50 protein-coding genes and 2 pseudogenes (1 of these 52 cut by a window edge) are annotated in these 56,797 nt (G+C 70.6%); 29 read left to right on the top strand and 23 right to left on the bottom strand.

What is annotated here, in order from left to right:
- Both IEJ02_RS40670 and IEJ02_RS49385 read right to left on the bottom strand, forming a co-directional pair.
- Positions 1-317: pseudogene (locus IEJ02_RS40670) on the bottom strand (hypothetical protein); the annotation flags it as partial.
- A gap of 657 nt (positions 318-974) precedes the next feature.
- The gene (locus IEJ02_RS49385) at positions 975-1,379 is read right to left on the bottom strand and encodes a hypothetical protein (protein WP_223865272.1); all 405 of its coding nucleotides are present in this window, start codon (positions 1,377-1,379) and stop codon (positions 975-977) included.
- 163 nt (positions 1,380-1,542) lie between these two features.
- Here IEJ02_RS49385 and IEJ02_RS40680 point away from each other — a divergent pair, with 163 nt between their 5' ends.
- From IEJ02_RS40680 to IEJ02_RS40700, 5 genes are all read left to right on the top strand, one after another.
- A complete protein-coding gene (locus tag IEJ02_RS40680) occupies positions 1,543-2,454 on the top strand; it encodes a LysR substrate-binding domain-containing protein (protein ID WP_164427331.1) in 912 nt (303 codons plus the stop codon).
- A 175-nt stretch (positions 2,455-2,629) separates the two neighbouring features.
- On the top strand, positions 2,630-3,958 hold the full coding sequence (locus IEJ02_RS40685; protein WP_191069378.1) for an MFS transporter: 1,329 nt from the start codon (positions 2,630-2,632) through the stop codon (positions 3,956-3,958).
- Between the two features lie 58 nt (positions 3,959-4,016).
- On the top strand, positions 4,017-5,705 hold the full coding sequence (locus IEJ02_RS40690; protein WP_191069379.1) for an acyl-CoA dehydrogenase family protein: 1,689 nt from the start codon (positions 4,017-4,019) through the stop codon (positions 5,703-5,705).
- Positions 5,698-6,933 carry a CaiB/BaiF CoA transferase family protein gene (locus IEJ02_RS40695; RefSeq protein ID WP_164427337.1) on the top strand — a complete coding sequence of 412 codons (1,236 nt, stop codon included), beginning with the start codon at positions 5,698-5,700 and terminating at the stop codon, positions 6,931-6,933. Before IEJ02_RS40690 ends, IEJ02_RS40695 begins: the two co-directional genes overlap by 8 nt.
- 2 nt (positions 6,934-6,935) lie before the next feature.
- On the top strand, positions 6,936-8,126 hold the full coding sequence (locus IEJ02_RS40700) for an acyl-CoA dehydrogenase family protein (protein ID WP_191069380.1): 1,191 nt from the start codon (positions 6,936-6,938) through the stop codon (positions 8,124-8,126).
- A 52-nt stretch (positions 8,127-8,178) separates the two neighbouring features.
- On the opposite strand, the gene IEJ02_RS40705 is transcribed toward IEJ02_RS40700, so the two are convergent.
- Positions 8,179-9,399: a cytochrome P450 gene (locus tag IEJ02_RS40705; protein ID WP_191069381.1), complete on the bottom strand. Its 1,221-nt coding sequence runs from the start codon at positions 9,397-9,399 to the stop codon at positions 8,179-8,181.
- A 371-nt stretch (positions 9,400-9,770) separates the two neighbouring features.
- Positions 9,771-10,601, bottom strand: a complete 831-nt coding sequence (locus IEJ02_RS40710) for an alpha/beta fold hydrolase (protein WP_164427344.1) — start codon at positions 10,599-10,601, stop codon at positions 9,771-9,773.
- 183 nt (positions 10,602-10,784) lie between these two features.
- Here IEJ02_RS40710 and IEJ02_RS40715 point away from each other — a divergent pair, with 183 nt between their 5' ends.
- Both IEJ02_RS40715 and IEJ02_RS40720 read left to right on the top strand, forming a co-directional pair.
- A complete protein-coding gene (locus IEJ02_RS40715) occupies positions 10,785-11,138 on the top strand; it encodes a hypothetical protein (RefSeq protein WP_182473155.1) in 354 nt (117 codons plus the stop codon).
- Positions 11,131-11,382: a hypothetical protein gene (locus IEJ02_RS40720; RefSeq protein WP_191069382.1), complete on the top strand. Its 252-nt coding sequence runs from the start codon at positions 11,131-11,133 to the stop codon at positions 11,380-11,382. The genes IEJ02_RS40715 and IEJ02_RS40720 overlap by 8 nt, the downstream gene beginning before the upstream one ends.
- Positions 11,383-11,431: 49 nt before the next feature.
- Here IEJ02_RS40720 and IEJ02_RS40725 read toward each other — a convergent pair.
- The 8 genes and pseudogenes from IEJ02_RS40725 to IEJ02_RS50070 form a co-directional block, all read right to left on the bottom strand.
- Positions 11,432-14,016, bottom strand: a pseudogene (locus tag IEJ02_RS40725) (SpoIIE family protein phosphatase).
- Between the two features lie 474 nt (positions 14,017-14,490).
- Positions 14,491-15,819 (bottom strand): cytochrome P450, encoded by a 1,329-nt coding sequence (locus IEJ02_RS40730; protein WP_223865273.1) that lies wholly within the window; start codon positions 15,817-15,819, stop codon positions 14,491-14,493.
- A gap of 122 nt (positions 15,820-15,941) precedes the next feature.
- Positions 15,942-16,496, bottom strand: a complete 555-nt coding sequence (gene ssuE / locus IEJ02_RS40735; RefSeq protein ID WP_191069383.1) for an NADPH-dependent FMN reductase — start codon at positions 16,494-16,496, stop codon at positions 15,942-15,944.
- Between the two features lie 28 nt (positions 16,497-16,524).
- On the bottom strand, positions 16,525-16,986 hold the full coding sequence (locus tag IEJ02_RS40740) for an OsmC family protein (RefSeq protein ID WP_164427348.1): 462 nt from the start codon (positions 16,984-16,986) through the stop codon (positions 16,525-16,527).
- Between the two features lie 87 nt (positions 16,987-17,073).
- Positions 17,074-18,438, bottom strand: coding sequence for an LLM class flavin-dependent oxidoreductase (locus IEJ02_RS40745; RefSeq protein ID WP_223865274.1), 1,365 nt, complete (start codon positions 18,436-18,438; stop codon positions 17,074-17,076).
- Between the two features lie 58 nt (positions 18,439-18,496).
- The gene (locus IEJ02_RS40750; RefSeq protein ID WP_191069384.1) at positions 18,497-19,621 is read right to left on the bottom strand and encodes an NrtA/SsuA/CpmA family ABC transporter substrate-binding protein; all 1,125 of its coding nucleotides are present in this window, start codon (positions 19,619-19,621) and stop codon (positions 18,497-18,499) included.
- A 91-nt stretch (positions 19,622-19,712) separates the two neighbouring features.
- The gene (locus tag IEJ02_RS40755; RefSeq protein ID WP_317986046.1) at positions 19,713-20,414 is read right to left on the bottom strand and encodes an ABC transporter ATP-binding protein; all 702 of its coding nucleotides are present in this window, start codon (positions 20,412-20,414) and stop codon (positions 19,713-19,715) included.
- Positions 20,415-20,458: 44 nt separating this feature from the next.
- Positions 20,459-21,280 carry an ABC transporter permease subunit gene (locus IEJ02_RS50070; protein WP_317986047.1) on the bottom strand — a complete coding sequence of 274 codons (822 nt, stop codon included), beginning with the start codon at positions 21,278-21,280 and terminating at the stop codon, positions 20,459-20,461.
- Positions 21,281-21,866: 586 nt separating this feature from the next.
- Between IEJ02_RS50070 and IEJ02_RS40765 the strand changes: the two genes are divergently transcribed.
- Positions 21,867-22,532, top strand: coding sequence for a GntR family transcriptional regulator (locus tag IEJ02_RS40765; protein ID WP_317986048.1), 666 nt, complete (start codon positions 21,867-21,869; stop codon positions 22,530-22,532).
- Positions 22,533-22,569: 37 nt separating this feature from the next.
- Here IEJ02_RS40765 and IEJ02_RS40770 read toward each other — a convergent pair whose 3' ends face one another.
- Together IEJ02_RS40770 and IEJ02_RS40775 are read right to left on the bottom strand one after the other, a co-directional pair.
- Complete coding sequence (locus tag IEJ02_RS40770) at positions 22,570-23,241, bottom strand: HAD family hydrolase (protein ID WP_191069388.1); 672 nt, start codon at positions 23,239-23,241, stop codon at positions 22,570-22,572.
- Positions 23,242-23,255: 14 nt separating this feature from the next.
- The gene (locus IEJ02_RS40775) at positions 23,256-24,140 is read right to left on the bottom strand and encodes a MurR/RpiR family transcriptional regulator (protein ID WP_164427360.1); all 885 of its coding nucleotides are present in this window, start codon (positions 24,138-24,140) and stop codon (positions 23,256-23,258) included.
- 312 nt (positions 24,141-24,452) lie between these two features.
- On the opposite strand from IEJ02_RS40775, the gene IEJ02_RS40780 reads away from it, so the two are divergent.
- From IEJ02_RS40780 to IEJ02_RS40800, 5 genes are all read left to right on the top strand, one after another.
- Positions 24,453-25,574 carry an aminotransferase class I/II-fold pyridoxal phosphate-dependent enzyme gene (locus IEJ02_RS40780; protein ID WP_223865283.1) on the top strand — a complete coding sequence of 374 codons (1,122 nt, stop codon included), beginning with the start codon at positions 24,453-24,455 and terminating at the stop codon, positions 25,572-25,574.
- A gap of 106 nt (positions 25,575-25,680) precedes the next feature.
- On the top strand, positions 25,681-26,652 hold the full coding sequence (locus IEJ02_RS40785; protein ID WP_191069390.1) for an amino acid ABC transporter permease: 972 nt from the start codon (positions 25,681-25,683) through the stop codon (positions 26,650-26,652).
- A gap of 59 nt (positions 26,653-26,711) precedes the next feature.
- Positions 26,712-27,467, top strand: coding sequence for an amino acid ABC transporter ATP-binding protein (locus IEJ02_RS40790; RefSeq protein WP_164427502.1), 756 nt, complete (start codon positions 26,712-26,714; stop codon positions 27,465-27,467).
- A 50-nt stretch (positions 27,468-27,517) separates the two neighbouring features.
- Positions 27,518-28,486 carry an ABC transporter substrate-binding protein gene (locus IEJ02_RS40795; RefSeq protein ID WP_191069391.1) on the top strand — a complete coding sequence of 323 codons (969 nt, stop codon included), beginning with the start codon at positions 27,518-27,520 and terminating at the stop codon, positions 28,484-28,486.
- Positions 28,487-28,571: 85 nt separating this feature from the next.
- On the top strand, positions 28,572-29,990 hold the full coding sequence (locus IEJ02_RS40800) for an alkaline phosphatase family protein (protein WP_191069392.1): 1,419 nt from the start codon (positions 28,572-28,574) through the stop codon (positions 29,988-29,990).
- Here the strand turns inward: IEJ02_RS40800 and IEJ02_RS40805 are convergent.
- Together IEJ02_RS40805 and IEJ02_RS40810 are read right to left on the bottom strand one after the other, a co-directional pair.
- Positions 29,920-31,215, bottom strand: a complete 1,296-nt coding sequence (locus IEJ02_RS40805) for a serine hydrolase domain-containing protein (RefSeq protein ID WP_317986049.1) — start codon at positions 31,213-31,215, stop codon at positions 29,920-29,922. The two genes, IEJ02_RS40800 and IEJ02_RS40805, sit on opposite strands and share 71 nt — an antisense overlap.
- A complete protein-coding gene (locus IEJ02_RS40810; protein WP_191069393.1) occupies positions 31,212-32,045 on the bottom strand; it encodes an IclR family transcriptional regulator in 834 nt (277 codons plus the stop codon). Before IEJ02_RS40810 ends, IEJ02_RS40805 begins: the two co-directional genes overlap by 4 nt.
- Before the next feature lie 95 nt (positions 32,046-32,140).
- Between IEJ02_RS40810 and IEJ02_RS40815 the strand changes: the two genes are divergently transcribed.
- From IEJ02_RS40815 to IEJ02_RS40835, 5 genes are read left to right on the top strand one after another with little or no spacing between them, the layout of a single operon-like run.
- A complete protein-coding gene (locus IEJ02_RS40815) occupies positions 32,141-33,670 on the top strand; it encodes an ABC transporter substrate-binding protein (RefSeq protein ID WP_191069417.1) in 1,530 nt (509 codons plus the stop codon).
- Positions 33,667-34,641, top strand: a complete 975-nt coding sequence (locus tag IEJ02_RS40820; protein WP_191069394.1) for an ABC transporter permease — start codon at positions 33,667-33,669, stop codon at positions 34,639-34,641. Before IEJ02_RS40815 ends, IEJ02_RS40820 begins: the two co-directional genes overlap by 4 nt.
- Entirely contained in the window at positions 34,638-35,474 is an 837-nt protein-coding gene (locus IEJ02_RS40825) for an ABC transporter permease (RefSeq protein ID WP_191069395.1), read from the top strand. The genes IEJ02_RS40820 and IEJ02_RS40825 overlap by 4 nt, the downstream gene beginning before the upstream one ends.
- Entirely contained in the window at positions 35,471-36,280 is an 810-nt protein-coding gene (locus IEJ02_RS40830; RefSeq protein WP_191069396.1) for an ATP-binding cassette domain-containing protein, read from the top strand. Before IEJ02_RS40825 ends, IEJ02_RS40830 begins: the two co-directional genes overlap by 4 nt.
- The gene (locus IEJ02_RS40835; RefSeq protein ID WP_191069397.1) at positions 36,277-37,149 is read left to right on the top strand and encodes an ATP-binding cassette domain-containing protein; all 873 of its coding nucleotides are present in this window, start codon (positions 36,277-36,279) and stop codon (positions 37,147-37,149) included. The genes IEJ02_RS40830 and IEJ02_RS40835 overlap by 4 nt, the downstream gene beginning before the upstream one ends.
- Here the strand turns inward: IEJ02_RS40835 and IEJ02_RS40840 are convergent.
- Entirely contained in the window at positions 37,136-38,101 is a 966-nt protein-coding gene (locus IEJ02_RS40840; RefSeq protein WP_191069398.1) for an ROK family protein, read from the bottom strand. The genes IEJ02_RS40835 and IEJ02_RS40840 overlap by 14 nt on opposite strands.
- On the opposite strand from IEJ02_RS40840, the gene IEJ02_RS40845 reads away from it, so the two are divergent.
- From IEJ02_RS40845 to ssuE (IEJ02_RS40885), 9 genes are all read left to right on the top strand, one after another.
- Positions 38,100-38,882 carry a creatininase family protein gene (locus IEJ02_RS40845; RefSeq protein ID WP_191069399.1) on the top strand — a complete coding sequence of 261 codons (783 nt, stop codon included), beginning with the start codon at positions 38,100-38,102 and terminating at the stop codon, positions 38,880-38,882. The two genes, IEJ02_RS40840 and IEJ02_RS40845, sit on opposite strands and share 2 nt — an antisense overlap.
- 12 nt (positions 38,883-38,894) lie before the next feature.
- Entirely contained in the window at positions 38,895-40,004 is a 1,110-nt protein-coding gene (locus IEJ02_RS40850; protein ID WP_191069400.1) for a mandelate racemase/muconate lactonizing enzyme family protein, read from the top strand.
- Between the two features lie 505 nt (positions 40,005-40,509).
- A complete protein-coding gene (locus IEJ02_RS40855) occupies positions 40,510-42,084 on the top strand; it encodes an ABC transporter substrate-binding protein (RefSeq protein ID WP_191069401.1) in 1,575 nt (524 codons plus the stop codon).
- Between the two features lie 29 nt (positions 42,085-42,113).
- Positions 42,114-43,142 carry an ABC transporter permease gene (locus IEJ02_RS40860; protein WP_191069402.1) on the top strand — a complete coding sequence of 343 codons (1,029 nt, stop codon included), beginning with the start codon at positions 42,114-42,116 and terminating at the stop codon, positions 43,140-43,142.
- Between the two features lie 3 nt (positions 43,143-43,145).
- Positions 43,146-44,033 (top strand): ABC transporter permease, encoded by an 888-nt coding sequence (locus IEJ02_RS40865; RefSeq protein ID WP_191069403.1) that lies wholly within the window; start codon positions 43,146-43,148, stop codon positions 44,031-44,033.
- Positions 44,033-44,932, top strand: coding sequence for an ABC transporter ATP-binding protein (locus IEJ02_RS40870; RefSeq protein WP_164427384.1), 900 nt, complete (start codon positions 44,033-44,035; stop codon positions 44,930-44,932). The genes IEJ02_RS40865 and IEJ02_RS40870 overlap by 1 nt, the downstream gene beginning before the upstream one ends.
- On the top strand, positions 44,929-45,801 hold the full coding sequence (locus tag IEJ02_RS40875) for an ABC transporter ATP-binding protein (protein ID WP_191069404.1): 873 nt from the start codon (positions 44,929-44,931) through the stop codon (positions 45,799-45,801). Before IEJ02_RS40870 ends, IEJ02_RS40875 begins: the two co-directional genes overlap by 4 nt.
- A 24-nt stretch (positions 45,802-45,825) precedes the next feature.
- Positions 45,826-47,160: an NtaA/DmoA family FMN-dependent monooxygenase gene (locus tag IEJ02_RS40880; protein ID WP_191069405.1), complete on the top strand. Its 1,335-nt coding sequence runs from the start codon at positions 45,826-45,828 to the stop codon at positions 47,158-47,160.
- A gap of 44 nt (positions 47,161-47,204) precedes the next feature.
- On the top strand, positions 47,205-47,762 hold the full coding sequence (ssuE, locus tag IEJ02_RS40885) for an NADPH-dependent FMN reductase (RefSeq protein ID WP_191069406.1): 558 nt from the start codon (positions 47,205-47,207) through the stop codon (positions 47,760-47,762).
- A gap of 12 nt (positions 47,763-47,774) precedes the next feature.
- Here the strand turns inward: ssuE (IEJ02_RS40885) and IEJ02_RS40890 are convergent, their stop codons facing one another.
- The 4 genes from IEJ02_RS40890 to IEJ02_RS40905 all read right to left on the bottom strand — a co-directional run bounded on the left by IEJ02_RS40890 (position 47,775) and on the right by IEJ02_RS40905 (position 52,364).
- Positions 47,775-48,695 carry a carbohydrate ABC transporter permease gene (locus IEJ02_RS40890; RefSeq protein WP_191069407.1) on the bottom strand — a complete coding sequence of 307 codons (921 nt, stop codon included), beginning with the start codon at positions 48,693-48,695 and terminating at the stop codon, positions 47,775-47,777.
- Complete coding sequence (locus IEJ02_RS40895; RefSeq protein ID WP_191069418.1) at positions 48,692-49,678, bottom strand: carbohydrate ABC transporter permease; 987 nt, start codon at positions 49,676-49,678, stop codon at positions 48,692-48,694. Before IEJ02_RS40895 ends, IEJ02_RS40890 begins: the two co-directional genes overlap by 4 nt.
- Before the next feature lie 237 nt (positions 49,679-49,915).
- Positions 49,916-51,160: a sugar ABC transporter substrate-binding protein gene (locus tag IEJ02_RS40900; protein WP_191069408.1), complete on the bottom strand. Its 1,245-nt coding sequence runs from the start codon at positions 51,158-51,160 to the stop codon at positions 49,916-49,918.
- Positions 51,161-51,299: 139 nt separating this feature from the next.
- On the bottom strand, positions 51,300-52,364 hold the full coding sequence (locus tag IEJ02_RS40905) for a LacI family DNA-binding transcriptional regulator (protein WP_191069409.1): 1,065 nt from the start codon (positions 52,362-52,364) through the stop codon (positions 51,300-51,302).
- A 132-nt stretch (positions 52,365-52,496) separates the two neighbouring features.
- Between IEJ02_RS40905 and IEJ02_RS40910 the strand changes: the two genes are divergently transcribed.
- Entirely contained in the window at positions 52,497-54,641 is a 2,145-nt protein-coding gene (locus IEJ02_RS40910) for an amylo-alpha-1,6-glucosidase (protein WP_191069410.1), read from the top strand.
- A gap of 56 nt (positions 54,642-54,697) precedes the next feature.
- Here the strand turns inward: IEJ02_RS40910 and IEJ02_RS40915 are convergent, their stop codons facing one another.
- Both IEJ02_RS40915 and IEJ02_RS40920 read right to left on the bottom strand, forming a co-directional pair.
- A complete protein-coding gene (locus tag IEJ02_RS40915) occupies positions 54,698-55,489 on the bottom strand; it encodes a class II aldolase/adducin family protein (RefSeq protein WP_223865277.1) in 792 nt (263 codons plus the stop codon).
- Positions 55,490-55,589: 100 nt separating this feature from the next.
- On the bottom strand, positions 55,590-56,477 hold the full coding sequence (locus tag IEJ02_RS40920; RefSeq protein ID WP_191069411.1) for a sodium:solute symporter family transporter: 888 nt from the start codon (positions 56,475-56,477) through the stop codon (positions 55,590-55,592).
- 302 nt (positions 56,478-56,779) lie between these two features.
- Between IEJ02_RS40920 and IEJ02_RS40925 the strand changes: the two genes are divergently transcribed.
- Positions 56,780-56,797, top strand: the 5' portion of a protein-coding gene (locus tag IEJ02_RS40925) for a PucR family transcriptional regulator (RefSeq protein ID WP_191069412.1). 1,572 nt of this gene lie beyond the right edge of the window; the window shows 18 of its 1,590 coding nt (coding positions 1-18); its start codon is at positions 56,780-56,782; its stop codon lies off the right edge, out of view.

The raw sequence follows: 56,797 nt of genomic DNA on the forward strand, positions 1-56,797 counted from the left end.
GCCTTGACGGAAGACATAGAGGCACCCCCCGTGCCGGGGCGGTCGACCACCTTGCTGAGGTCGACTTCCTTGCGCAGCTGGGAGTCGGCCCAGAAGTACGTCGCCACCGAGACGACCAGCAGAACCAGGACCACGGCGACCAGGACGCGTACGACCGTCCTGCCACGGCGGCGGTGCGGTCTGCCGCGGTGCCCGCCACCGTGCCCCTCGTACGGGAAGTCATCCGGTGGGTACGGGCCGTCGGCGCCCGGCGCGGTGTTTCCCCATCCACCGGGGTGCGCGTAGTCGGCGTTTCTGCTGTCTGTCCTTGGGTGCATGCCCGACAGTGTGCATTCCTCACCCGACTGAAACGCAAATGGCGGAGGGCATGCACCTCGGAGTGTTTCCAATTCGATACACAACTACGGCGGGCAGCGAAAAGCGCACAGCCGATATTTCCCATCAGCCGTGACTGCGAATGTGAAGGCCTTGCGACCACTCTGCATTTCGGACATTATCTGGACGTGCTCTCGGTGGGCCTCCGGCTCTCGTGTGCTGATATTCCGGGATTTTCCGCGTGCGGCTGGGACATGGCTCCACACACCACTCCACGGCGGTGCCGATGGCTCCATTACCTACAGCGCCGGGGGCGCGGATCGTGTTACTCGGCCACGCTCGGACGGGGTGCGCCGGGCGAAAATTGCCCAGGAGTAACACGCGTTTACGGTACGGCGCTGTAAGTACTGCCGATTGGTCATCGGCGCGCGCCCTCCCTGGTCGATCTCCGGTCCCCCCCGGGTTCAGGGACAGCAGGGCGCGTGGCGCGGGCGGGTACTCGCTATCCGCCCGCGCCCCCCTCCAGCCCCTTGCCGGCCCCAGGCGCCGACGTCCTCCGCGCGGGGCATCGCCGCTGGTAGCCGCATGGTCCGCCCGAACACGACGGCGGCCGGCACCCCTCGTCACGAAGAGGGGTACCGGCCGCCGAGCCTGCGGCGTCAGAGCCGTCGCACCCAGGCCGCCGCACCGTGCCCGATCGCCAGGTAAATCACCGCGGGCAGTGCGTAGTTGAAGAAGACCCGCACCGATTCCGTGTCCATCGTGAAGATGTCCTGCGACCAGCCGGCGAGCCAGTCCGCTACACCGTGCACGAAGTCGACGAAGACATTCGCCTGATTCGCGTCGAGCATGTACAGCAGGATCCACAACGCCAGAAAACCCGCGGCAATGTCTGCGACGGTGTGAATGACCAGCGCTGTCCTGTCTGCACCCAGACCCCCTCGATTGGCCGCCCGGCGCTGATTGGCGGGGGCGGGATAGCCGGCCGGGTCGGCATGGTATGGACGATTTCCATCGCTGTTGTACTGACTGTTATCCGCTATGCGGTCATGGGGGTAACTCATGGGGCTCCCCCTTGCCGGGACAGCCCAACCGAAACCTTCTTCACACTCGTTTCACACCGGTGTTCCCGGGGTGTTATGAATTCCACCGAGAACCGGTCCCGGCCGCAGCAATTTGATGTGGCGTCAGTTCTCTTGCAGCGGTGTGGATGGCATGGTCGGGTGTGTGGAGCTACGTCACCTTTCCGGATTCGTCGCCGTCGCCGAGGAACTGCACTTCGGGCGGGCAGCCGAGCGGCTGCACATCGCCCAGTCGCCGCTCAGCCAGCAGATCCGGCTGCTGGAGCGGGACCTCGGGGTCAGGCTGTTCGACCGTACGACCCGCTCCGTGCGGCTCACCGCCGCCGGGCGGGCGCTGCTGGAGCCCGCCCGGCGGCTGCTGGCCGAGGCCTCGGCCGCGCGACGGACCGTGCAGGCGGCGCATCTGGGCGAGGTCGGCCGCGTCACGCTCGGCTTCGCGGGCGCCAGCAGCTACTCCGCCCTGCCGGTGCTGACCCGTGCCGTCACCTCCGAGCACCCTGGTATCGAGTTGGTGCTGGAGGGCCAGACGTATGCCGGCGAGGCGCTGGGACGGATCGCCGAGGGGTCGCTGGACCTCGGCTTCGTGGCGCTGCCCGTACGGCGCGGGATCGGCGCGCGGGTCGTCCGCATGGAGCGGCTTCAGCTGGCGCTGCCGGACAGCCATCCGCTCGCGGACCGTGCCGAAGTGGCCTTCGCCGAGCTGGCGCGGGAGCCGTTCGTGACGTTCCCGCTCTCTCGCGGCTCCGCGGTGCGGGAGGCGATGATGCAGGCCTGCCACGAGGCGGGGTTCACGCCGCGGATCGCTCAGGAGGCACCCGATTCGTACACCATGCTCGCCCTGGTCGGCGCGGGTGTCGGCCTCGCGGTGGTCGTGGAGTCGGCGCGCAACATCCAACTGGGACATGTCGTCTTCCGTCCCCTGGCCGGGGACGATGTGCCGGTGCTGCCGATCGCGCTGGGCTGGCGCTCGGGCAACCAGTCCGCCGCGCTGGCGGCGGTGCTGCGCGTCGCCGACCGGGTCCTGCCCACCCCGGCGGACTTCCACGGACAGCGGTGATCGGCCCGTCGATTGTGATGGATGACGTCTCACCGATGGGCGTAATTGGTCTTGGACACCTCTGAAACGGCGGGTGCACAGTGATGCCCATCTCGCGATGGGGCGCCGAGCGGCCGCACCGCTCTCCTCCACAGGCTCTCGTGGCGAGATCTGCCGCTACGAGAGGACGCTCGTCATGCAGCACATCACTCCCGCCGATCGGCCACCCACGGCCCGCGACGCCAGGCGCGCCGGGATCACCGCCTTCGTCGGCACCACCATCGAGTGGTTCGACTTCTACATCTACGGCTCCGCCTCCGCGCTCGTCCTCGGCAAGGTCTTCTTCGCCGACGTCCCGCCCGCGGTCGGCACACTGGCCGCGTTCGCCACCTTCTGGGTCGGGTTCCTCGCCCGCCCCCTCGGCGGCCTGATCTTCGGCCACTACGGCGACCGCCACGGCCGCAAGAAGGCCCTGATCACCACGCTCGTCATGATGGGCACGGCCACCTTCTGCGTCGGACTGCTGCCCGGATACGCGCAGATCGGCGCCGCCGCCCCGGTCCTCCTCGTCCTGCTGCGCATGATCCAGGGCGTCGCGATGGGCGGGGAGTGGGGCGGCGCGGTGCTCATCGCCACCGAGTACGCCCCGCCGAAGCGGAAGCTGCTCTACGGAGCCTTCGCCCAGCAGGGTTCCCCGGTCGGCAACCTCCTCGCGACGCTCGCCTTTCTCGCCATCGCCAGGCTTCCGGACGCCGCCTTCGAATCCTGGGGCTGGCGTGTCCCCTTCCTCGCCTCCGCCGTCCTCGTGGCCATCGGCCTGGTCATCCGGCTGCGGCTGGCGGAGACCCCCGAGATGCTGGCCGTCCTGGAACGCGGGCAGACCGCCAAGCTGCCCATCAAGGTCGTGCTCACCCGCTATCCGCTGCTCGTCGTCCTGGGCGTGCTCGCGGGCACGGCCGGCGTCGCGATCACCTACATCAAGACGACCTTCGCGCTCTCCTGGGCCACCTCCGACATCGGCTTCGACCGCACCACCTTTCTGACCGTCATCTCCCTCGCCCTCGTGGTGCAGGTCGTGGTCCAGCCCTTCGGCGCCGTCCTCGCCGGGAAGTGGCCGGTGAAGAAGGCCGTGCTGTGGATGCTCGTGCCCGAGTTCGTCGTCCTGCCGCTGATGTTCGTGCTCTGCGCCACCGGCAACTTCTGGCTGGCCGTCCTCGGGATGGGGCTGGCGACCTTCCCGCACGCCATGTACTACGCGGCGCTGGCGGGCATCCTCGCCCGTGTGTTCCCCGTCGAGGTCCGCTACACCGGAATGTCCCTGTCGTACCAGCTGTGCACCACGCTCTTCGCCGGGACCGCACCGATCGCCGCCCAGTACCTGCTCACCGCCTCCGGCTCGATCTGGCCGGTCGTCGGCCTCGGCCTCGGCTACACCGCCGTGACCCTCCTCGGCGTGCTGCCGCTGCTGGCCCGCACCGGAGAACCTTCCCCGGTCGTCGCCGCCCGCGCCGCCACACCCGTCTGAGCCGCCTCTCACCCGGAACGGGAGACCCGGCTGTGAACTCGACACAGGAGACCCATCTGTGAACTACGCCGATCAGGACCCCGCCCTGCGCCCACTGCTCGACCGGATCCTGTCCGCCGAGGACCGCGCCCGAGTGGAGCCGCTGCTCACCGAGCTCGGCGGGCTCGCCGCCGGTGAGCTGGACCGGCAGGCCGCGCTCGCCGACGCCAACCCGCCGAAACTGCGCCAGTACGCCCCCGACGGCGAACGCGTCGACGAGATCGAGTACCACCCGGCGCACGACCGGGTTGCCTCGATCGCGTACGAGCGGTTCGGCCTCGCCGCGATGTCGCACCGCCCCGGCGTCCACGGCTGGCCCACCGCGATCCCGCACCCGGTCAAGTACGCGCTCTCCTATCTGTACGTGCAGTCGGAGTTCGGCATGGCGTGCCCGCTGTCGATGACCGACTCCGCCGCCCGTGTGCTGCGCCTGTTCGATCCGGAGCGGTACGCCGACGAGATCGCCGCGCTGTCCTCCACCGACCCTGAACTCCGCGCCACCGGGGCGATGTTCATGACGGAGCGGCAGGGCGGTACGGACGTCGGCCTGACCCGGACCCTCGCCACCGACCACGGCAGCCACTGGACGCTCACGGGCGAGAAGTGGTTCGCCTCCAACCCGGCCGCCGATGTGATCCTCACGCTCGCCCGCGTCCCCGGCCAGGGCGCGGGCACGCGCGGGCTCGGCATGTTCCTCGTCCCGCGGCTGCGCCCGGACGGCCGCCGCAATGCCATCCGTATCGACCGTCTGAAGGACAAGCTCGGCTCGAGGTCCATCGCGAGCGCCGAGGTCTCCCTCAAGGAGGCGTATGCGACCCCGGTCGGCGAACTCACCCGCGGATTCCGTCAGATGGCCGAGATGGTCAATGTCTCCCGGCTCTCCAACGCCATGCGTGCCACCGCTCTGATGCGACGCGCCGTCCGCGAGTCCGTCGACCACACCCGCCTCCGCGAGGTGTTCGGCAAGCCGCTGTTCGAGCAGCCCCTGATGCGCGCCACCCTGCTGCCGATGGTCGTCGACGCGGAGGCCGCGCTCGGCCTCGTGCTCGAGGCGGCCGCCCGTCTGACCGAGGCCGACAACGGGTCCACCACCGCCCGGGACCTGATCCGCGTCCTCACCCCGCTCGCCAAGTACTCCCTGTGCAAGCGCGCCCGCACCGTCACCGGCGAGGCGATGGAGATCCGCGGCGGCAACGGCTACATCGAGGACTGGGTCAACCCGCGCCTGCTGCGCGACGCCCACCTCGGCTCCATCTGGGAGGGGTCGTCGAACGTGATCGCGCTCGATGTGCTGCGCTGCATGCGCCGCCGGGGTGCCCACCACACCCTCGCCGACACCTACGGGACCGACCGCTTCGCGGGACACCTCGCCGACCGCTGGAAGGCGCTGCGCGCGAAGGGGGACCGGCTGCTGGAGCTCCCCGGGGAGGAAGCGGAGATGAGGATCGGCCGGTACGCCGAGGAACTCGCCCGTGCCGTCATGGCCACGCTCCTCTTCGAGCAGGCCGAGTACGAGGCCGAGGCGACCGGCAACGGCCGCAAGCTCCTGGTCGCCCACGCATGCCTCGCCCTGCTGGACAACCCGGACGCCCTCCCCCGCACCGCGCTGGACCACCTCGCCGAACTCGCCGACGGCGGCCGGGTGCCCCTCGCCGTGGTCCCCGCGCCCGGCGCCGGGTACGAGGCGGCGGAGGCCGCCCGTGTCTGAGCAGCCCGCGGCCGCCCCGCTCGCCGGGATCAAGGTCGTCGATCTGTCGAAGATCCTGGCCGGACCGTATGTGACGATGTCGCTGGCCGACCTCGGTGCCGACGTCATCAAGGTCGAGCACCCCGACGGCGGCGACCCCACGCGCGGCTGGGGCCCGCCCTTCAACGGCCCCGACGCGACGTACTACTTGGCCGCCAACCGCGGCAAGCGCTCGGTGACGTTGGACTTGAAGTCGCCCCTGGGCCAGGAGGCCGTGCACCGGCTGCTGACGACCGCCGACGTGGTCGTGGAGAATTTCCGCCCCGGCAGCTCCCTCGCGCGCGTCTTCGACTACGAGGATCTGTCCGCCCGCTACCCGCGCCTGGTGCTGCTGCACATCTCGGCGTTCGGCGACCACGGACCGCTGCGCGACGAACCCGGCTACGACATGATCGCGCAGGCGTCGGCCGGTCTGATGTCGCTCACGGGCGAGCCGGACGGCCCGCCCGTCAAGGCCGGATACGCGATGGGGGACCTGTCCGCCGCCCTCTTCGGCCTCATCGGGGTGACCTCCGCGCTCGTCGAACGGGAGCGCACCGGACACGGGCAGTACGTCACCACCTCGCTGTACGAGTCCCAGCTGGCCCTGCACATCAACTGGGCCACCGGCTACTTCGCGACCGGGGAACGCCCCGGGCGCCTGGGCTCCGGCCATCCGAGCCTGGTCCCGTACCAGGCCTACCCGGCCGCCGACGGACACTTCGTGATCGCCGTCGGCAACGACGCGTTGTTCCGCCGACTGTGCGCGGCGCTCCGCAACCCGCAATGGGCGGACGACCCGCGGTTCGCCACCAACCGCGACCGGGTGGCGAACCGCACCGCCCTCAACGCCAAGCTCCAGGCCGTCCTGGTCGACGACACCGTGGCCCACTGGTGCGCCCTGCTGGGGAGCGAGGGCGTCCCGGTCACCCCCATCCGCCATCTCGACGAGGTCTACGACTGCCCACAGACCGAGGCGCTGGGCATGCTCCGACACGTCGACCACCCCGCCATCGGACCGCTGCGGCAGATCGCCTTCCCCGTCACCTTCCGCGGCGAGCGCCCACCGATGCGCACCGCCCCGCCCACGCTCGGCCAGCACAGCCGCGACGTACTCGCCGAACTCGGCTACGGCGAGGCCGAGATCGCCCGCCTGCTCGACCACTCGACCCCGCACTCACACCAGCGCTCACACCAGCGAGGAGCCTGACCATGCCGTCCACCACGCTCGACCCGGTCGACCCGGTCGACCCGCTCGGCCTGGAGTCCCTGCTCACCGACACGGAGCGGGCCGTCCGCGACACCGTCCGCCACTACCTGGCCGACAAGGTGGAACCGCATATCGCCGGATGGTTCGAACAGGGCGAGCTCCCCGCCCTGGCCGACCTCGCCCGCGATTTCGGAGAGCTGGGCCTGCTCGGCATGCATCTCGACGGCTACGGCTGTGCGGGCATGTCCGCCCTGGCGTACGGGGTGGCCTGCCGTGAGCTGGAGGCCTGCGACTCGGGGCTGCGTTCCTTCGTCTCCGTACAGGGCTCCCTGGCCATGTTCGCGATCCACCGCTTCGGCTCCGAGGAGCAGAAGGACCAGTGGCTGCCGCGTATGGCGGCGGGCCAGGCCATCGGCTGCTTCGGCCTGACCGAACCCGACCACGGCTCGGACCCCTCGTCGATGCGCACGCGCGCCCGGCGCGAGGGCGGCGACTGGATCCTCGACGGCCGCAAGACATGGATCACCAATGGCTCGGTGGCGGCGGTCGCCGTCGTCTGGGCGCGCACCGACGACGGCATCCGCGGCTTCGTCGTACCCACGGACACCCCCGGCTTCTCCGCACCCGAGATCAAGCACAAGATGTCGCTGCGGGCCAGTGTCACCAGCGAACTCGTCCTGGACTCCGTCCGGTTGCCCGTATCCGCGGCGCTGCCCCGGGCCCAGGGCGTCTCCGCCCCGCTCACCTGCCTGAACGAGGCGCGGTACGGCATCGTCTGGGGCGTCACCGGCGCGGCCCGCTCGGCCTGGCGCACAGCCGCCGACTACGCGGCCCGGCGCGAGCAGTTCGGCAAGCCCCTGGCGGCCTTCCAGCTCACCCAGCAGAAGCTGGTCGACATGGCCCTGGAACTGCACAAGGCGACGATGACCGCCATGCGGCTGGCGGACCTCAAGGATTCCGCCGACGGTGTCCACCCGGCACAGATCAGCCTCGGCAAGCTCAACAACGTACGGGAAGCACTCGAGATCTGCCGCACGGCCAGGACGATCCTGGGCGCCAACGGCATCTCCCTCGAATTCCCGGTCATCCGCCACATGAACAACCTGGAGTCCGTCCTCACCTACGAGGGCACATCCGAGATGCATACCCTCGCCCTCGGCCAGGCACTGACCGGGCACACGGCCTTCCGCTGACCCGGAGGGCTCCGGGAGCCGCCGTCCCGGAGCTCCCGTCCCCGGCCCGCGCCTAGGCCCGCTGGGTGAACCGCACCCGCAGCGAGCCCGGGCCCCGGGTGAACACCCCTGTCTCGGTGGGGGCCTCACCGTCGGCGAAGGCCATCGTCGGGAAGGCGTCCAGCAGGTGGTTGACGCCCACCTCCACCTCGGTCTTCGCCAGCAGCGCCCCCACGCAGAAGTGCCGCCCGAGCGCGAAGGCCAGATGGTCCGCGGCGGCCGAGAAGGCGCTGCCGGTCGTCAGATCCTCGCGGAAGATGTTGAACGTGTCGGGATCGGCGTAACGGCCCTCGTCACGGTTGGCCGCCCCGATCAGACAGGTGACGGTGGCACCCGCCGGAATCGTGCCACCGCTCACCTCCACGTCCTCGCGCGGCTGACGGAAGATCATGTGCACCGGAGGCGTGAAGCGCAGCGTCTCGGCGAAGGCCGCCGGGATGAGCGTACGGTCCTCGCGCACGGCCGCCAGTTGCTCCGGATGGGCCAGCAGATTGCGGAAGAGACCGGCGATGGCCTTGTCCGTCGTCTCCCCGCCCGCCGCGAGGAGCAGGCTGACGAACGCCTTGATGTCCTCGTCGCTCATCCGCGTGCCGTCGATCTCGGCGGTGCACAGGACGGAGAGCAGGTCGTCGCCCGGGTGGCCGCGCCGGTCCCGGATGATCGGGATCATGTAGGCGGCGAGTTCGTCCCGGGTGCGCAGCCCCGCCGCCGCGACCTCGGGGTCCTGGCTCAGATTGCCCAGGAAGTCGATCATCGAGGTGTACCAGACGTGGAACCGGCCGTGGTCCGCCCGGTCCAGCCCGAGCATGTCGACGATCACGTTGATCGGAAAGCGGGTCGCGTACTGTCCCACCAGATCGGCTTCGGACGCGTCCCGGAAGGCGTCGATGAGGTCCCGGGAGTTGCGCTCGATGACGGGCAGGAACTTCTCCCGTAAGTCCTTCCCGCGGAAGGCGGGCGCCACCAGCGCGCGACGCACGGAGTGCTCACGCCCGTCCATCTGGAGAATGGTCCGGCCGTGCACCGGCTCGATCTGCCAGTCGTAGTTGTGGCTGGTGAACACCGGGTCCTTGAAGGCCCGGGCGACATCCTCATAGCGGGAGATGATGTAACCGTCGGTCGTGTGGTGGTGGATCAGCGGAAAGTCCTCGCGCATGGTCCGGTAGGCGGGGTAGGGGTCCGCCGCGAACTCCGGGGAGAGGATGTCGGGCGCCGTGGAGGGGGTGGTCGTCATGACGGAGCGCTTCCTGGGCGAGCGGCGGCGGTCACCGGCCGTACGCACCCTGGCATATGGCCCGAGGCAGCACGACAGGTCACGACGACGGCCCCGCTCATGCCACATGATGGGACGTCAGGTCGTGGCCAAGGCTAGACGCAGCGGAACCGGCGGGTCCAGGTCCGCTCCCGGCCGCCCCCGGGCGCCACGCTGACGTCACCGCCGCCCGGGAGAAGGCGTCGATCGAGATTCGCTTAAGGCCGGTACCTTCAGCGCCTCGAGGCCGACGTAGGCGTGATGGGCTTGGTGGCGGTCGCGGCCGTCAGCGCGGCCAGGTTGTGGTTCATCACGAGCCCTCCGTGTTCTCGGCCGGCGGTTCCACGAAGCGGTCACGCTCGCTCGGCGTGGTCCCATAGCTCCCGCAGTGCGGCATTGGTTCGTTCGGGCTGCTGCGTGTGTGGGTAGTAGCCGGGGACGATCAGGTGGTCGGCCCCGATCGCCGCCGCGACGTGGTCGGCGCAGGCGATCAGCGGCTCGCCGGCGTACCTTCGGTACTGCTCGGGCGCCCCGTCCCAGTCACCGGAGATCATCAGCTTGGGGAAGGGCGCCTCGGCCAGCGGTCCGAGTGGGATGTCCGCGTCCCAGCAGGGGCGTTCGGCCATGGAGGCGGCCGCGGCGCGCAGCCGCGCCGGCGTCGGCTCCGGTGTCGCCATGCCGACCGATGCGGTGGCCGCGCTCAGGAACTCCTGGGGCGTGAGGTCGGCGGGCAGCGCGGCGGTGGCCGCGCGGGCCCGTGCCAGCGCCTCGGCGACGACCGGGTGACGTTCGGCGGGCCGCAGCGCGCCGGGCTGGATCAGGGTGAGCGAGTGGACCAGGTCGGGACGGCGTACGGCGGCGGCCATCGCGCTGACGCCGCCGTACGCGTGTCCGACCAGATGGGCCCCGGTACCGAGGAGCCCGACGATGTCCTCGGCATCGATCGACCAGTCGCTGCGCGCGATGTCCGGGCTGCGCCCGTAACCTCTGCGGTCCATCACCAGCAGCCGGTGCCGGTCGGCCAGCGGGCGCTGCGCCGCGAAGCCGTATTGCTCGTCGTCACCCCAGGTGAGGATCCCGTGGACCAGGACGACGGCTGGGAGGCCCGCTCCACCGTCCTCCCACACGGTGACGTGTACCGGTCCGGCTGCCTCCGGGTGCTGGTGGGCGGATGTGTCGGTCATCGGTCCCCTCCCGGTCTCGTCGCCGCGCCTCGTCACCGCGTGGCCCGCCGACAGTCTGCCCTGCCGTCCACGGCGCGTCGGCACCGGGCAGCGGGGCACGGGGATCTCCGGCGCGGCGGCCGGCGATATGGATGAGCGATAGGCTGACGCGGGAGCTGCACGGGGCGAGGGAAGGGGCTGACCATGACAGTGCCACGTACAGAGAACGACGGTCCGCTGATCCCCATGCCTGCCCTCACCCTTCCCGCGTTGCGCCAGGCCGTGGCCGCAGTGGCACCTTCCCGCTTGCCGGAGTTCTTCGAAGACATGCAGAAGGCGTTCATCCGGGCGGGCGAGGAGGACAGTGTCGTGCCGATCCGGATGTTCTACCGCCAGTGGGGGGTGACCGTGGAGATCGAACGGCATCCCCGGACAGCCGACCGGCTGCACGCAGCCGAGGCCGCCATGGACAGCGAGGACGCGGACGTGCGGGCCCGCGCCATCCGCGAGGCGGGGGAGATCGTACGGGCTGCGCACCGAGAGGTCGCTGGTGGCTGACTGGCACTGGGAAGCCGACCCGGACGATCTTCTTAATGAGCTGCCACCCGAGGCACGCGCCGAGGCCGAGCAGCTGGCGCAGGAGATCGCCGTGCGGGAGTCCATGGTTTTCCTCGAAGGCGCCTCGTACACCGGTTCCAGCCCCGGGCTGCGCACCGAGGCCCGGGGCCATCTCATGCTCACCTATCTCACCGACGTGCGCGGCGAGCGCATCGTGGTGCTCCAGGCCACCTGGTTCGGCTGACAGTCACCGCCGACCGGTGCCTCGCCCAAGCGGGGCCGCTGGGGGTCGTTCACTCTTCCCATTGGTCCAGGAGGGCGTCGGTCAGCGCGGTGGTGGGGGCTGCGCCGTCGTCGTGGAAGGACTGTTCGGTCCAGATGATTTTGCCGCGGGCCGTGTAGCGGGTCCCCCAGCGCTGGGCGAACTGGGCGACCAGGAACAGGCCTCGCCCGCCCTCGTCGGTTGTGGCCGCCCGGCGCAGGTGCGGCGAGGTGCTGGAGCCGTCCGCGACCTCGCAGATGAGGGTGCGGTCGTGCAGCAGGCGCAGCCGGATGGGTTGTGTGCCGTACCGGATGGCGTTGGTGACCAGTTCGCTGGTGATCAGTTCGGTGGTGAAGCCCAGTTGTTCCAGGCCCCAGGTCTCCAGCTGGTGGGCGACCTCGGAACGGATACGGGAGACCGCCGCGGGGTCGGAGGGAACGTCCCATTCGCGGACCTGAGCGGGGTCCAGGATCCGGGTGCGGGCGACGAGCAGGGCGACGTCGTCGGTGGGGCGCTCGGGCAGCAGGGCGTCAAATGCCGCCTGGCAGGTCTGTTCCGGGGTTCGGTGGGTTTGGGCAAGGACGTCTCGCAGAAGCTCCAGGCCTGTGTCGAGGTCCCGATGGCGGTCCTCGATCAATCCGTCGGTGAACAGGGCCAGTCGGCTGCCCTCCGGCAGGTGCAGGGTGGCGGTTTCGACCGGGAGACTGCCGCCGAGGCCCAGGGGAGGTGAGATCGGGGTGTCGGGGAACGAGACGGCGCCGTTGGGGTGGACCAGGGCGGGGCCCAGGTGGCCGGCGCGGGCGATGGTGCACGTTCCGGAGACCGCGTCGTAGATCGCGTACAGACAGGTGGCTCCAGTGACCTCCTGCTCGACCTCTTCTTCGCTTTCGTCGGTGTCCATGTGGGCCACCAGCTCATCCAGGTAGCCCAGAAGTTCGTCGGCCGACAGGTCCAGGGCAGACAAGTTGTGGATTGCGGTGCGCAGCCGTCCCATGGTCGCCGCCGCGTGCAGACCGTGGCCGACCACATCGCCCACCACCAGGGCGATGCGTGCTCCCGGGAGTGGGATGATGTCGAACCAATCCCCGCCGACCCCGGCCTGCGCGGGCAGGTAGCGCCACGCCACCTCCAGGGCGTTCTGCTGTGGCAGCCCTCGCGGCAGCAAACTGCGCTGAAGCGTCACGGCCATCGCATGCTCCCGCGTGTACCGCCGCGCATTGTCGATGCAGACAGCAGCCCTCGTCGCCAGCTCCTCCGCGAACGAAAGATCGCTCTCCACGAACGCCGGTGAATCGGCCCCGCGCCAGAAGTCCACCATGCCCACAACCACTCCCCTGGCCCGCAACGGCACGGCGATCAGGGAATGCAGTCCGCACTCCAGCATCCTTCGGGCCCGGGCGGGATCCTGCTCCCGCCACTCTCCGGTCCCCAGCAGGTCCGTCTCAACCAGCGCCCGCCCCGTCTCCAGCGCCCGGGCCTGCGGTGTTCCCGGCCGGAACGTGATCAACTCACCCTCCGGATACAGGGGCAACCCGTCGCGATGACCGCTGATCGCCGTGCGCCGCATCTGCCCCCACGGCTCCCGGGCCGGTTCTTCCCCCTGTACCACCACGTCCAGAAGATCCACGGCGACGACGTCGGCGAACCGTGGCACCGCCACTTCTGTCAGTTCCTGTGCGGTGCGGACGACGTCCAGTGTGGTCCCGATCTTCACCCCGGAGTCATACAGCAGCCTCAGCCGCTCCCCCGCTTGTTCCGCCCGTCCCGACACCGCCGCAAGCTCCGTGGTGTCCCGCAACGTCACCACACTGCCCGCTTGTCCGCCGAAGGGGGCGGTCGGTCGCTTGTTCACCGCGAGCAGCCGGTCCCCGCCAGATGCACCCCATCCGTGACCGGGTCTGCCGACGCCAGCAGCCGCACCGTCTTGCTGTCCAGACCTATGTCGTGCACATACCGGCGCTCCGCGTCGGTCGGCAGATCGAACAGTCGCCGTGCTTCGTCGTTGACCAGCAGCAGCCGCCCGTCGGCTCCGATGATGAGCACGCCCTCCCGGACCGCGTGCAGCACCGCATCATGGTGCTCGTACATCCGTGTCATTTCCGTCGGCCCCAGCCCATGCGTCTGCCGCCGCAGCCGCCGGGAGACCAGCATCGTGCCGACCGTCGACGCTGCGAGCGCGCCCGCGCCGGAGCCGAAGACGATCGGCAGCTGCTGCTGGGCCAGTCTGGTCACGTTCTGGATCTTGACCCCCGCCGCGACCAGGCCGGCGATCGAGCCATTGTCGCGGAAGACCGGGACAATGGCCTCGATGGCCGGGCCGCTGCCCCCGGGCAGCGGCGGCCCTCCGCGCGTTCGCTCAACGGTGACGCGACCCGCCAGCGAGGGCCCGATGATCCCCCCGAACTTCTTCCCGATCGCCCCCGGGAAGGGATGCGTATAACGGATCCCGTGCGTGTTCATGACGACGAGGAAGTCGACATCCGCCCGCTGCCGGGCCGCCTCCGCGCGTGGCTGTAGCACCGCCGTCGGATTCCGGCTGTCCAGCGCCGCGACGACGCCCGGCGAGTTCGCAAACGCCTCGGCGGCGGTCACCGACTGCTGCCGGGCCTCGCGCATGCTGTACTGCCGCGCGAACAGCACGAGGGCCAGTGCCCCGGCCGCGACCAGCAGCACCACGATGATGACCTGCGCAACGAACACCTGCCCGGCGGCACTGCCCAGGTTCACCAGGGAGCGGAGTCCCGAACCGGCACCTGGGTCCGATTCTGCTCGCAGTGGACCGGTGGCGAGACGGCGGAGCCAAGGCCGGTTTCGACGGGAAAGCCCCTTCACAGTTCATTCATAACACTGCTTTGCGCCCTAAGGTGAATATTCCGGCGATCGGGATTCCGCAGGACAAATGCGGGATACGGGCGAGCCACGACGGTGAGGGTGCGGATGGTGGGCCGGTAGTACCGCTGGGTGACGACGGCTCGCGGGAGCCGGTGGGGCGACTTCCCCGGGATGGCGGCTCGGCGCCGGACCAGAGTGTCAGCGGTGGTTGGGCTCGGTGAGCAGGCGCCGTTGCACCGCCGTGGGATGAGGGTGGGGTCAGCGGGCCGTCTCGCCCACCGCCGGCGTCGGGGTGAAGTGCACGGGCAGTGTCGTCATGCCTCGTGCCCAGGGGGAGGGACGGCGGGTGAGTTCTTCGGCCGGGATGGCGAGGTCGATGTCGGGCAGCCGGTCGAGCAGCACCTCGATGGCCGTGCGGGCGATGGTCTCGGCGATCTCCTGCGCCGCGACCGGGCAGCGGTGCTCGCCGTGCCCGAAGGAGAGGAAGGCGTTGTTGCCGCCGGTCAGCCTCGTGCCGTCGGGGCGTATCTGCGGATCCTTGTTGGCGGCGGCGAGGCCGAGGCACACCATGTCGCCCGCCTTGATCCGGCGGTTGCCGAGCGTGGTGTCGCGGGACGCCCACCGGCCGACGCCGTTCTGGGCGGGGGTGTCCTCCCAGAGCACCTCGTTCATGGCCTCCGAGACACTCTTGCGCCCGCCGGCCAGGGACATGACGAACCGTTCGTCCGTGAACATCAGTCGCAGCGTGTTGCCGATCCAGTCCGCGGTCAGGGTGTGGCCCGCGATGACCAGCACGATCAGGTCGTGGAGGATCTCCTCGTCCGTGAAGCCGAGGGTGTTGCCGACCAGTTGGGCGGCGATGTCCCGGGGTCCGTTCCCCGCCTTCCGCTCGGCCATCAGGGCCGCCGTGGCCTCGGCGAGGTGGACCTGAGCCGCCTGGGCCAGGTCGCCGCCGTCGGCCAGGTCGATGGCGGCCGCGGCCAGTCCGGGACCCTGCTCGTCCGGGAAGCCGTAGATCTTCGCCAGGACACGCACCGGGAAGGGCATCGCGTACCGGGCGATGACGTCCGCGCTGCCCTCGGCGCAGAAGCCGTCGATCAGTTCGTCGGCCAGTCGCTCGGCGTGCTGCCGGATCTCGAAGGGGTCGACCGACTCCAGCGCGTCGCTGATCATCGAGGCCCGTACGCGGTGCCGCTCACCGGTCGTGTACAGGATGGACGGCTGCCCACGGCCGATCAGCGGCGCCAGCGGCCAGTCCTCCGGAACGCGGTGCCACTGGTCCCAGAGCTCGGAGTCACGGGTGAAGAGCACGGAGTCGGCGGTGACCTGGTGCAGTTCACGGTAGCCGAGAACCAGCCACGCCGGGATGCCGCCCTCGAGCACGATGGGGGCGACCGCACCATGTTCGCGGCGCATCTCCTGGTAGAGACGGTTGGGTTCGTTGTAGAAGCGGGGGCCGCTCAGGGGCACGGCGAGAGGGCTGACATGGTCCCCGCCGTGCAGGGCCTCGCCGCTTCGATGTGCGGGACACCCGGGTGGCGGGGCGGGCGCTTCGGAGCTCTGAGCCGTGGGGTCGGTCGGCGTCATCGCTGTGGTACCTCCGAGGTCGGGTAAGAAGGTCCCCGCGGATACCGGTCCCCGGGCCACCCTGGTCGTCGCAGTCGAGCATGGTCGCGGCACCATAACGCAGGCCATGATCTGCGCGGGCGTCATGCCGTAGAGGCAAGGATGTTCGCGGGGCCGGGCAGCGCGGTTGAGAAGGCGTCGGTGACCCGGTCCAGTGCGTCGGCCGCCGCCGGATCGATATCGGCGCGCTCGTCACCGACGGCGATGTCCCTGTCCAGAGTGAACCGCCCCTGCACGATGTGCGCGGCCCCCATGGAGCTCAGGACGGGGCGCAACGCATAGTCGATGGCCAGGACGTGGGCGGTGCTGCCGCCGGTGGCGAGGGGCAACACGGTCTTGCCGGCGAGTGCGTACTGCGGGAGGAGATCGAGTAGGGCCTTCAGCAGACCGCTGTAGGCGGCCTTGTAGACGGGAGTGCCGATCACGACCCCGTCCGCGTGCTCGAACCGGGCCGCCGCCTCGACGATCGCCGGGTGGTGGAAGTCGGCGCCGAGAAGCGCGTCGGCCGGCAGCGTCCGGACGTTCAAGGTGGCCACCTCGTGGCCGTGGCGCGTGAGTCGACTCGTCACGTGGCGAAGCAGATGAGCCGTGCGTGAGACGGCGGACGGGCTTCCCGAGACGGACAGAACGGCGGCCATGAAGGACTCTCCAGGTTGACGCGCGAGGTCACACCGCCGGTGCTCGTCCCGTGGGAACGGAGGAGGCGGGGGCGGGCGCTTCGGTGCGGACGGCGATCTGGACGTTTCCGCCCCGCCGCAGCGTGTTGTAGATGGGACAGCTGTCGGTGAAGAGCCCGGTCAAGGCCTCGGCCTCCTCCTGGGTGACGCCGCTCAGCCGCAGTTCGAGGCGGATGCGGGCATACCGGGTGGGGTCCTCGGGATCGCGTTCGTAGCTGACCTGAGCCTGCCCGCCGGTCAAACCCGATGCCCGTTCCCGCGCGTGGAGTTGGATGTTGCTCAGGGAGCAGGACGCGAGCGATGCCAGCAGCAGCTCCCCCGCCTGGACCGCCTCCCCCGGCCCGGTTCGCGCATCGGAGACGAAGTGGTTGCCCCGTGCGGTCACCAGGAACCGGCCCAGGGTGTCCGTGGTGCGGCCGCTGATGCTTGTGGTCTGGCCTGCGGTCGTCATCGTCCGTGGTCTTCCCTTTGGTCGTACGGTCGTCGAAGAGAGGCAGGGCGGGCGCGACTCGGGGATCGCGCCCACACCGGTCGCGGGTCATACGCCGTGCCGGCGGCTGCGCCACGCACCGGCCGCAGGGCGCTCCAGGCCCAGGTTGTCGCGCAGCGTCCGGCCTTCGTACTCGGTCCGGAACACGCCCCGACGCTGGAGTTCCGGCACCACCTGACGGACGAAGTCCTCGAAGGCGCCCGGCGTGTGGACGGCACCCAGGGTGAACCCGTCGCAGGCGCCTTCGGTGAACCATCGCTCCATGCCGTCGGCGACCTCGGCAGCGGTGCCGACGAACGTGCCCTCGACGCGGCCGCCATAGCGCTTGCCCAGTTCCCGCAGCGTCAGGCCCTCGCGCCGGGTCATCTCCACGACCTCCTTGTAGTGGCCCTGGACACCGGGAACATCCACATCGGGCAGCGGCTCGTCGAGCGGGAGACCCGAGAGGTCGACGTCCAAGTGGTAGGACAGAGTCGACAACCCCGCCAGCGGCGGTACCAGGTCGGCCAGTTCATCCGCGGACCGCTGTGCCGCCTCGGTGGTGGGGCCGATGACGGGGGTCGCCATCGGCAGGATCTTGACGTCCTCGGGGCGGCGGCCATGGCGCTCGGCGCGGCCCTTGATGTCCTGGTAGAACTCACGGGCCGACTCGAGCGAGGCGTGGCTACAGAAGATGACGTCCGACCAGCGGGCCGCGAAGTCACGCCCCTTGGGCGAGGCGCCGGCCTGGATGATCACCGGATAGCCCTGCGGCGGACGCGCCACGTTGAGCGGGCCCCGGACACTGAACCACTCCCCCTCATGGTCGATGTGGCGCACGCACTCGGGGTCGGCGAACAGCGGGGTGTCCGGGTCGAGGACGAGAGCGTCGTCCTCCCAGCTGTCCCAGAGCTTGCAGGCCACTTCGAGGAACTCATCGGCCCGCTCGTAGCGCTTGTCCCGGTCGATGTGCCGGTCGTTGCCGAAGTTGCGCGCTTCGGAGTCCTGGAAGGAAGTGACCACGTTCCAAGCAGCCCGGCCGTCGCTGAGGTGATCGGTCGTGGCGAACGAACGCGCCACCGGGAAGGGTTCCAGATAACTGGTGGACACGGTGGCGGCCAGGCCGATGTGGTCGGTGACGGCCGCGATGGACGCCAGGATGGGGGTGGGGTCGAGGCGCAGGGACCCGAGCGATCCGTACCGGAGCTGGCTGTCCATGTTGTTGCCGAGGCGGTCCGGTACGGACAGGATGTCCGCGAAGAACATCAGGTCGAACTTGCCCTCTTCGAGCACCCTGCCGATGTGTTGGTAATGGGACGCGGACAGCCAGTTCCGGTCGGCACCCGGGTGGCGCCAGCCGCCCGGCCGACCGGGACCCGCGGTCACGAAGGCGGCCAGATGCATGTGGTTCGTGTGGTTCCGGGAGCTGTTCATCGGGGTCTTTCTGCCTGAGAGTTACGCGGCCGTGGACTGTCCGAGATCGGTGCCGAGGTCACTTCCCCAGTTCGGCGGCGACCGTCTTCCTGATGGAATCGAAGCGGGTGTCCCGCAGGAATCCGGCCACATCGATCTTGGACGGGTAGACGCCCAGGGCGTGGAAGTTGTCGGCGAGATCCTGGGTGCTCTCGATCGCCTTGCCGTCGACCGCCGCGAGGGCATCGGCGTTCGAGTCGGACAGGAGCTTCTTGCGGGTCAGCTCCAGGTAGACGGCGCGCTCCACATCCGTCGAGCCGAAGCCGCCGATGCGGTCGAAGAACTCGACGCTCTGCTCGGGCGACCGGTTGATGCTCCGCTGCGCGTCACGGACGGCGCGCACGGTCTTCGCCACCGCTTCGGGATAGTCCTTCACAAACGACTCACTGGCCACGTAGAAGCTGTAGTCGTACGTCTTGACCCCGGGCAGGCTGCGCGCCTTGTGCCGGGCCTTGGCCAGGCCGATCGCGGGCTGCCAGCTGATCCAGGCGTCGACCTTGCCGTTGGCGAACGCGGACTCGGCATCGGCGGCGGGCAGGTTGACGTAGTCGATGTCGTCCAGCCGCAATCCGGCGGTCTCCAGGTACTTGATGAGGCTGTAGGTGCCGGTCGTGCCCTTCTGGTCGGCGATCCGCTTGCCCTTGAGGTCCGCGGCGCCGTGGATGGCCGAGCCGCGCGGCACGAGGATCTCCACCTCGGTGCCGGGCAGCGGGTAGGCGGCGAGCGGCACGATCGGGACGTCACCGCCGACCGCGTAGGCGACGGCGGTGGCGGTGGCGAAGGAGAAGTCGACGCTTCCGGCCTTGAAGGCCTCCATGACGGGCAGGGAGGCGGTGAACCCGGACGGCCAGGAGACGGTCGTGCCGCCGAGAGTCCTGCCGAGGTTCACGCCGTTCATCTTGTAGCGGAGGGTCGCGGGTATGCCGGTCTTGCCGCTTCCGATGACCGCGAAGCGGAGCTTTTGGGGCACTCCGTCCGCGAGCGGCTTGGTCTCCGGTCCGGCTGTCTTGTCCTCACCGCAGGCCGCGAGGGCGGGGGTGAGGGCGGCGAGGCCTCCAAGGGCGAGGAGTCCACGGCGGGAGAGCCCGTCGGCAGGAGTCGTGGGGATGGCAGAGCGGGAGGTGATACGGCGGAGTCTGGGCATGGTGAGGTCCTTGGCATTCCGCGGGGTGGCGGATAAGGGGGTACGAGGGTGGGCCGGGGACGGTCGGTCCGCGGCCGGTGTCCGGGCTGATTCAGGCGGCTTCGGTTCCGGCGGACGCGGGTTCGAGCAGGTCCTGGAGGATCTCCTCCTTCCAGGCCACGAGGTCCGGGTGCCCGCGCCGGTCCCCGCGGGGAAGGTCGACCCTCAGGTCTCGTCCGAGCGAGCCGGCCGCGAGGACCAGTACGCGGTCGGAGAGCACCAGCGCTTCCTCCACGTCATGGGTGACGAGCAGGACGGTGCGCGGCTGGTCCAGCCAGAGCCGTTCCACGAGTTGCTGCATCTTGATCCGCGTGATGGCGTCCAGGGCACCGAACGGCTCGTCCAGCAGCAGGAGTTCGGGGTGGTGCAGCAAGGCACGGGCGAGGGCGACTCGCTGCTTCTGCCCTCCGGACAGTTCGGTCGGCCAGGCGCTTCCCCGGCCGTCCAGGCCCACGGCTCGCAGCAGCGAACGCGCCTCGTCCCTACGGCCGTTGACGCCCAGCCGGACGTTGTCCTCGACGCTGCGCCAGGGCAGCAGACGGTCCTCCTGGAACATCATGCGGGCCGTGACGGGCCCCGGTCCGCTTCCGCGCAGGGTGACACCGCCTGTGCTCGGCTGCTCGAGTCCGGCGATGATCCGCAGCAGTGTGCTCTTGCCCACGCCGCTGGGGCCGAGGAAGGAGACGAAGGAGCCGGACTCGATCTCCAGGTCGAGGTTCCGCAGAATCCAACGATCGCCGTACCGTCGGCCCACTGCGTCAAGCGAAAGCCCGGCGCCCTGGGAAGCGTGCGGACGGGTCACGGGGACGGGCGGCGGTAGCTGGGGTGCCATCGCAGGATCCTTCGTTCGATGAGCCGGGTGAGGAGGTCGGCGAGCAGGCCGGCGCAGGCGTACAAGACGATGGCGAGCACGATCTGATCGGTGCGGAGCATCTGGCGCGCGTCCTGGGCGAGGTAGCCGATTCCGTCACTGGCCGAGATGGTCTCGGCGATCACGAGCGTGATCCAGGCGACGCCCAGGGAGTAGCGGATGCCGGCCAGAATGGTGGGCATCGCCCCGGGCACCGCGATCTCCCGGACCAGGGCCCAACGCCCCAGTCCGTAGGAACGGCCGAGCTGGAGCAGTTTGGGGTCCACCCCGCGGATACCGGTGACGGTGTTCAGGTAGATGGGAAAGAACGTGCCCAGCGCCACGAGAAGGATCTTGGGCTCCTCGCCGATGCCGAACCAGGCGATCATCAGGGGCACCAGGGCCAGGTGCGGGATGGTGCGGACCATCTGTAGTGAGCGGTCCAGAAGTATGTCCGCGATTCTCGACATGCCCACCAGAAACCCGAGCATGAGACCGGTGACCGCGCCGAGCCCGAACCCCTGCGCGATGCGACGCAGGCTGGCGAGGATGTGCCGCTGGAGTTCGCCGGTGGCGGCGAGATCGGAACCTGCCCGTACCACCACCTCGGGGGCGGGCAGTACGGAGGGCGGGAGGACGCCGTTCCGAGCGGTGAGCTGCCAGATCACGAGAGCCAGCAGCGGTACGGCCCAGGGGCCGACCGCACGACCGAGGGCGGGTAGTCGGCTGACGATCCGGCGCGGGACAGCGGATCGGGACGAGGGTGGCACCGGCCCGCGCCCCGCTTCGGATCCGGTGCTCCCCACCGGCTCGGAAGGGAGCCGACCCCCTTCTTTTGTGAGCAGTTGCCGCTCGGGCATGGATCTCCCCTTCAGGAATGATCGCCTCGGTCCTCACCCGCACAGGAGTCGGCGCGGGAACCGAACCGAGCGTGAGGCCGTGGGAGGGTTCCCGCGCGCGGCGGGTGGCGTGAGGGACACATCGCCCGGGCTGGGCCAAAGGCGACGTGCTTGGGAAACGCTCACGTGTGAGAGCCGGGCTCGCCGGACGTGAAGCTACGAAGTGATCAAGATCAGCGACAGCGCGCGCTGGAGCTGCGCATGAGGTCGATGTGCCGACGGCACGTCAACTCGGTCCGCCACGGGAAGGCGATCACGACGGCCAGGCGGGCAGGACCCCGCCGTGACTGGGCATCGCGATGCATCTGGAACTCCCCTGGACATGGAGGTCGGCCGTCTGCCGTGCACTCCGAGCCTTGCGGAGCACTTGTGGGGGATCATAACCACAGCTGCATCTATGTGCAAACATCTGTATACACTTGTATCGAGTGGTGGACGAGATGACAAGGAAGAGGACGTGACCGCTTCACAGGACGATGGACGCACCATCAGCCACTACGCCCGCATCCGGCAGCGCATCGTCAACGGGCAGGCGGGACCGGGGACCGTTCTGATCCCATCGGCTCTGAGCGCCGAGTACAACGTCTCGCGCACCCCGGTGCGGGAGGCCCTGATCAGGCTTGAGCAGGACGGGCTGGTCGAGCAGGCGACTCGCGGCTATGTGGTCCGTACCCGTACCCCGGAGGAGATCCTGGAGATCTGCGAGGCGCGCATCGCGCTCGAGTCGACGATCGTGCAAGCCGCCGCCATGCGACGGACGGAACTCGACCTCGCCCGTCTCGTCCACGTCCAGGAAAGCACGGCGGACACCACCGATCCCGCCGAACTGCGGGACCTCAACAGCGAATGGCACGTGGTGCTGCGCGAGGCCGGGCACAACCCCACCATCTCCGAACTGATGGACCGTCTGGACGCCCAGTTGAAGACGTACGACGCACACACCTCTTCGGCCACCGACCTGCCCGACAACCTCGAGCAGATCCTCACGGAGCACGCGGGGATCCTGGACGCGGTACGACACCGCGACGCGTCCGCCGCGCGCGACCGCATGATCGCGCACCAGAGCCGCACCCGTGACCTGCGCCTCGGCGCGCTGGCCCGGTCGGCGCGGGACACGTCGTAGTGTCCGCCTTCTGCGCATCGGCCTTCCGCGACCCGCTCTAGTCGAAGTTCACGAGCACTTCTCCCAGGTTGTCGGCGATAGCGGTGTGCGGTGCGGCCTCGAGCTGCTCCCTCTGGTGTGCTCCACCGAGGACTCCGATGACATGTCCGGCTCCGGAGCGTGTACCGGCCAGCAGGTCGTTGGCCGTGTCGCCGGCGACGAGGACACTCTGCACCGCGTCGATCCCGAGGCTGATGACCGCGGTGAGGATCATGTCGGGGTAGGGGCGGCCACGGAGTGTTCCGGACTGGGCAACGGTGAGGTCGACGAGGTCGCGCCAGCCGAGCGTGTCGAGGAGCGCACCCTGGACCGCGAGGTCGAAACCGGTCATGAGACAGGTCTTGACCCCGCGTTCTCGCAGGGCGACGAGGACTTCCTCGGCGCCGTCCCTGGCGGGCAGCTCACCGGCGAGCACTGCCTTGAGCATGAGGTCCACGAAGTTCTGGTGGGCTTCCGAGGCCTTGTGCGGATCGGGCGCCAAGCGGTTGAACATGTCGGTCTTCGCCATGCCGCGCAAGGGCCGGAGCGTTTCCGGGGTGATCGCGTCGAGACCCGCGAGGAACAGGGCTTCGTCCACGGCCCGTTCGACGATGCCGTTGTCGGCGATGGTGGTGCCGGCCATGTCGAGGACGGCCAGGTCGATCACTGGGGAGTGGTCGTGGTGGGGCACTGGGTGTGTTCCTTCTACAGGGAGTGTTCGATCGTGGTGTCGGCCATCACGTCGAGCGCTTTGGTCGATGCCTGGGGACGGCGGACCGCGATGCCGACGAAGAGAGCGTCGACGATCCCCAGGTGGGCGAGGCGGCTGGCCATCGCTTCGAGGCGGAAGCCGTATTCGGGCCCTCCCGCGATCAGCGCGGTGTCCACGACGCGGGTCAGGGGCGAGTTGGTGAAGCTGGTGATGGCGACGGTGAAGGCGCCTGCCGTCCGCGCCGCCTCCGCGGCCCGCAGCGACTCACGGCTGGCACCGGTGTGGCTGACGACGAGGCACACACAGGACTCGTCCAGGTGCCGAGCGGCCAGGTGCTGGGCCATGACATCGGTGGGAAACATCGTGACGAGGCCGAGCGCGGAGAGCCGGTAGGCGGCGTCATGGGCCGGCGCCGCGGAGGTGCCGTTGCCGATGACGAGGACACGGCCGGCCGCGGCGATGCGGTCGATGGTGAGCGACAGCGACTCGGGGTCGACGGTCTGTGCCGCGTCGACCAGGGCCCTGCCGCTGCGGCGCAGGACGCGGTCGAGGATGTCGCCGGCAGGCGTCTGGCCGTCTATCCCCTCTTCGTGAGCGAGTTCCTGCTCCTCCTCGCCCTGCTGGGCGAGGTCGCGGGTGATGGCGAGCTTGACGTCCTGGTAGCCCCGGTACCCGATGCGCTGGCAGGCACGGACCGCCGAGGACTGCGCGACACCGGCTCTCTGGGCGAGCTCGGTCACCGAGCCGCGCACCACCGCTTCGGGGTCGCTGAGGATCAGCTCGATGAACCGCTTGTCCGTCGCGCCCAGGCCGGGCAGCGCGGCTTGGGCACGAGTGACGAATTCACCGCTCACCAGGGACGACTTGGCCGCAACCACGGAACCTCACTTCGCTCGCCATGCATGGATCGACTGTCGATGCGAGCAGGAGACTAGCACGGGATGGATGATCCATCCTGAGATCTAAGCTGTATCTGGATAGTTCATCCTTCGGTAACCCCAGCTTGGCTCGCGCGCCACCCACGACTCCGAGCCTGACACCACCGCGCACGGAGGGTCACTACGCATTCCAGGTGGCCTGCCGGGCCCATGACATCGGCGCGGCACCAAGACCCCGCACCAGGGCCTTGCGTCCGCCGCCTCCGGGCGGCCGATCAACTCCGGAAACGAGGAACAACCCCCGTGATCACCATGTCGCCGACCGCCACGTTGCGCCAACGCGCCGCGAGACTGCGCCGTGCGGGCGTCCAGGTCTTCGACTTCTCGGCAGGCGAACTCGACCTGCCGACCCCCGCCCACATCGTCACCGCGGCCATCGACGCCGCGCGCAGGCCGGAGAACCACCACTACGGGCCGACCGGCGGCGAGACCCGCCTGCGTCAGGCGATCGCCGACCGGCTCACCCCAAGGGCCACGACACCCCTCGACGGCTCCAGCGTGCTGGTCACCCATGGTGCGAAACAGGCGTTGTTCAACACGTTCATGGCGCTGCTCGAGCCCGGGGACGAGGTTCTGATCCCAGCGCCGTACTGGGTGACCTTCCCGTCCTCGGTCCGGCTGGCGGGCGGCAGCCCGGTGATCGTCCAGCCGTCCGACGGCGAGCTGAAGATCACCCCGGACCACCTGGAGGCGGCCCGGACCCCGTCCACCCGGGCGATGGTGCTGTGCTCGCCGAACAACCCGACGGGACTGGTCTACGACGCGTCGGAGCTGCGCGCGCTCCTGACCTGGGCGGCGACCCACGGCGTCTGGATCGTCTCGGACGAGACCTACGTCGACCTCGGCTTCCGGCCCGTCCCCGCACCAGGCCAGGTCGCACCCGGGGTGAGCGACCGGCTCATCACGGTCGGCAGTGTGTCCAAGTCCTACGCCATGACGGGCTGGCGGGTGGGCTGGATGTCGGGCCCGAAGCAGGTCATCGACGCGGCTGCCGCCGTCCAGTCCCACACCACCTCGAACGTCAGCCGCATCGCGCAGGCGGCCGCGCTGGCCGCCCTGACCGGCCCGGATGTGACGGCCGGATTCCGGGCGATCCTCGGCGACCGGCTGAAGGCGTGCCAGGCCGTACTGGAACCTCTCGGGCTGTTCCGGACGCCTCCCCACGGCGCGTTCTACGTCTTCCCCGACATCCGCGGGTACGCCCCCGACGACGTCACCGTGGCGGACCGCCTCCTGGACTCCGGCGTCATCACGGTGCCCGGTGCCTCTTTCGGGGCTCCCGGACATCTGCGGCTGAGTTTCGCCATCGCGGAGGAACACCTGCGCAGCGGACTGTCGACCATGGCCGAGCTCCTCGACGGCTGGGCCGCTTGATGTCCTCGTCCGTCCGGCAGGCGACGCGCACCGTGTTCCACCGCTTGCTCCGCCCGTCCGGGCTCCCCGAACTCACCGCTGAAACCGTTGAATCGGAGACGTCATCATGACCGCTGCCACTGACGGCAGAGCGGCGCTCGCACCACCGGGCAGCGGTGCCGAGCAGCCCAGACCCCCCAAGATCGTCCCCGTCCGGCACCCCGGCCGCTGGGTGGCCGTGGCCATCGCCCTCGTCCTGGTGGCGCAGTTGGTGCACGCCCTGGCCACCAACCCCGGCCTGGAGTGGGCGACCTTCCGGCAGTACTTCTTCGACCGCAGCGTTCTGCACGGCGTATGGGTGACCATCGAGCTCACCTTCTACGCCGCGTTGGCGGGTTTCGTGGGCGGAATGGTGCTGGCCTTCATGCGGCTCTCCGCCAACCCCCTGCTCCGGGTGATCGCCTACGGCTACGTCTGGGTCGTGCGCTCCGTACCGCTGCTGGTGCAGGTGCTCTTCTGGTTCAACATCTCCTACCTGTACTCGCGCCTGAGCATCGGGGTGCCGTTCGGACCGGAGTTCTTCTCCTTCAGCACCACCAATCTGGTCAGCTCGGTGAGCGCGGCCGTCATCGCGCTCTCGGTCAACGAGGCCGCCTTCGCCTCGGAGATCGTCCGTGCGGGGGTGCTGTCCGTCAGCCATGGCCAGTTGGAAGCCGCCGCCGCGCTGGGGATCCCCAGGCGCCGTCAGCTCATGCGCATCGTGTTGCCGCAAGCCATGCGGACCATCGCGCCCAACGCGGCCAACCAGCTGATCTCGCTGTTCAAGAACACCTCGATCGTCTCCGTGATGGCGATCATGGAGCTCTTCTACACCGTCCAGGTCATCTACGGGCGCACTTCCCGCATCGTGCCCATGCTGCTCGTCGCGACCGCCTGGTACGTCCTGCTGACCACCCTCCTCTCGATCTTCCAGTACTACGTCGAGCGGCGCTTCGCCAAGGGCACGACGCGGGCGCTGCCGCCGACCCCTGTCGAGCGGGTGCGCCTCGCCATCCGCAACCTCCGCGCGGCTGCCGCGGATGAAGGGACCCAGCGGTGACCAGAACATCGCCCTCCGCCGGCCGCCGTTCCCGCGAGGCCGCGGCCGATCCCGCCCGGGTGGTCGTCGACATACGCGGCGTCCACAAGAACTACGGCCTGGTCGAGGTGCTCAAGGGCGTCGATCTCCAGGTCCGCGTCGGCGAGGTGACCGTTGTGCTGGGCCCATCCGGATCCGGCAAGTCCACGCTGCTGCGGTGCATCAACCACCTGGAGAAGGTCAAGCGCGGCACCGTCACCATCGACGGCGAACTGATCGGCTACCGGCGGGCCGGCGACAGGCTGCACGAGCTGCGCGAGCGCGAGGTGCTGCGTCAGCGCACCCACATCGGCTTCGTCTTCCAGAACTTCAACCTCTTCCCGCATCTCACGGTGGAGGACAACCTGGTCGAGGCACCCGTCTCCGCGCTGGGGGTGCCGCGTGCCCGGGCCCAGGAACGCGCCGAGCGGCTGCTGGAGCGCGTCGGCCTGCGCGACAAGGCGACCGCCTACCCCGGGCAGCTGTCCGGCGGCCAGCAGCAGCGCATCGCCATCGCTCGCGCGCTCGCCCTGGAACCCAAGGTGCTGCTCTTCGACGAGCCCACCTCCGCCCTCGACCCGGAGCTGGTCGGTGAGGTGCTGGACGTGATCAAGGATCTGGCACGCGCCGGCACCACCATGATCGTCGTCACCCATGAGATCGGCTTCGCCCGAGAGGTCGCCGACACCGTGGTCTTCATGGACGACGGCCGGATCGTCGAGCAGGGGACACCGGCCGACGTGCTCGACTCCCCCCGGTACGAGCGCACCCGCACCTTCCTCTCCAAGGTCCTCTGACCCCGCCTCCAAGGTCCTCCGACCCCGCTTCTTCCGAAAGACAGGACACCATGTCCGTACTCATCCGTCCCAAGCTCACCGCGCTCACCCTGGCCATCGCCGCCGCGCTCACCCTGAGCGCCTGCGGCGGCCCGGCCAAGGACGCGTCCGGACCGGCGTCCAAGGAGCGCTTCAACACCGGCCCCGACCAGAACCGCTACTCGGCACCCAAGGTCGCCTCCATCGCCGCCGAAGTGCCCGCGGCCGTCCGGTCCCGGGGCACCCTCGAAATCGGCAACTCCAAGGGGAGCACCGCCCCGCTCACCTTCTTCGCCACGGACAACAAGACCCTCATCGGCGTGGAGACGGACATGGCGTACGCGATCGCCTCGGTGTTCGGCCTCAAGGCGCACTACAACCCGGTCTCCTTCGAGCAGATCTTCGTCGGTCTGGACAGCGGCAAGTACGACGTCGGCGTCTCCAACATCACCGTCACCGAACTGCGCAAGCAGAAGTACGACATGGCCACCTACCGCAAGGACGCGCAGGCGTTCGAGGCCAAGAAGGGCGCGACATGGCGCGTCACCGGCCCCGAGGACGTGGCGGGCAGGACCATCGCCGTGCCCACCGGGACCAGTGAGGAGAAGGTCCTGCTGGACTGGAGCGCCCAGAACGTCAAGGCGGGCCGCAAGCCCGTCAACGTGAAGTACTACCAGGACGAATCGGCCTGCTACCTGGCCCTCCAGTCCGGCCAGATCGACGCCTATCTGCATCCCAACCCCGAGGCCGAGTACCACGCCAAGACCTCCGGCCAGACCCAGGTCATCGGCGCCATCATCGGAGCCGGGGGGCATCTCCAGGGCCTGATCGCCGCGACCACCAAGAAGGACGACGGCCTCGGCAAGCCGCTCAACGACGCGATCAACTACCTGATCAAGAAGGGCACCTACGGGAAGATCCTGGCGCGCTGGGGTCTCACCAGCGACGGGGTGAGCACCTCGCGGCTCAACCCGCCCGGCCTGCCGATCGAGGGCAAGTGAGCGCCCGAACACGGAATGCCGGACCCGGACACCTTCCTGGCCCGGGTCGGCCCTCATGGACAGAACCTCGATCGGAGAACACGGAATGGTGAGCACGCTCCTCGTGGTCGTCGATGGCCTACGGGCGACCGATGTACAGAAGATGCCGTTCCTCACGGAACTCGCACAGCGCGGCGTGTCCTACCGGCAAGCGCGCTCGGTCGCACCGTCGCTGACCCGCCCCGCCGCGGCGTCCCTGGCCGGCGGAGCACCCCCCGGCGTCACCGGAATCGCGGGCAACCGCCTGTGGGCCGATGGACACCTCATCGACACCGGCCGCCCCGACCACCTGGAGCTGCTCCGCTCCCTGCGGGGTGATCGGCTGCTCCCCGTGCCGACTCTGGGCGAACACCTCGCCGACCACGGGCGCAAGCTCGTCGCCGTCGGAACGGGTTCGAACGGCTGCACACTGCTGCTCAATCCGGGAGCGGTCGACGGGCACGGGGCCGCGATAGGCGCGCGTCCGTTCGGCCATGATGCCTTCTACGCGCGGCCCGAGAGTGTCCGGCGCCGCCTCGCGGGCAGTCTCCCCCAGGCCGGGGACGGTCCGTTCCCCGCATTGGCCTGGGCAACCGACCTGATCGTCGACTACGTCATTCCGGAGCTGGCGCCGGATGTCCTCGTCCTGTGGTCGGGCGAGCTGGACGACGTGCAACACGGCAACGGCGTCGATGGCCCGGCCGGGGACGATGCCCTCTCCGAGATCGACCGCCGGCTACGTCGGCTGATCGACCGGGTCCGTGAGCAGGCACCGCACACCGATGTCATCGTGACGGCCGACCACGGCTTCTCGAACGCGACGCACACGGTCGACGTGGCCGACATCGAGTCCCTGATTCCGCCGTCGCTCGCCGATGCCGTACAACTCGTCGAGAACAACGGCGGGTTGTTGGTGTACGCGCGGCGGCGCCTCCGGACCACGCAGATCGATGCGATCCTCGACGCCATCATGTCGGCGGAGTGGTCCGGGCCGGTCTTCGCCGACGGCGACGTCCCGGGGGTCCTTCCGCCGGCCGGTCTGTGGTCCGCCCGAACAGCCGCCGACGGCCTGCTCGCGTATGTGTCGCTCACCTACCACGACCGACTCGGCAATCCGCACATCGGTCACAGCGTCCGAGGCGGCGCGCGGTTCGCGGGGGGCCACGGCTCCACCTCGGCCGGCGACATGCGCATACCACTCGTACTGAACGGGCCGAGCTTCCGAACCGCCCATGAATCCCCGCTCCCGGCCGACCACCTCGACATTCCCCCGACGATCTGCCGGCTCATGGAGCTGCCGGTCCCGCCGTCCATGTCCGGGCGGGTGCTGAGCGAAGCCGGTCTTCTCGCTCCGGGAAACGCGTCAGCGCTTCCGGAGGACCGACGGGTCGTCGCGGAGCGCGGCGCCGCGGATGTCACCACGGCCCACTTGCAGCATCTCGCCGGCCGGCAGTACTTCCTCTCGGCCGATCGGCACCGAAGCTGAGCCGGACCGCGGCGGGCGAGGCCGCCGCGTGGTGGTGGAAGGCGCGGCGGACCGCGGGGAAGCGGCGGGGATCACGGCTGGGGTGGACGCGGTTGGTGAGGAGGACGTAGTAGCGGCCTTCCGCTCCCGCCCTGTCCGCCTCGGTTCCGTCCACCGCCGGCTCCACCCACAGGCTCGTCCCCGTGAAGCCCGTGTGGCCGTACGAGGACGGCCCCATCGCCGTACCGACCGGCGACCCCACCGCGTCCCGCCCCTGCCAGCCGAGGCAGCGGCGCAGCGGGAGGCCCTCCGTATGGCAGGCGGTCATACGGGCGAAGCCGGGCGCGCTCAGCAGGCCCTCGCCGCCCGCCGCGAGCGCCCGGCCCAGCCGGTCCATGTCGGCCAGCGGTGCGAACAGACCGGCGTGGCCGCAGACTCCGCCGAGCACCACCGCGTTCTCGTCGTGCACTTGGCCGGTCACCAGACGGCCGCGCCAGGTGCACAGCTCGGTGGAGACCGCGCGTTCACGGGCCGCCGGGCCGGGCGCGAAGACCGTCTCGCGCATCCCGAGCGGCTCGCACACCTGCTTCGCCACCAGCTCGTCCAGGCCGGTCGCGGCGGCCCGTTCGAGGATCAGGCCGAGCAGGACGAACCCCGCGGAGGAGTACTCCACCACCGTGCCCGGCGCCCCGCGGAGCGGCAAGCCCCGGAGGGCGGCCAGCAGCCCGTCCCGGTCGGAGTGCGCGCGCCAGAGCGGGGTGCCGCCGGGCAGGCCGGAGGTATGGGTGAGCAGTTGCGTGACGGTGATGTCCGCCTTGCCGGGCACGCGGCGATACTCCGGCAGATACGCGCCGACCGTGTCGTCCAGCCGGAGCGCCCCCGCCTCCGCCAGCCGCAGTGCGGCCAGGCCCACGATCGGTTTCGTCACCGAGGCCAGATCCCACAGCTCGGTGCCGTTCAGCTCCGCCCCGCCCCAGCGACGTGTGCCCAGGTGCCCGTGGGTCTCCCGCCCGTCCGCGGTGCCGACCGACCAGGCGGCAGCGGAGTAGATCCCGGCCCGGCGGCCGGCCGCCAAGAGTGCCGCGAGCCGTGCCGACCGGTCCGCTGGTGGGCCTGTCTGCCGGTCCGCCGGGGGGCCTTGTTGCCGGTCCGCCGGTGCGCCTGCCAGCCGATCCGCCGGGGGCGGGCAGGCCGTTCCCGTCCGTTCCGCCCCCCGTGGCATCCGGCCGCCCGCGGCCCCGCTCACTCCTGCCCCCGTACGATCCCCAGCGCCCCCGCCCCGCCGCGCAACGCCGCCGTCACCGTACCGGCGGCGGCCCGCACCATCGGCCCCAGCACCGCCACGCTCTCCTCGTCCAGCGTGAACGTCAGCCCGATGATGCCGACCGCCCCGGCGACCCGGTCGCCCGGCCCCAGCACCGGGGCCGCGATGGCGCGGACGTCCTGCTCCGCGTATTCGTCATCGACCGCGTAGCCCCGCTCGCGCACGGCGGGCAGCGCGGCGAGCACGGCCTCCGGGTCCCGCAGCGTCCGTGCCGTACGGGCCGGGAGCGGCTCCGTGCCCAGAAGCTCCGCCGCCGCCGGGGACGGCAGGGCCGACAGCATCGCCCATCCCACCGCCGAGCAGTACAGCGGGACTTCGCCGCCCGCGGTCAGCGGCATGCGGTACGTGGCCGACGGCTCCGACTGCGTCACATGCACCGCCACGGCGCCGTCCCGTACCGAGAAGTGGGCCAAGTGACCGGTGCGCAGCCGCAGGTCGTCCAGGACCGGGCGGGCAAGCCGCAGCTCGCTGCTGGCGGCCAGCGCCGTGGCGGCGAGCCCGAGCAGGCGCGGCCCGGCCTGATAGGTGCCGCCGGGGCCCGGGACCGCGTACCCGGCCTCGGCGAAGGTGTGCAGCAGGCGGTGGACGGTCGGCTTCGGCAGTCCCGTGCGGGCGGCGAGGTCGGCCAGGCGGTGCGGGGCATCGGGCTGGACCAGCGCGTCCAGCACCGCGAGTGCCTTGTCCACGGGGCCCGTCGCGGCGGCGGGCGACTCCTCACGGCGGGAGGCGGAGGTATTGACCGGCTTCGGCATGTCGCCTAGCTTAACGCATCATCGTTCCGGCTCCCGGAACGGACGAACCGTTCAATGGAATATCCCGCGGAGGGCAGATCGTGACTCCTCCATCAATGTCGCGCCGCAAGGCCCTTCGGCTGGGCGGGCTCGCACTCCCCGCCATCGCCGCGCCGACAGCGCTCACCGGATGCGGAACGGCCGCGGGCGCGGGCGGCGACGGCGTCCTCCGAGTGGCGCAGCCGACCGACCCCACCACGCTCGATCCGCACAAGCAGGGCGACATGGTCTCCATGAACGTCCTGATCAACATCTTCGACACCCTCACCACCCGGGATGCCTGTGGCCGGCTCGCCCCCCGGCTCGCCACCTCCTGGGAGCCCCGCTCCAGGACCGTGTGGCGCTTCCGCCTCCGCGAAGGTGTGCGCTTCCACAACGGGGAGGAGTTCGACGCCGATGCCGTCAAGTTCTCCATCGAGCGGGTACTCGACCCGAAGACGCGGTCGCCGATCGTCGAGCTGCGGTATGTGACCTCGGTCCGCGTGGTCGACCGCCACACCGTCGATGTGCACACCACACTGCACGACCCGATCCTGCCCGCGAAGCTGTCGCTCTTCGGCGGCGTGATCGTGCCGCCGAAGTACCTCGCCGACGTCGGCGACGCCGCCTTCGCCAAGCGGCCGGTCGGCACCGGGCCGTTCGTCTTCCAGTCCTTCCGGCGCGACCGCGAGCTACGGCTGCGCGCCAACCGCCGCCACTTCCACGGCTCCCCCGGGGCCGACCGCCTCGTCTTCCGCGCGCTGCCCAACCCCGCCTCCGCGCTGGCCGCGTTGCAGAGCGACGAGGTCGACCTGGTCACCGGGCTCACCCCGGACGCCGCCCGGCAGCTGTCCGGCTACGCGGGCGTGGAGCTGGAGAGCCACCGGGGCGTGCGGACCGCGTACCTCAACCTCGACACCGCCTCCGGACCGCTGCGCGACCGCCGCGTGCGCCAGGCGCTCAACCACGCCGTCGACGTGCCGCTGCTCATCAAGGCCGTACTGGACGGCAAGGCGCGCGAGGTGCCCGCGATGCTGCCGCGCGGCGTCGTCGGTTTCGACGGGTCGGTCGAGCCCTTCCGGCGCTCCATACGCACCGCCCGGCGGCTGCTCGCCCAGGCCGGCCACCCGCACGGCCTCACCACCACGCTCACCGCGTCCAACGACGACGCCCAGGTCGCCGAGGCCATCTCCGGCCTGCTCGACCGCGCCGGCATCCGGGCCCGCGTCGACCTGCTCGACCCCGGCACCTTCTCCGCCCGCCTCACCTCCGACAACCGGCACGCACTCGGCCCCGTCTACCTCGCCGCCTCCACCGCCTGGACGCTCGACGGCGCGTCCATGGTGCAGTCGAACGTGCGTCATGACCGCCGGCAGAGCCGGTGGGTGTCGAAGGAGGCCGACCGGCTCATCGACGCCGAGGAGCTGTCCATGGACCCCGAAGACCGGCAGCACGCGTTCACCGCGCTCCAGCGCCTGATCAAACGCGAGGCCCCGTTCGTACCGCTCTACCAGCAGGACATCATCCTCGCCCGGACCACCCGGGTGCGCTGGACCCCGGTCGTCAACGGCTCGCTGGCCATGGAGAGCGCGGAGGTGCGGGCATGACGGCCACCTCCGTCCGGCCGACGGTCACCGTACCGAAGCCGAGGTCCGGCCTCCTCCGCCATGTCCTGGTCCGCCTCGCCACCGCCGTCGGCGTGCTCTTCGCCGCCGCCACCCTGGCCTTCGTTCTGGTACGGCTCTCCGGCGACCCGGTCAAACAGCTGCTGCCCCCGGACGCCACCGCCGCCCAGGAGGCCACGCTGCGCTCCCAACTCGGCCTGGACCAGCCCCTGATCGCGCAGTACGGCGACTTCCTGTGGGGACTGCTCCGGCTCGACCTCGGCGACTCGCTCGTCTACCACGAACCGGTCGGCCAGGTCATCGCCGACCGCGTCCCGGCCACCCTCGAACTCGCCGCCGGCGCCCTGGTGCTCAGCCTCGTCATCGCCATTCCGGCCGGGATCTACGCCGCGACGCGCCGTGGCCGGGCCGGTGACACGGGCGTGATGACCGCGGTACTGCTCGGCCAGTCCACCCCGCCGTTCTGGGTCGGCATCCTGCTGGTCCTGCTCTTCTCGGTGCGGCTCAAGGTGCTTCCGGCCTCCGGCTACGGCACCTTCGCGCATCTGGTGCTGCCCGCCGTCACCCTGTCCGTCTACTCCATCGCGGTCATCGCCCGGCTGCTGCGCTCCTCGCTCATCGACGTCCTCGGCTCGGACCACATCCGCACCGCGAAGGCCAAGGGACTCGGCCCGGCGAAGGTAGTGCTCGCACACGGGCTGCGCAACGCCTCGCTGCCGACCGTCACCGTGATCGGCCTGGAGTTCGGCGGGCTGCTCGGCGGGGCGATCCTCACCGAGCAGGTCTTCTCCTGGCCGGGCATCGGACGGCTGACCGTGGAGGCCATCTCGCACCGGGACTTCCCGCTGGTGCAGGCGGCCGTCCTGTTCTTCGCCGCCGCCTTCGTGCTCGTCAACCTGCTGGTCGACCTCTCCTACAGCCTCCTCGACCCGAGAGTGCGGGCCCAGACATGACCGTCGTACGCAGCCGGCTCTCCCTGGCGGCCCTCGGCGTCCTCGCGCTGCTGGTGATCGCCGCCGTCTTCTCGCCGCTGCTCGCCCCGGACGACCCGGCCGAGCAGCAGCTCCTCGCCCGGCTCACACCCCCGGCCTGGGAGGGCGGCGGCAGCCTCGCCCACCCGCTGGGCACCGACCAGCTCGGCCGCGATGTGCTGTCCCGTGTCATCTACGGCTCCCGGGTCTCGCTCCTCGTCGGCATCGGGGCGGCGCTGCTCGCGGGGGTGGTGGGGGCGGTGTGCGGCCTGTTCGCCGGCTTCCGCGGCGGATGGCCGGACCGGACCCTGATGCGCTTCGCCGACATCCAACTCGCCTTCCCCTCACTGCTGCTGGCGCTCGCCATCGTCGGCTTCCTCGGCTCCGGGCTGTGGAACGTCGTCCTGGTGCTCGGCTTCACCGGCTGGGTGGCGTACGCCCGTGTGGTCCGCTCCGAGGTGTTGTCGCTGCGCACCCGCGACTATGTGACCCAGGCCCGGGCGACCGGCGTCACGGACCTCACGATCATGCGCCGGCACCTGCTCCCCAACGTCCTGCCGCACCTGGCCACCATCGCCACCCTGCACATCGCGGCGGCCATCGTCGCCGAAGCCTCGCTCAGCTACCTCGGCCTCGGTGTGCCCAAGGAGACCGTCACCTGGGGCTCGATGCTCGCCGACGGCCAGCTCTATCTCGGCACCTCGTGGTGGGTCGCGGTCTTCCCCGGGCTGGCGCTGATGCTCACCTCCCTGGCCATCAACATCACCGGCGACGCACTGCGCGACGTCGCGGACCCGAAGGCGTACCGCCGATGACCACACCCGCTCCCGTGCTCGAGATCCGCGATCTGCACGTCGACTTCCGGCTCGCCACCGGCCCCGTGCACGCCGTGCGCGGTGTGAGCCTGGCGGCACACGCCGGAGAGACCCTGGCCGTCGTCGGCGAATCCGGCAGCGGCAAGTCGGCCACCATGCTCGCCGCGCTGCGGCTCAACCCCGAGCCGCCGTGTGTCTACCCCGGCGGCGAGATCCTCCTCGACGGCCGCGATCTGCTCGCGCTGCCGGAGAAGCGGTTGCGCGAGGTGCGCGGTAACGACGTCGCGATGGTCTTCCAGGACCCGATGACCAGCCTCGACCCGCTCCAGCGGGTCGGCAACCAGGTGGCCGAGGTGCTGCGTACGCACCGCGGGGCCTCGCGCGCCGGGGCCAAGGCGGAGGCACTACGGGCGCTGGACGAGGTCGGCATCCCGGATCCGGAGCTGCGGGCGCGGCAGTATCCGCATGAGCTGTCCGGCGGGCTGCGTCAGCGTGTGATGATCGCGACGGCGCTGGTCGGCCGGCCACGGGTGCTCATCGCGGACGAGCCGACCACCGCCCTGGACGTCACCGTGCAGCGGCAGATCCTGGACCTCCTCGCCGAGCTGCGCGCCCGGCACGGCATGGCGGTGGTGCTGGTCACCCATGACCTCGGGGTGGTCGCGGAGACCGCCGACCGGGTCGTGGTGATGAACGCCGGCCGGGTGGTGGAGCACGGCACGGTCGCCGAGGTTTTCGAGACGCCACGGCAGCGGTACACCCGCGACCTGCTGGCCGCCACCCCGCGACTGGAGCCGACATCATGACGACCGCCAAAACGTCCCGGAGGACGAGACTGCTCGAACTCGACGGTCTGTCAAAGGAGTTCACCGGTCCGGGCGCCACCCGCACCCTCGCCGTCGACAACGTCACGCTCACCGTCGAGGACGGCGAGACCTTCGCCCTCGTCGGCGAGTCCGGCTCCGGGAAGACGACCCTGACCCGGCTGCTGCTGGGCCTGCTGGACCCCACCGCCGGGACCGTCCGCTTCGACGGCCACGACCTCGCCGCACTGCCGCCCGCCGAGCTGCGCGCGCTACGGGCCGGGATGCAGGTCGTGCTCCAGGATCCGTACTCGAGCATGAACCCGCGCATGAGAGTCACCGATATCGTGGCCGAGCCGCTGGTCACCCATGACGCCACCTACCGCGGTCGGCGCGCCAGGACGCGGCTGCGGGAGCGGGTCGGCGAGCTGCTGGAGTCGGTGGGGCTGACGGCCGGGTTGCAGGACCGGTACCCGCACGAGTTCTCCGGCGGGCAGCGCCAGCGCATCTCCATCGCCCGTGCGCTGGCGTCCTCGCCGCGGCTCGTGGTGCTGGACGAGCCGACCAGCGCCCTTGACGTCTCCGTCCAGTCCCAGGTCCTGGACCTGCTGGCCGAGCTCCAGCGGCAGCACGGCCTGACCTACGTGTTCGTCTCGCACAACCTCGCCGTGGTCCAGCGGATCGCCGACCGGGTGGCGGTGCTGCGGCACGGCAGGGTGGTCGAGTGCGGGGAGACCGCCGCCGTGCTGGGCGCGCCCCGGCACCCATACACCCGCGAGCTGCTGGCCGCCGTGCCACGCCCCGACGCGTACCGGACCAGGGCCGGGAACAGGACGGGGACCGGGATCGGCGGCGGGACTACCGGTGGGTGAGGACCAGCCCCGCGCCGCCGAGCAGCGCCACGTCGTCCGGCCGGCCCGCCTCCCCCAGCACCACCCGCGGCGGGGCGGCCGTCGACCAGCCGCTGTCCCGCCGCAGCCGCTCCTCGACCCGGGCCCGGAACCCCTCCCCGCCCTCGACGGCCTCGCCGTGCAGCACGAACAGACCGGGCGCGAAGAGCTGCTGGATGTTGACCAGGCCGAGCGCGAGGTTGTCGGCGTACTCCTCGACCACCGGCCGGCCACCGTCCCCGCGCCGTACCAGCGCCTCGAGCGTCATTCCGGCGCCCAGTCCGCCCGCCTGTGCCCGCCGCCGCAGCCAGCGCGTCGTGGCCACGGTCTTCCAGCAGCCACGCGCCCCGCAGGTGCACGGCTCGCCACCGGCCAGCACCGTCATATGGGCCCCGCTACGGCCACCGTGCGGGGCCAGCAACTCGCCGCCGAAGAACACCCCGACGCCCAGCACCTCGCCGGTGGACACCGAGGCGAAGGACCGAAGGCCCCGGCCGACGCCGAACCACCGGTCGCCCAGCACCTGGAGCCGGGCCCGGTGCTCGATGTACACCGGCACCCCCAGCGCCCGCCGCAGCACCTCCGCGACCGGGTAGCCGCGCAGCGAAGGCACGTCGTTGACCTCGATGAACGTGCCCCGTTCCGGGTCCACCAGGCCGGCCGCGGCCACCCCGACCCCGGTCAAATCACGCCCGTCGAAGCACTCCAGGGCGGCCTGCCGCACCGCCGCGTCCACTCCGGCCGGCTCCCGCGCCGCCGGGTCGAAACCGGCCGCGGTGCGCCGCAGCAGCTTTCCGGAAGTGTCGACCAGCGCCGCCCGCACCTGTCCCGGCACCACCTCCACCGCGCCCAGCAGCGGGCGTGCGGGGGCGACCGGGGGGTCGGGCACCAGGCGGAGCCGAGGGCGTCCGCCGTCGGGGGCGAGTGCGGCCATGCGCAGACTCTGCCACGCCATCAACCCAGGAGGTAGTACCCCAGTGCTCCGGCTGACCGAACTCACCTGGCGCGAGGCCCGGGCCGCGGGCGCCGACGCCATCGCCCTGCTGCCCATCGGCTCGCAGGAACAGCACGCCGCCCATCTGCCGATGGGCACCGACACCCTGCTGGTCACGGCGGTGGTGGACCGGGCGGCCGAGCTGCTGGCGGGTGACGGGCCGCCGGTCGTACGCCTGCCCGCCCTGCCGTACGGGCACAGCCCGCACCACCTCTTCGCGGCCGCGGTGTCGCTGTCGGCGGGCACCCTGGCGACGGTCCTCGGCGACATTCTGCGGTCCCTCACCGAGAGCGGCTTCCACCGCGTCATGATCGTCAACGGCCACGGCGGCAATGACGAGATCATGCGCCTGGCGGTCAAGGAACACGCACTGCGTGCCGAGGGCGCGTTCGCGGCCTGCTCCTACTGGAGCCTCGGCGAGTCGCTGGAGAACCCCGGGCACGCCGGCCGCTACGAGACCTCCCTCATGCTCGCCGCCCACCCGGACCTGGTCCGTACGCCCATCGAGCCGCACTCTCCCGCCGGTGCCCCGCCGCTCTTCAACGCCCCGCCGCACCCCGGCCTCACCGCCGAGCGGCACGGCGAGTGGGCACGGGTGGGCGGGATGACCGACGACCCGTCCACGGCTCGCCCCGACCCGGGCGAGCTGTCCACCCGCGCCACCGAACTGGCCCGCGCGATCCGGGCGTTCGCCGAAGCAACCGCCCCCGGTGCCATCTGAGGAGCCTCGTACATGAAGGTCACACACGTCGACGTCTGGGTCGTGAACCTCCCCCTCACCTCCCCGTTCACCAGCTCCTTCGAGACCAAGACCGGCGAGACCCGCACCGTGGTCCGGATCAGGACCGACGAGGGGGTGGACGGCTGGGGCGAGACGATGTGGGGGCAGCCGGTGGCCGCGCTCGTCCGCAAGCTCGCGCCCGATCTCATCGGCACCAGCCCGTTCGCCCTGGAGTCCTTCCACCGCAAGCAGCACATGGTGCCGTTCTTCCACGGCTACCTCGGCTACGCCGCCATCGCCGCCCTGGACGTGGCCTGCTGGGACGCCATGGGCAAGGCCACCGGCCACGCGCTCACCGATCTGCTCGGCGGGGCGGTACGCGACACCGTCCCGCTCACCGCGCTCGTCACGCGCGCCGACGGCGCCACCCCGGAAGCGCTCGCCGAGCACGCCGCCCGGGTGGTGGCCGAGGGCGGTTTCCCGGCGGTCAAGCTCAAGGGCACCGGCGATGTGGACGGCGATGTCGCCAACCTCCGCGCGCTGCGGGCCGCGCTGCCGGACACCGAACTGCGCGTCGACCCCAACGCGGCCTGGTCGGTGCCGGATTCGGTGCGTGCGGGCATCAAGCTGGAGGAGCTGGACCTGGAGTACCTGGAGGACCCGTGCCCCGGTATCGAGGGCATGAGCCAGGTGCGGACCAAGGTGCGGATCCCGCTGTGCACGAACATGTGTGTCGTCCGCTTCGAGGACTTCGCTCCCGCGGTGCGGCTCGGCGCGGTGGACGTCGTCCACGGCGATGTCTACAAGTGGGGCGGCATCGCACCGACCAAGGCCCTCGCCGCCCACTGCGAGACCTTCGGCCTCGGCATGAACCTGCACAGCGGCGGCGAACTCGGCATCGCCACCGCCGCCCATCTCGCCGTGGTCGCCAGCACCCCGCTGCTCAGCCGCGCCATCGACAGCATGTACTACCTGCACGCCGATGACATCGCAGACCCGATCCCGCTCATCGACGGCCGCCTCACCGTCCCGCGGGGCCCGGGTCTGGGGGTGCGCGTCGACGAGGAGAAGCTGCGGCACTACGCGGCGGTGAACGAGCGGGAGGGCGACCTGACGGGATGACGTCTCCGCCCTGCCCGGCAGGCTCTGAGCTGCGGCAACAGCGCTCAAAAAACATCCCGCACAATGAGATACCAATAGGTGTCCATTGACAGTCGGTGACGCCTGCGGCCAGGATTGCGACATGCTCACGACGCACCCCGGTGTGGTGTGCCGCTACGTGGATCTGCGGCGCACCTCCAGCGCGCTCTGTCGCTGACCACCTGCCGCCCACGGCCCACCGGCCCCGATCCGCCCCACCGGAACCGGCCGCCCGCCGTCCCACCGCGCCTCATACCTCCTGGTGCGCCCCTTCCTCGGCGCTTCACCGTCTGCCCTCCCCTCGGTATCCCGGCCCTCTCCCCGTGCGTCCGCCGACGCCTGATGCCCCGCGCCCGGCGCCACCGACCCATGCCCGAAGGCCCACGTCGGCGTGGACGCCCGGGGGTGGACGGCGTCCGGCACGGGGGTGTGCCCGCGCCACGCCCGCCGCCGGGCGGAGCCGGAACCTTCGAAGAAAGAAACAGTGATGTCCGGACGCCTCACGCCCCACCGCCCCAGACCCCACCTTCCATCCGCCCGCGGAGCCCGGCGGTTGCGTGTCGCCGCTCTGGGAACCGCCCTGGTCACCGTGGTCGCCCCTGCCCTGAGCGGCTGCGGCGGCGGGGCGGCGTCCGCCGGTGGCGGCGCCGCGCTGACATGGGCATCCTCCTACTTCCCCACCCACTGGGACCCGGTCGTCGGTGGCAGTGGTGCTCAGTTCCGGGAACTCTCCCTGGTGTACGCGTCGTTGACACGCACCGACGCCACCGGCAAGGCCGTACCGGACCTGGCCAAGAGCTGGGAATACAACGCCAAGGGCGACCAGATCACCTTCCACCTGCGGCCCCATCTGAAGTTCAGCGACGGCGCACCGGTAGACGGTGCCGCGGTCAAGGCGGCCGTCGAGCGGGCCAAGAAGCAGAAGAACTCGGCACTCTTCGGCGACCTGACCTCGATCAGGTCGGTGGAGGCGAAGGGACTGGACGCGGTCGTCCATCTCACCCAGGTCGACTACCAGATCCCGCAGTTGCTCGGTCAGCGCGTGCTGCAGATCGCCAGCCCCAAGGCGGCCGCCTCCCCGGCGAAGCTGGACCAAAATCCGGTCGGCGCGGGCCCGTTCATCGTCACGCAGCTCATACCGGGCACCAAGGCGGTGCTGAAGAAGAACCCGGACTACTGGGATGCGAGGAACATCCATATCGACAACGTCGAGCTGACCTCGGCACCCGACGCCACCACCGTCGTCTCCGGTCTGCAGACCGGCACATACAACTTCGCCGATATCGACCCCAGCCAGGCACGGGCCGCCAAGAAGGCGGGCCTGGACGTGTTCGTCCAGCCCGGCTTCAACGCCTCCAACATCAGCCTCAACATCAACAAGGCGCCGTTCAACGACGACAAGGTCGTCGACGCCGTCCGCTATGCGATCAATCGCAAGGAGTTCGTCGACAAGCTGACCTTCGGCTACGGGCGGGCGACCGACCAGCCGTTCCCCCAGGGGTACGTGGCCTACGACCCGAAGTCGGAGAACGCCTACCCCTATGACCCGGCGAAGTCCAGGAAGCTCCTCGCCGAGGCGGGCCACAAGAGCGGCCAGATCAAGCTGAACCTGGTCATCCGGGAGGAGGACCCGCAGGCGGAGATCGTCCAGTCGCAACTGGCCAAGGTCGGAATCAGCGTCAAAATCAAGATCGACAAGAACTGGGCCACCCCGTTCTTCGCCAAGGACCTGGCCTTCTCCCTCTACGCGACCACCGGCCGTGACTCCGCCGCCCAGACCCTGACCGCCCACTTCGGCCCCGACGGCCCGCTGAACCTCAGCTCGCCCTATGAGCCGGCCGGCTTCGAGGCGGCCATCGCCAAGGTGCGCCGGACCCCGCTCACCTCACCCGACTACGCCAAGGTCCTCCGAGCGGCGACACGGGCCGGCCTGCGGAGCAAGGCGCTGGTCTTCACCTACTCCTCGCCCAACCTCATGGCCAAGAGCAAGACGATCTCCGATCTGCCGAAGAACCCGGCCCACATCGACTGGACCGGTGTGACCATCTCCGGCGGCAACTGACATCCGTCCACGACAGACAGGGACAGCCCATGACGACGACCGAGGCCCGGGCACCGTCCGACCTCACTGGCGGGGTCGCCGCGGCCCGGACACGGCGTGCGCTCGGCCGCGTCCTGGTCACCCTCGTCCGGTCCGTCGCGATCTTCGTACCGGTCTTCCTGGTCGCGACGTTCGTGACGTTCGCGCTGCGCTCGCTCAGCGGGCTCAGCCCTGCCCGCATCCAGCTGGGTGAGCAGGCGACCCCCGCGGCCATCGCCAGGGTCGAGGCGCAGTGGGGCCTCGACCGGCCCTTCCTGGTCCAGTACTGGGACTGGTTCACCGGCGTGCTGCACGGACAGCTCGGTGCCAGCTGGACCAACGGCGCCGACATCTCCACCCTCATCGGCCTCGGTCTGGGCGTGAGCCTGTCGGTGGCGACCTTCGCACTGCTCATCGGGGTGGTCGTGGGCTTCGGCCTCGGCACGGTGGCCGCCCTGCGGCACACCACCTGGATCGACCGCGCCATCACCGGCTTGGTGACGGTGATCTCGGTGATGCCGGCGTTCGTGGTCGGCATCGTGCTGGTGGCGGTCTTCGCGGTCGGGCTGCGCGCCTTCCCGTCCGCCGGATACGTCCCGGCCCAGCAGGGGCTCGGCCCGTGGCTCGCCCACATCACCCTGCCCGCCGTCGCGTTGAGCTTCGATGTGATCGCCGACGTCACCCGGCAGCTGCGCACCAGCCTCATCGCCGCCTATCGCGAGAACTACGTGATCGGGGCGGTGGTACGGGGCCTGAGTCCGCGACGGATCTTCTTCGTCCATGTGCTGCGCAACGGCCTCGGGCCCGCGCTCGCGACGCTCGGCCTGAAGTTCCCCGCACTGGTCGGCGCGTCCGTCATCACGGAGTGGGTCTTCGGCCTCCAGGGCTTCGGCCGATTCGCCAATGACTCCGCCCAGGCCGGGGACGTGCCCGCGGTCCAGGGGGTCCTGGTGGTGTCGATCGTTCTGGTCGTCGCCTTCAACCTGATCGTCAACCTGGTGCTGGCACACGTGACGCCGGCGTCCCAGCGGGGGGTGTGAACCATGTTGCGCCGCGTTCTCACCCTCCCGTCCGGACGGATCGCCGTCGGCATCCTCGCCGTGACCATCCTGCTGGCCGTGTTCGGTCCGCTGCTCGCCCCGCAGAACCCCCTCGCCACCAGCGACAACACGCTCGCGGCGGCATCGGGCGAGCACTGGCTGGGGACGGACTACCTCGGCCGTGACGTGCTCAGCCGCCTCCTGGACGGCTCACGCGTGAGCGTCCTCGGCTCCCTCGAAGTCGCGCTCACGGCACTCGCCGTCGGCTCCGTACCGGGCATCCTCTCGGTCTACTTCGGACGGGCCTTCGAATGGGTCAGTCTCCGCCTGGCCGACACGCTGGTCGCCCTGCCGTTCCTGCTGTTCGCCGTCGCCGTGATCGCACTGCTCGGCAACGGCCTCACCCAGGCGATGCTCGTCACCGGCGTCCTGGTGTCCCCGCTGTTCTACCGGGTCTCCCGGGCCGCCACCCTGTCGGTGGCCCGCTCGCCCTACGTGGAGGCCGCGCTCCTGGCCGGCGCCTCCGTCGGCTGGGTGGTACGCCGTCATGTGTGGGTCAAGGTGCTGCCGCCGATCGCGGTCGCGCTGGCGCAGACCATCGGTGTCGGCTTCGTCATCGTCTCCAGCCTGACCTTCCTCGGTATCGGCGTCCAGCCTCCCGCACCCACCTGGGGCGGACTGCTCGCCTCGGACCTGGGCTATCTCAGCCACCAGCCGTGGGCGCCGCTGCCCCCCGCACTGCTGATCATGATCACCGTCTGGGCCGGCAACCTCCTCGCCGACGCGATCCGCGACGTCTCCGGCGAGGCGGGCCGCGCCCTTGTGGGCCGCCGCAAGGCCGGCACCCACGGCATCGAGAAGGCCGGCCCCGTCCCCACCGGAGGTGCGTGATGGCGACCGTGTCCAGGAACCGCGCCCCGGGAGAAACCCTCGGGCACGGCCCCGGCGCTCCGCCCGACCCCCCGTCGCCCGTGCTGTCACTGCGCGACGTCCGCATCAGTGACCGGGCCGGCGGTCGCGAGATCGTCCACGGCGTGAGCTTCACGCTCACCCCGGGCAAAGTGGTCGGCATCGTCGGCGAGTCCGGCAGCGGAAAGACCATCACCTGCCGGGCGGCGCTGGGCATCCTGCCCGCGCACTTCGAGGTCACCGGCGGATCGATCGAGATCCACGGCACCGACATCGCGGAGCTGTCCCCCGCACAGTGGACGGCTCTGCACGGCCTCACGATCAGCGCGGTCTTCCAGGACCCGGCCTCCTACCTCAACCCCTCGATCCCCGTGGGCGCGCAGGTGGCCGAGGTCGTCCGGGTCAAGAAGGGACTGGGGCGGGGCGCTGCCCGCCGCCGGGCCGTCGAACTGCTGCGGGCCGTACGCCTGCGGGAGGCCGATCTGGTCTACGGCCAGTACCCGCACGAACTGTCCGGCGGCATGCTCCAGCGCGTACTGATCGCGGCGGCGATCGCCGCCGACCCGCGCATCCTCATCGCCGACGAGGCCACGACCGCGCTCGACGTCACCGTCCAGGCCGAGATCCTCGACCTGCTCGCCGATCTGCGCGAGCGGACCGGCATGGCCCTTGTCGTGGTCTCCCACGACCTGGCCGTCGTCGCCCAGCTGTGCGACGAGGTCCTCGTCATGCGGCAGGGCGAGGTGGTCGAGCACGGACCGACCGGGAGAGTGCTGCACGCCCCGCGGCACGAGTACACCCAGCTGCTGATCACCGAGCACGAGAGTTACGGCCTGGAGAAGTTCCTCGACCCGAAACTCGACCCGAAGGAGGAGGCGTGACCACCGAGCCGCCGCGGGAGGAGGGTTCCGCCGGCGCCGCGCCCGGCCGGGAACCCGTCCTCTCCGTCACCGGTCTGGACGTGCACTACGGGTCTCGCCGCAGGCGCCGACGGGCCCTGCACGGGGTCTCGCTGACCGTCGCCCCGGGCGAGACCCTCGGCATCATCGGCGAGACCGGATCGGGCAAGTCGACGCTCGCACGGGCCGTGCTCGGCCTGGTACGCGCCTCGGCGGGGTCGGTCGTCATCGGCGGGGAGGACGTCAGCGCCTACGATCAGCGTCAATGGCGCGGTCTGCGCCGTCGCGGCGTGGTCCAGTACGTCTTCCAGGATCCGCTGCGCAGCCTCGACCCGGACCTCACCATCGAGACCTCCCTGGCCGAGCCGCTGCTGATCAGGGGCGTCCCGTTCGATGAGGCGGCGGCGCACGTCCGCGCGTTCGTCCCCCGCGTCCGGCTCTCCGAAGACCTGCTCGACCGGTTGCCCGGGGAACTCTCCGGCGGCCAGCGCCAGCGGGTCGCGGTGGCCCGGGCGCTGGTCGCCGAGCCGCGTCTGGTCATCCTCGACGAACCGGTCAGCGCCCTGGACTCCGCCAACCGTGTCCAGATCCTGCGGATCCTCGAGGAGTTGCGCGCCGACGGGGTGGCCCTCGTCTTCATCTCCCACGACCTCGGCTCCGTCGCCGGGATCGCCGACCGCGTCGCGGTGCTGTACCGGGGCGAGCTGGTCGAGGTCGGGACCGCCGCCGAGGTGATCAACCGCCCCCGGCACCCCTATACCCGGCTGCTCGTCAGCTCCGCCCCCACGCTGCGCGCCGCGCCCGCCGACCGGGCCGAACGCGAGGCACTTCGCGCACTGCTGCACGCCTGAATCCGACCACAGGGAGGAACCCCCATGTCCCGCACGCTCCACTTCGCGCTGCACCCGTACGGCGTCGGCGGCCCGGGCCAGCACGGGCTGTGGAAGGACCCGCGCGTCCCGAAGAACGCGAGCATCGACATCAACTACTACATCCGGCAGGCGCAGGCCGCCGAGCACGCCCTCTTCGACGCCCTGTTCATCGTCGACAGCCAGTTCATCAACGCCACCTACCCGGCGCACTACCTCAACCGGCTGGAGCCGCTGACGCTGCTGTCGGCGGTCGCCACCCACACCCGGTACGTCGGGCTGGTCGGCACGGCGAGTTCGACGTACAACTCCCCCTTCAACCTGGCCCGGCGGTTCGCCTCCCTCGACCACATCAGCGGTGGCCGCGCCGGATGGAACGTCGTGACCAGCTTCGACACGGGAGCTTCCCGGAACTTCGGGCTCGAGGAACACCTCGACTACACCACCCGCTACCGCCGCGCCCTGGAATTCGTACAGGTCGCCCGCGGTCTGTGGGACTCCTACGAGGACGACGCCTTCCCCGCCGACGTCGAGCGCAACGTGTTCCTCGACCCGTCCAAGCTGCACCGACTCGACCATGAGGGCGAGCACTTCAAGGTGGCGGGCCCGCTCAACCTCTCGCGCTCGCCCCAGGGACAGCCGGTGATCTTCCAGGCCGGAGTCTCCGAAGAGGGCCGCGACCTCGCCGCGCGGGTCGCCGAAGGCATTTACGCGCCGGGCGGCTCGCTGGAGCAGGCGCGGGAGTACTACGCCGACATCAAGCGCCGCACCGCCGCCTACGGGCGCGATCCCGAACACATCAAGATCTTCGTCCATGGCGGCCCGGTCGTCGCCGCGACCGACGAAGCGGCCCGGCGCCGCGAGCGGGAGATCTTCGAGGAGGACAACGACTTCGACCGCAATCTCGCACTCCTCGGCCGTTCCTTCGGCGCCTACGACTTCAGCGTGCACGATCTGGACGCGCCGTTCCCGGACGTGGCACACCTCGCCGAGAAGGGCGGCCGGACCGGCGCCGCCAAAATCATCGCCCGCGCCACGGCGGAGAAACTGACGCTGCGCCAGGTGGCCGAGTCGGTCGGGGAGTTCCGGCGCTCGCCGTTCGTCGGTGCGCCGGAGACGGTCGCCGACACCATCGAGCGGTGGTTCTCCGCCGGCACCTTCGACGGCGTCAACCTCGCCTTCCGCACCGACGACGACCTCGACCTCTTCGTCGACGGGGTCGTCCCGATCCTCCAGAAGCGTGGGCTGTACCGCACCGAGTACCCGGCCGACACCCTGCGCGGCAATCTCGGGCTGCCCGTCCCCGTCAACCGCTGGGCATCCGCCGAAGCGCGAGTCTGACCAGCCCGGCTGCACCCTCACCAACCCTCCTGGAAGGTCCCGCCATGGCCGCCATCCTGTCCGTCTCCGGAAGCCCCTCCGCCACCTCCCGCACCGCGCGACTGCTGCGCCATCTCGACGACCGCCTCCGCCTCCAGGGCCACGACGTGACCGTACTCGACGTGCGCACCCTTCCCGCCGACGCACTTCTCGCCGCCGACTTCCGGCACCCGGCCATCGCTCACACCGCGGCCCGGTTCGAGCGCGCGGACGGCATAGTGATCGGCACCCCCGTATACAAGGCCGCCTATTCGGGGCTGCTGAAAGCACTGCTCGACGTACTCCCGCAGTACGCCCTGACCGGTAAGACCGTCCTGCCACTGGCCACCGGCGGGAGCACGGCCCACGTGCTCGCCATCGACTACGCACTGCGCCCGGTCCTCAGCTCGATGGGCGCGGGGCACATCGTGCCCGGCTGGTTCACCCTCGACAAGGACATCACCATCGCCGAGGACGGCACACCAGTCATCGCACCGGCCACCGCCGAAGCCCTGGCACAGGTCACGGACCACTTCTCCGCCGCGGTCGGTGGCCGAACGGCCCCGCTGGCCCCCACCGGCTGAAATGTCGGACCGCTATTCCTTGACCGCCCCCGAGTTCGCCCCCTGCACGAAGTACCGCTGGAAGCAGAAGAACAGCGCCGCCACCGGCAGGGTCGCCAGCAGGGCCGCCGCCAGCTTCAGCGGGTACTGCGTACCGCCACCCAGCCCGCCCGAGACGAACCGCGCGAGCCCGGTCGTCAGCGTCTCGTACTGGCCGGACTGCGTGGCCACCAGGAAGTGGGTGAACTCGTTCCACGAGCCCTGGAACGACAGGATCGTCAGGGTGATCAGCGCGGGCCGGGCCATCGGCAGCACCACCGACCAGAAGGTCCGGATCACCCCGGCGCCGTCCACCCGCGCGGCCTCCTCGACCTCCCGGGGGATCGACTCGAAGAACTGCTTCATGATGAAGATCCCGGCCGCGTCCACCATCAGCGGAAGGATCATCCCCGTGTAGGTGTCGAACAGCCCGAAGGTGTTCAGCACCAGGAACTTCGGGATCAGCAGCGCCACCCCGGGCACCGCCATCACCCCGACGACGAAGCCGAACAGCAGCGAGCGGCCCCGGAAGCGCAGCCGCGCCAGCGCGTACCCCGCCATCGAGTCGAACAGCACCCGCCCGGCGGTGACCAGGACCGCGACCAAGGCCGAGTTGCCCAGCCAGCGCAGGAACGGCACCCCGTCCCCGGCCTGGCTCAGCCCGAACAGCCGCTGGTAGGCGGCGGTCGTCGGGGTGGTGGGCACCAGTTGGAGGGGATGCGCCGCCGCATCCGGGTCGGTCTTGAACCCGGTCACCAACTGGAGCACGAACGGCAGCAGGTACACCAGTGCGGCCCCCACCACCAGGGCGTATCCCAGCACCCGCAGCGGCAGCGGGAACCGGCCGAGCACCGGACGCCCCCGCGCCGGGGGCTTGGCCTTGGCCTGGGCGGCGGCCGTGGCCTGGGCGTTCATCGGTTCCTCCCGGGGCGGGGACCGCGCTCCCGCAGCGCCCAGCGCTGCACGGCGGTAATGAACAGGATCAGCGCGAGCAGGATGAAGGCGATGGCCGCGCCCTGCCCGAAGTCGGCGTCGTCGAAGGCCGTCGAGTACGACAGGAAGGCCGGCGTCAGCGTCGTGTTGCCCGGCGCGCCCTGGCCCATCACATACACCTGGTCGAAGACCTGCCAGGTGGCGATCGTCCCCAGGGTGAGGACGAGGAAGAGCACCGGCCGCAGCGCGGGCAGCGTGACGTGGCGCAGCATCTGGCGGCGGTTCACGCCCTCGATGGCGGCCGCCTCCTCCAGCTCGCGCGGGATGTCCTGGAGGGCCGCGAGGAAGATCAGCATGAAGGTGCCGGAGGTCGTCCACACGGCCAGCAGAATGATCGTGCACATCGCGACGGACGGACCGGACAGCCACTCGTACCAGGAAAGGCCCATGAAGGAGTGGTCGGCCAGCACCCCCGTGGGGTGGTCGGGGTCGACGATCCCCAGTCCGCCGAGGAGCGCCGAGAGCACCCCGCGTGGGTCGGCGAACCAGTTCGGGCCCTTCACCCCGATCCAGGACAGCAGCGTGTTGACGGCGCCACTGCCCTGGAAGAGGAAGAGGAAGACGGTGGAGACCGCGATCGAGCTGGTGACGGACGGGAAGAAGAACGTGGTGCGCAGGGCGCCCCGCGCGCGCAGCAGCCGCTGGTTGACGATCAGCGCCAGTACCAGCGCCAGCCCGGTCTGCAGCGGCACGGTCAGCGCCACGTAGTAGACGTTGTTGCGCAGCGAGGTCGCGAAGAGGGTGCGGTCGAGGCCGTCCTCGGTGAGCAGCGCCCGGTAGTTGTCCAGGCCCACGAACTTCGCCTGCCCGGTGAACGGGTTGGACTGCCCGTCCCAGTCCAGCAGGCTGACCCACAGGGCCATCAGGATCGGCAGCACCAGGAACAGGCCGAGGATCAGCACCATGGGGCTGACGAACAGCCAGCCCCAGGCGCCTTCGCCGCGGCGGCGCCCCGCGGGCGGGGTGTTCGGGGTGCGGGGCGCCGCCTTGGGGCCGGACCCGCCGGACGCGTCAGGTGCGCCCGGCGAGCCGACCGTACGGGGGTCCCCGCCGATGGCCCCGGGGGCCGGGCGGGGACCGGACGACGCGCCGCTGGGGACGCGGCGCGCCGTGCGATGGGGGGTGCGGAAGGGCATGGCGGCTCAGTCGCCCTTCGCGAGGGTCTGTTCGCCGTTGCGCTGCAGGTCGGCGAGGATCTTCTTCGGGTCCGTGGTGCGCAGCGACTGGAGCTGGGTGTTGAACTGGCTGAGCACCTTGTCGAACCCGGCGACGGTCACCGGGCCCTGTGCGTACGCGCCCGCGTCGGCCCAGGCCTTGGCTTCCGGCTCCTGCTTGGCGTACTCGGCGAGGGCGCTGGTGCGCGAGGGCATCACCCCGAATCCGTCGGCGAACTTCAGCTGCTGCTCACCGGAGCTGAGGTACTTCACCAGGTCCACGGCCGCCGACCGGTGGGCGCTCTCGGCGGCCACGCCCCAGCAGTTGCTGAAGGCCAGCGTGGCCTTCCCGGCCGGTCCCGCGGGCAGCGGGACCACCTTGTACGGCACCTTGGGGTAGTCGAGCTTCATGCCACCGGTCAGCCAGTTGCCCTCGATGGTCATGGCGGCCTTGCCCTTGCCCAGGGCCTCGCCGCCCCAGCTGGTGTCGACCTGCTTGGCGTACTTCATCGAGCCGGCCCGCAGCAGCGACCGCACGAAGCCGAGCCCCTCGGCGTTCTTCGCGCTGTCGGCGGTCATCTTCGTCTGCTTCGCGTCGGTGATCCAGCCGCCCGCCTGCTTCATGAAGACGCCGAGGCGCTGGTACTCGTCGCTGGTGACCAGGCCGGTGACCCCGTCGCCGGTGAGTTTGCCGGCGACCTTCCTCAGCTCGTCCCAGGAGGTGGGGTAGTCCTTCTCGGTCAGCCCTGCCTTCTTCCACAGGTCGGTGTTGATGGCGAGGGCGAGGGTGGAGGTGTCCTTGGGCAGGCACACCAGCTTCCCGTCGTAGGTGAAGGCGGTGCGCAGGGGCTCGGCGAAGTCGTCCGCGTCCTTGATCTTGTCGCCGTACGCGTAGAGGGAGTCGCCCTTGGCGTAGTTCGCGAACTGGTCGGAGTTGACGTAGAAGACGTCCGGCGGCCGGTGCCCGGCGAAGGACTGGGCCAGTTGCTGGTTCATGTCCTTGGCGGCTTCGACGGTCACCTTGTTGCCGGACTGCTTCTCGTACGCGGCCGCGGCCTCCTTGACCGCCTTGGTCTCGGCGTCGCCCGAGGTGGCTATGAGGACCTTCAGGTGCTGTTTGGCGCCGGTGTCCTGCTGTGTTTCCTTGTCGCCGCCGAAGCTCGACGAGCAGCCGGTGGCGGCCAGGAGCGCCGCGCAGGTGACGAGGGCGGCGGTGGCCGTGCGGGGGGCCATGTTTCCTCCGTGGATTCGGGATGGTACGTGCGGCTCGAGGGGGGTGGAGGAGAGGTGAGGTTCGGGGCGCGGCGCCTCACGGCGCCAACGCGAGAGAGCGCCGGTCGTCAGAGTGCCAACGCGACGGGGCGCCGGCGCGTCAGGGCGCCGGTGCGTCGGAGCCCGGCGCCGGGGTGCTGTCGCGGACGACGAGGGACGGCTCCAGCAGGACGCGCTCCGGTGGCGCCGCCGGGTTGGCCATCCGGGCCAGCAGCAGCCGGACGCACTCCCTGCCGACCGCCTCCAGCGGCTGGGCGACCGTGGACAGGGAGGGCGAGAGGATCCCGGCGATCGGCGAGTCGTCGAAGCCGACCACGGCGACGTCCCGGCCCGGGACGGCGTTCCGCTCGCGCAGCGCGTGATAGCAGCCGAGCGCCAGCGTGTCGCTGGCCGCGACCACGGCCGTGGCACCCGCGTCCAGTAAGGGCTTCACGGCGATCCGGGCCGCCTCGACGTCCCCCGCGCTCTCCGCGCGCCGTCCGCGCGTCGGGAGCCCGTGCCGGCGCATGGCCCGCTGCCAGCCCGCGGCACGGTCGTCACCGACGCCGGAGCCGCGCGGCCAGCCCAGGAAGGCGATCCTGCGGTGCCCGAGTGCGACCAGGTGCTCCACGGCGGCGTCCGTGCCCGAGGCACCGTCGACGTCGGCCCAGTCACCGATCTGCCGCCCCGACCACATCCGGCCGAAGCCGACGAACGGTACGCCCCGCTTGGCCAGCCACGCCTGGCGCGGATCCTGGCGGGCGGTGTTGCTGAGCACGAAGCCGTCGACGTCGTGCTGGCCGAGCAGCTCCTCGTACCCTTCCAGGCTCGGGCCGCCGGGCGGGCAGGCGAACAGCAGCATCCGGTAGCCGGCCTCGTCGGCGGCCTGCGACAGGGCGTGCAGAAAGCGGTCCATGACGGGGGCCGTGTCGCCCCCCGGAACGGGCTGGATGCCGTAGCCGATCAGCTTGCTGGAGCGGGTGCGCAGCGCCTGCGCGGCACGGCTCGGGCGGTAGCCCATCTCATCGATCACCCCGCGGACTCGCTCCAGGGTCTCGGGGCGCAGCAGCTCCGGCGAGTTGATCGCGTTGGACACGGTCTGCGGGGAGACACCGGCCCGGCGCGCGACCATGGCAAGGGTCACCGGGCCGCCCTTGGGCGAGGGACTGCTGGTGGAGCGGGGCATACGGGTCTCCGGCGTACGAGGGTCTGAACCTGGTCCTGCGAGCTTGATTTGAGCGTTCCAAAGGCATTGCCAGCGCTCTGAAGAGGCCGTTAGTGTCTTTGGATCGATCTAATGCTGAGAGGTTCTACTCCTTTGGACACCACTGTCAAGGCCCAGGACACCAACGAACCGGTCACGACCCCCACTTCGGTGGCCACGGACCTGCAGCCGTTCCTGCACGACGCGGTCGTCACGCTGTACGCGCCGAGCTTTGTGATCTCGCGCCCGGACGGGCAGCTCAAGGGGGGTGCGGACGGCTTCTACCACGGCGACGGCAGGGCGCTGTCGCATCTGACCGTCACGGTGGGGTCCATCGCCCTGGCGCCGGTCGGCGGTGGGCTCAGGGGAGCCGACCGGGCGGACTTCCGGGCGATCCTGAGGGGGCTCGGCGAGGTGACGCCCGACCCGGCGGTGGCCCTGAACCGTCGCCGTACCGTCGCCTCCGGGCGGTTGGAGGAGAGCTTCGAGGTCACCAACGCGGGCACCCAGCGGGTCGGTTTCCGGCTCACGGTCACGGCCGGCACGGACCTCGCCCCGATGGAGCGGGTGAAGTCGGGCCACGTCCTGGACCCGGTGCCGGGGCGGGCCGAAGGCGCGGAAGGCGCCGGGGGCAGCGGTCTGGTGTGGTCCCGCGACGGGTTCGCCGTACGCCTGGTCGGCGAGCCCGCGCCGGACGCCCTCGATGCGCCGGAGGGCCGGCTGTCGTACGACGTCGAGCTGGACCCCGGCGCCTCATGGACGGCGACGCTGCGCTGCACGGCGGCGTACGCGGACGGCGACCAGTTCCCGGCCGCCCCGGCGGACGCCGTACCGTGGCGCAGCCCGACCCTGCGCAGCGCCGACCGGCGCTTCGACCAGTGGCTGGACCAGTCGGTCGCCGACGCGGACCGGCTGCGCCTGATGGACCCCCGGTCCGCGGAGGCGCGCACGGACGGCGTTGATCAGTTCCTGGCCGCCGGAGCCCCGTGGTTTCTGACCCTCTTCGGCCGCGACTCGCTGTGGGCCGCCCGCATGCTGCTCCCGCTCGGCACCGAACTCGCGGCCGGTACGCTGCGCACGCTCGCCCGCCGCCAGGGGGCGGTGGCCGACCCCGCCACGGAGGAGCAGCCGGGGAAGATCCTGCACGAAGTGCGGCGCGGCACCCAGAACTTCACCGACACGTTCGCCGTCCCGCCGGTGTACTACGGCACGGTCGACGCGACCCCGCTGTGGATCACCCTGCTCCATGACGCCTGGCGCTGGGGTCTGGCCCCCGAGCAGGTGGAACAGCTGCTGCCGCACACCGAGTCGGCGCTCGCGTGGGTCCGCGACCAGGCGGCCGCGGCCGACGACGGCTTCCTCAGGTACGTCGACCGGACCGGACGGGGCCTGGCCAACCAGGGCTGGAAGGACTCCGGTGACGCCATCCGCCATCGCGACGGCCGGCTCGCCGACCCGCCGATCGCGCTGTGCGAGGTGCAGGCGTACGCGTACGAGGCGGCGCGGGGCGGAGCGGCGCTGCTGCGCGCCTTCGGGCGGCCGGGTGCGGACGCGTGGGAGGAATGGGCGGAAGGGCTCGCCACCCGCTTCCGGAAGCGCTTCTGGGTGGAGGACGCACAGGGCCCGTACCCGGCGGTCGCGCTGGACCGCGACGGCCGGCCGGTGGACTCGGTCACCTCGGGCTTCGGCCACCTTCTGGGCACGGGCCTGCTGAACCAGGAGGAGAGCGCGGCGCTGGCCGCCCGGTTGACCGGCCCCGACCTCGACGCGGGCCACGGCCTGCGCACCCTGAGCAGCGACTCGGTGGGCTTCAACCCGTACGGCTACCACATCGGTTCCATCTGGCCGCACGACACCGCGATCGCCGTGCACGGCCTGGTCAGGGCCGGCTTCCCGGACGCGGCGGCGCCGCTGGCGGCGGGCCTGCTGACGGCGTCGGCGGGGTTCGCCGGACGCCTTCCCGAACTCTTCGCCGGCCACGGCGCCGCGGCGGGCCCGCACCCCGCCCCCTACCCCGCCTCCTGTCGCCCCCAGGCCTGGGCGGCCGCTTCCTCGGTCCTGGTGCTGCGCTCGGCCCTCGGCCTGGACGCGGACGTCCCGGGCGGCACGGTCACCGTGGCCCCCGCCTTCGCCGGGGCGTACGCCCCGCTGACGGTGACGGGGCTCCAGGTCGGCGGGGCCCAACTCGCCATCACTCTGGCGGCGGACGGAGCGGTGAACGTGACGGCACCGGAGGGGCTGACGGTGGTCCCGGCCTGACGCGGCGCCCCGGTGCTTCGGCAGCAGCTCCACGAGCTGTGCGTGAACCCGGGGCTTCAGTCCTTGTAGTCGGGGGCGATGCGCTCGACCATCCGGAGCAGTGCCGCCCAGGCGAGGTCGTACGCCTTGTCGTCCTGGAGGTCGGAGCTGTCGTCCTCGCCGGCCAGTTGGCGTGCGGTGAGTTCGCAGATGTCGGGGTGGGGGGTGATGAGCTCGGAGCCGGCGGCCATGGCCGCGGTCTGTATCTCGCATGCCTTGTCGAGGTAGTACATGCGCAGGAAGGCTTGGGCGGGGGTTTCGCCGACGGTGAGCAGGCCGTGGTTGCGCAGGATCATCGCGGGGTGGTCGGCGAGGTCGGCGACGAGGCGGCGCTGTTCGGCGAGGTTGAGGGCGACGCCCTCGTAGTCGTGGTAGCCGACCCTGCCGTAGAACTCCATGGAGATCTGGTTGAGCGGGAGGAGGCCGTCCTCCTGCGCGGCGACCGCGCAGCCGGCCCTGGTGTGGGTGTGCAGGACGCAGTGGGCGTCGGGCCGGGCGGCGTGGATGGCGCTGTGGATGACGAACCCGGCGGGGTTCACGGGGTAGGGGGTGTCCTCGACGGGGTGGCCGGAGAGGTCGATCTTGACGAGGTTCGATGCGGTGATCTCCTCGAAGAGCAGACCGTAGGGGTTGATCAGGAAGTGGTGCTCGGGTCCGGGGAGCCGGACGGAGATATGCGTGAAGATCAGGTCGGTCATCCGGAAGTGGGCCACCAGGCGGTACACGGCGGCGAGTTCGCGGCGCAGGCGGTGTTCCTCGTCGGAGGTGGCCTGGGCGGTGTGATCGGTGCGGAGTGTCACTTCGGTCATGAGTGATCCTTTCGTCGTGGGCCCGATGGCCGGCGGGGCCCCGGGCCGGTTTGCCCGGGGTCCGGGTCGGTGAGGTGAGCTGCCGACGCCGTCGGTGTGATCAGACCGCGCTGAATTCAGGGGTGGCGGCGGGCTCGCCCGCCAGGCGGCGGCGCCATGCCGCGACGACGGCTTCTTCGGTCGGCTTGGTCGCGAGGCTGACGGCCACATAGCCGATGAGGCTGGCGAGCAGGCCGTAGTAGACCGGTTCGTTGGCGAGGAGTCCGTCGGCCACCATGAAAGTGATCACCGTGGCGCCGCCCGCGATCATCGAGGCCATGGCGCCGGGCAGGTTTCCCCGCCGCCAGATGAGGCCGCCGAGGATGGGTACGAGCAGGCCGCCGACGAGCAGGTTGTAGGCGACGGTGAGGGCCTCGATGACGTCCCCGAGGAGGCAGGCGATGACCATGGAGGCCACGCCGAGGATGGCGATGGCCAGGCGGTTGGAGCCGACCTCGTCCCTGTCCTCCGGGCTGGCGGGGGCCTCGTGGCGGCCGCGGTGACGCAGCCGGGCCCAGATGTCATTGGTGGCGACGGTGGCGGAGGCGATCAGGGCGCCGCTGGCGGTGGACATCATCGCGGACAGGGCGGCGGCCAGGACCAGGCCCTTGATCCCGGTGGGCAGGGCGTGCTTGACGATGGTGGCGAATGCCTCGTCGGCGCCGGCCAGGTTGGGGTAGAGCACTTTGGTGGCCATGCCGATGAAGGCTCCGGCCAGGGCGTAGACGAGACAGTAGACGCCGGCGACGGTGCCGCCCCAGGCGGCGCCGCCGATGGTGGAGGCGCCGCCCAGGACGACGGCGGCCATCGTGCCGGTGTACATGAGGGGGCCCAGGCGTCTTCCGGCGACCAGGAAGTCGCTCTTGGAAGCGGCGCGTTTCTTGCCCCACCAGCCCACGCCGCCGATGCCCAGCAGGTATCCGGCCATGACGAGGTAGTCGACGGTCATCAGGGTCCTCCGATTCGCTGCGGCCGGCGCCTGACGCGCGAAGCCGTCAAAGGGGCTGTTCGAGGGGAAGGCAACCGCTGCGCGCCAGGCGGGGAGGGCGGCGGCGCGGTGCCGAGGAGAAGAGAGAGGGAGGCAAGGGGATGTGCACATGGGCAAGGGCCGGGGTGGTGCCCTGCTGGTCACACGACCGTAGCCACCGGTCGTCGTGTTGCTGAAGTGCGGGTTCCATCCAATATGGAGTCATCCGTTGGATAAAAACGGCACTCCCGCGCAGTGCCGCCGGGCTGGGAGGATGCCTCCTCATGACCGAGACCGAGCAG

The sequence above is a fragment of the Streptomyces sp. 5-10 genome (assembly GCF_014712245.1).
In the GTDB taxonomy this organism is placed as follows: domain Bacteria; phylum Actinomycetota; class Actinomycetes; order Streptomycetales; family Streptomycetaceae; genus Streptomyces; species Streptomyces violaceusniger.

Excerpts from the sequence above, each read along its gene's own strand:
- IEJ02_RS40895 (WP_191069418.1), bottom strand. The coding sequence starts at position 49,678 with ATGGTGCTGATCCTCGGCCTGTTCCTGGTGCTGCCGATCCTGATGGCC.
- IEJ02_RS40815 (WP_191069417.1), top strand. The coding sequence starts at position 32,141 with ATGTCGCGCCGCAAGGCCCTTCGGCTGGGCGGGCTCGCACTCCCCGCC.
- IEJ02_RS40825 (WP_191069395.1), top strand. The coding sequence starts at position 34,638 with ATGACCGTCGTACGCAGCCGGCTCTCCCTGGCGGCCCTCGGCGTCCTC.
- IEJ02_RS40880 (WP_191069405.1), top strand. The coding sequence starts at position 45,826 with ATGTCCCGCACGCTCCACTTCGCGCTGCACCCGTACGGCGTCGGCGGC.
- IEJ02_RS49385 (WP_223865272.1), bottom strand. The coding sequence starts at position 1,379 with ATGAGTTACCCCCATGACCGCATAGCGGATAACAGTCAGTACAACAGC.
- IEJ02_RS40740 (WP_164427348.1), bottom strand. The coding sequence starts at position 16,986 with ATGACGACCGCAGGCCAGACCACAAGCATCAGCGGCCGCACCACGGAC.
- IEJ02_RS40750 (WP_191069384.1), bottom strand. The coding sequence starts at position 19,621 with ATGCCCAGACTCCGCCGTATCACCTCCCGCTCTGCCATCCCCACGACT.
- IEJ02_RS40900 (WP_191069408.1), bottom strand. The coding sequence starts at position 51,160 with ATGGCCCCCCGCACGGCCACCGCCGCCCTCGTCACCTGCGCGGCGCTC.
- IEJ02_RS40915 (WP_223865277.1), bottom strand. The coding sequence starts at position 55,489 with ATGACCGAAGTGACACTCCGCACCGATCACACCGCCCAGGCCACCTCC.
- IEJ02_RS40850 (WP_191069400.1), top strand. The coding sequence starts at position 38,895 with ATGAAGGTCACACACGTCGACGTCTGGGTCGTGAACCTCCCCCTCACC.
- IEJ02_RS40795 (WP_191069391.1), top strand. The coding sequence starts at position 27,518 with ATGTCCGTACTCATCCGTCCCAAGCTCACCGCGCTCACCCTGGCCATC.
- IEJ02_RS40715 (WP_182473155.1), top strand. The coding sequence starts at position 10,785 with ATGACAGTGCCACGTACAGAGAACGACGGTCCGCTGATCCCCATGCCT.
- IEJ02_RS40860 (WP_191069402.1), top strand. The coding sequence starts at position 42,114 with ATGACGACGACCGAGGCCCGGGCACCGTCCGACCTCACTGGCGGGGTC.
- IEJ02_RS40865 (WP_191069403.1), top strand. The coding sequence starts at position 43,146 with ATGTTGCGCCGCGTTCTCACCCTCCCGTCCGGACGGATCGCCGTCGGC.
- IEJ02_RS40835 (WP_191069397.1), top strand. The coding sequence starts at position 36,277 with ATGACGACCGCCAAAACGTCCCGGAGGACGAGACTGCTCGAACTCGAC.
- IEJ02_RS40820 (WP_191069394.1), top strand. The coding sequence starts at position 33,667 with ATGACGGCCACCTCCGTCCGGCCGACGGTCACCGTACCGAAGCCGAGG.
- IEJ02_RS40855 (WP_191069401.1), top strand. The coding sequence starts at position 40,510 with ATGTCCGGACGCCTCACGCCCCACCGCCCCAGACCCCACCTTCCATCC.
- IEJ02_RS40705 (WP_191069381.1), bottom strand. The coding sequence starts at position 9,399 with ATGACGACCACCCCCTCCACGGCGCCCGACATCCTCTCCCCGGAGTTC.
- IEJ02_RS40905 (WP_191069409.1), bottom strand. The coding sequence starts at position 52,364 with ATGCCCCGCTCCACCAGCAGTCCCTCGCCCAAGGGCGGCCCGGTGACC.
- IEJ02_RS40785 (WP_191069390.1), top strand. The coding sequence starts at position 25,681 with ATGACCGCTGCCACTGACGGCAGAGCGGCGCTCGCACCACCGGGCAGC.
- IEJ02_RS40845 (WP_191069399.1), top strand. The coding sequence starts at position 38,100 with ATGCGCAGACTCTGCCACGCCATCAACCCAGGAGGTAGTACCCCAGTG.
- ssuE (WP_191069383.1), bottom strand. The coding sequence starts at position 16,496 with ATGGCCGCCGTTCTGTCCGTCTCGGGAAGCCCGTCCGCCGTCTCACGC.
- IEJ02_RS40745 (WP_223865274.1), bottom strand. The coding sequence starts at position 18,438 with ATGAACAGCTCCCGGAACCACACGAACCACATGCATCTGGCCGCCTTC.
- IEJ02_RS40710 (WP_164427344.1), bottom strand. The coding sequence starts at position 10,601 with ATGACCGACACATCCGCCCACCAGCACCCGGAGGCAGCCGGACCGGTA.
- IEJ02_RS40840 (WP_191069398.1), bottom strand. The coding sequence starts at position 38,101 with ATGGCCGCACTCGCCCCCGACGGCGGACGCCCTCGGCTCCGCCTGGTG.
- IEJ02_RS40780 (WP_223865283.1), top strand. The coding sequence starts at position 24,453 with ATGTCGCCGACCGCCACGTTGCGCCAACGCGCCGCGAGACTGCGCCGT.
- IEJ02_RS40800 (WP_191069392.1), top strand. The coding sequence starts at position 28,572 with ATGGTGAGCACGCTCCTCGTGGTCGTCGATGGCCTACGGGCGACCGAT.
- IEJ02_RS40700 (WP_191069380.1), top strand. The coding sequence starts at position 6,936 with ATGCCGTCCACCACGCTCGACCCGGTCGACCCGGTCGACCCGCTCGGC.
- ssuE (WP_191069406.1), top strand. The coding sequence starts at position 47,205 with ATGGCCGCCATCCTGTCCGTCTCCGGAAGCCCCTCCGCCACCTCCCGC.
- IEJ02_RS40730 (WP_223865273.1), bottom strand. The coding sequence starts at position 15,819 with ATGACGCCGACCGACCCCACGGCTCAGAGCTCCGAAGCGCCCGCCCCG.
- IEJ02_RS40830 (WP_191069396.1), top strand. The coding sequence starts at position 35,471 with ATGACCACACCCGCTCCCGTGCTCGAGATCCGCGATCTGCACGTCGAC.
- IEJ02_RS40870 (WP_164427384.1), top strand. The coding sequence starts at position 44,033 with ATGGCGACCGTGTCCAGGAACCGCGCCCCGGGAGAAACCCTCGGGCAC.
- IEJ02_RS40920 (WP_191069411.1), bottom strand. The coding sequence starts at position 56,477 with ATGACCGTCGACTACCTCGTCATGGCCGGATACCTGCTGGGCATCGGC.
- IEJ02_RS40810 (WP_191069393.1), bottom strand. The coding sequence starts at position 32,045 with ATGCCGAAGCCGGTCAATACCTCCGCCTCCCGCCGTGAGGAGTCGCCC.
- IEJ02_RS40890 (WP_191069407.1), bottom strand. The coding sequence starts at position 48,695 with ATGAACGCCCAGGCCACGGCCGCCGCCCAGGCCAAGGCCAAGCCCCCG.
- IEJ02_RS40685 (WP_191069378.1), top strand. The coding sequence starts at position 2,630 with ATGCAGCACATCACTCCCGCCGATCGGCCACCCACGGCCCGCGACGCC.